A 56,277-nucleotide genomic window follows, 5' to 3' on the forward strand; every position below is an offset into this window, starting at 1 on the left:
GGCACTTCGAGCAGCAGCGCCTTGAGTTCGATCAGAACGGGAAGAAGGATGAGCGCGGCGAGCGGGGCGAACATCCAGGCGCTGCGGTGGAAAAGCAGCACCTCGACGAGTTCGAGCAGCGGCGCGAACAGCAGGAAGAGGATGAGGGCCGACAGCGCCGCGCCGACCCGCTCCGCTCCCGGCACCCACCGCACCGCGAGCAGGCCGATAGCGAGGGGCAGCGGCGGAATCAGGAACAGGATGGCGGCGCCCGGCGCGATCAGGGTAAGGACCGCGCCGAGCGCCAGGACGTAGAACCAGTAAGCGGTGCGAAGCTGCACCGCGGCGAGCCGCCCGCCGAGCCAGAGCAAGGCGGGAAGCGCCGCCGCGAGCGCGCTCAATTGCAATGCGATGCCCACCGCTACGGGATAGGCCCGAAAGAAGTCTCCGCCGCGGACCAGGCCGACCGCTCCCTGGCCGAGCCAGGTCAATGCCGCGGCCCCCGCCAGAGCCGCGAGGAGCGTGAGCCCCGCGCGGCCGAGGCCCGCCCGTCGCCAGCCGTACCAGGCGAAGAGGAGCAGCAGCAGCCCGAGCAGCACGAAGCCGACCATCGCGGGCAGCACGACCAGATGGCGACCGAGAATGTCGGTGTAGATCCGCTCGCCCGAGGCCGCGACGGGAGCGCCGGCGGCCAGGCTTTCGACCACCGCCGCGCCCTGGTCTCCCATATGCTGGAGGCTCGCCAGGCTGAAGGCGGCAAGATCGTCGCCCGGGCTGTGATAGCGGGTCTCGTTCCCGATCACGGCGAAGTTCAGGATCGTATAGGGCCGCTCCTCGAACACCGCGACGTCGGTCGAATTGGGGATCATCTTGTAGAAATCGGTGGTGAGCGAATTGGCGACGGGCCGGCGCGCGCTCCGCGCGAAATGCGCGATCGCCTCGGCATTGGGCTTGCTCGTTTCGAACATGATCGCCGGACCTTCGGTCCCGCGCGCCTCGAAATTGACGATCGCCCCGACCTCGGCCGCGAGTGGATTGCGCGCCATGAAGGCGCGGGCGCCGATCAGTCCCGCTTCCTCGCCGTCGGTGAACAGAAAGGTGACCGGCCGCGTAAGGGGCTGGCCGCGCAGCCGCTCGGCCGTTTCGAGCAGGGTCGCCACGCCGATGCCGGCATCGGTCGCGCCCGCCCCGGCGATGGCGCTGTCATAATGAGCGACGGCCATGACGTGCCGCCCCTCCGCCGGGCCGATCGTCGCCCAGACGTTCACCACCCGCGCGCAGCTGACCGCGGGCATGAACGGGCTGCTGTTGCAGGCGAGGTCGTCGCTCGTGTGGGGCTGCAGCCCGACGGCGCGCATCTCGGCGAAGAGCCGCTCGCGCACGGCGTCGTTGGCGGCGCTGTCCACCGGGTGCGGCGCCTCGTCGCCCAGGATCCGGGCGAGCCGGTCGAAGGCACGGAGCGCGTCGAACGCGTCCTGCGCGGTTTCGGCTCTCAGCGCCGGCGCGCCGACCATCAGTGGCCGCGCCGCCAGCGCGCCCATCAGCAGGGCCAGCACGGCCGCGACGATCCAGGCTTTGCTTTTCATCTTGTCCCCCGTCCCGCACACGCCATATCGCGGTTCCGCGGCGCGCGCGAGAGGCGCGGCGCCGCTTTGCCAATTGGAGAATGGACATGGGCTATCGGGTGGTCGTGGTCGGCGCGACCGGCAATGTCGGGCGCGAGATGCTGAACATCCTGGCCGAACGCGAATTTCCGGCGGACGAGGTGGCGGTGGTGGCCTCCGCCCGGTCCACCGGCGACGAGATCGACTTCGGCGACACGGGCCGGGCGCTACGGGTCAAGAATATCGAGCATTTCGATTTCGAGGGCTGGGACATGGCGCTGTTCGCGGCAGGGTCCGAAGCGTCGCGCCTATACGCCCCCAGGGCGGCCGCCGCGGGCTGCACCGTCATCGACAACAGCTCGCTCTACCGCATGGACCCCGACGTGCCGCTGATCGTGCCGGAGGTGAACGCCCATGCCATCGACGGCTACCGGGCGAAGAACATCATCGCCAACCCCAATTGCTCGACCGCGCAGATGGTGGTGGCGCTGAAGCCGCTCCACGACGTCGCCCGCATCAAGCGGGTCGTGGTCGCGACCTACCAGTCCGTCTCCGGCGCCGGCAAAACCGGCATGGACGAGCTGTTCGAGCAGAGCCGCAACATCTTCGTCGGCGACGCCAACGAGCCGGCCTTCTTCACCAAGCAGATCGCCTTCAACGTCATTCCGCACATCGACAGCTTCCTCGACGACGGTTCGACCAAGGAGGAATGGAAGATGGTGGTCGAAACCAAGAAGATCCTGGACCCGAAGATCAAGGTAACGGCGACCTGCGTCCGCGTGCCGGTCTTCGTCGGCCATTCGGAAGCGATCAACATCGAGTTCGAGGAAGAGCTGTCGGCCGAACGGGCGCAGGAGATCTTGCGCGAGGCGCCCGGCGTGATGCTCGTCGACAAGCGCGAGGACGGCGGTTACGTGACGCCGGTCGAATGCGTCGGCGAATATGCGACCTATGTGAGCCGAGTTCGCGAGGACCCGACGGTCGAGAACGGCCTCAACCTGTGGTGCGTCTCTGACAATCTGAGGAAGGGCGCGGCGCTGAACGCGGTGCAGATCGCCGAACTGCTCGGACGAAGGCACCTCCGGAAGGCCGCTTGAGCCGGCGATAGCATTTTGCTATCATCCGGCCGTGGCCCAGGCACTGATCCGCAATATCGATGAGGAACTGCTCGCCGACTACAAGGCGGCGGCAGAGGCGAACAAGCGCTCGCTCGAGGCCGAGCTGCGTGAGGCGCTGAGGCGGGCCCGGCCGCTCAGCCCCGAACGGCGCGACGAGGTGCTGGCCCGCTTCGCGGCGATCCGCGCGATGACGCCGGATGTGCCGCAGACTCCGGCGGAGCAACTGGTCCGGGAAGACCGCGACCACGGGCACTGATGCTGGTCCTCGATACGAGCGTCGCGCTCAAATGGGTGGTCGGTGAGGAAGGGGCCGATGCCGCGGCCGAACTGATTGAGCGCGCACTGGTGGCGCCCGATCTTTTTCAGGCGGAAGTCGGCAACGCGCTCGCGAAGAAGGTGAGGACCCGCGAGATCACCCTCGATCAGGCGCGCGGCGCTTATCAGGAGATAGAGGCACGGGTTTCGCTGCTTCCATCGCCGATCTACGGTTCGCAGGCGTTCGCGATGGGGCTCGCGCTCCGCCACTCCGTCTACGACTGCTACTTCCTTGCCGCTGCCTATATGCAGGGCTGGCCGATGGTCACTGCGGACCGCGTTTTCGCCGGCAAGGTGCGCGGCAGCCAATACGCTCCGATGCTGTTCCTGCTCGGCGAGGAGATACCCGATGGCTGAAACGATGACCGGCGGCTGCGCGCGCGGGCGGATCCGCTACACGGCGCGCCCCGACAGCGACGAGGCCTATCTGTGCCACTGCCGGATGTGCCAGCGCGCGACCGGCAGCGTCTCGATTCCCTTCAAGACGTTGCGGAAGGCGGACGTCGCCTGGGCGCGGGAGCCGGACTGGTATCAAAGCTCGCCGTTCGCGCGGCGGCCGTTCTGCCGGGAATGCGGCGCATCGCTCGGCTTTCAATATCCGGAAAGCGACAAGACGGACCTCACCGTCGCCTCGTTCGACGACCCGTCCCGCTTCCGCCCGACCGCGCATTTCGCGGCGGAGAGCATGCATTGCGCCTGGATCGACACGTCGGGCCTTCCCGAGACGCGAAGCGAGGACTACCAGCCGCTGGTGGACAGATGGATGAACAGCGTTGGCAAGCTCCCCGACCAGACATAGCTTCACCGCCCTCGACGGCACCGAGATCGCGTGGCACGAACTGGGGGAGGGGCGCGCGGTCCTGCTCCTCCACGGCCTGTTCTCGGACGCCGACACCAACTGGCTGAAGTTCGGCCATGCCGCCGAAATCGCCGCCCGGGGCATGCGGGTGATCATGCCCGATCTGCGCGCCCATGGGCACAGCGCCCGGCCACACGATCCGGCCGCCTATCCGCCCGACATCCTCGCCCAAGACGGTCTCGCGCTGATCCGGCATCTCGGCCTTAGCACCTACGATCTCGGCGGCTATTCGCTCGGCGGGCGCACCTCGGTGCGGATGGTGGCGATGGGCGCGCGCCCCGAGCGGCTGATCGTCGCCGGAATGGGGCTGCAGGGCCTGCTCGAAACGGGGCGGCGCGCGGCCCATTTCAAGAAGATCCTGCGCGGCCTCGGCACGCACGAGCGCGGCTCGCCCGAATGGATGGCCGAGGCTTTCCTGAAGACCACCGGCGGCGACCCCGACGCGCTGCTACCGCTGCTCGACAGCTTCGTCGACACGAGCGAGGAGGAATTGCGCGCCATCGCCATGCCGACCTTGGTCGTCTCCGGCGCGGACGACAGGGACAACGGCTCGTCCGAAGCATTGGCCGATCTCCTCCCGCAGGGCCGCTATGTCGAAGTGCCCGGCAACCATATGAGCGCCGTCATCAAGCCCGAGCTCGGCCGCGCCATCGCCGACTTCCTCGCATCTTGACCGGCGGGCAAGCCGGGGTCCAAAGACCCCGCACCGGAACGAAACCAAGAGGATGCGCCCGATGAAAGCCAAGGTTTCCCTCCTCGCCGTCGCCGCCGCTCTGCTCTCGGCCGGCTGCACCACGGCCACCGCCCAGACCGCCGCCGCGCCCGCCGCCCGCACCGCCCAGGCCCCTGCGACTGCCGCCGAAGCCGACGCCTTCGTCGAGCAGGCCGAACGCGAATTGTCCGAATTCTCGGTGCTGAGCGCCCGCGCCGCCTGGGTGAACCAGACCTACATCACCGAAGACACCGACGCCCTCACTACCCATTTCGGAACGATCGGCACCGAAATGCAGGTGCGCCTCGCCAACGAGGCCGCGCGCTTCCAGAACGTTCCGGGCCTCAGCTACGACACTCGCCGCAAGCTCGACATCCTGAGGAGCGGCATCGTCCTGCCCGCGCCCACGCGTCCCGGTGCCGCCGGCGAGCTCAACGAAATCTCGACGCGGCTCCAGTCGCTCTACGGCCGCGGCCGCGCCACCATGGCGGGCGAGGAGCTGACCGGCAACGAGACCGAAGCGCGGATGGGCACGGTCCGCAACCCCGAGCATCTGCGCGAGATGTGGACGACCTGGCACGACAATGTCGGCGCGCCGATGCGGCAGGATTATGTGCGCATGACCGGCCTCTCCAACGAGGGCGCGCGCGAGCTGGGCTTCGCCGACACCGGCGCGATGTGGCGCTCGCTCTACGACATGCCGCCCGACGAGTTCGCCGCGCTGACGGACCAGCTGTGGGGCCAGGTGAAGCCGCTCTACGACGAGCTTCACTGCTTCACCCGCGCCGGCCTCAACCGCCATTATGGGGACCAGGTGCAGCCCGCGACCGGGCCGATCCAGGCGCATCTGCTCGGCAATCTGTGGGCGCAGGCCTGGGGCAACGTGTTCGATCTCGTCGCGCCTCAGCAGTCCGGCGGCCAGGCCTATGATCTGACCGAACTGCTCGTCCGGAACGAATATACGCCGGAGCGTATCGTCCGCCAGGGCGAGGCCTTCTTCAGCTCGCTCGGCTTCGCGCCGCTGCCCGAGACTTTCTGGCAGCGCTCGATGATCACCCAGCCGCGCGACCGCGAGGTCGTCTGCCACGCATCGGCCTGGAACGTCGACAATGTCGAGGATCTGCGCATCAAGATGTGCACGCGGGTCAACGCCACCGACTTCGTGACCGTGCACCACGAGCTTGGCCACAATTATTACCAGCGCGCCTACAACCAGCAGCCCTTCCTCTACCTCAACAGCGCCAATGACGGCTTCCACGAAGCGGTGGGCGATCTCATCGCCTTGTCGGTGACGCCGGAATATTTGGTCCAGGTCGGCCTGCTGAACCAGAACCAGCTGCCCACCCCCGAGCAGGACCGGATGCTGCTTCTGCGTCAGGCGCTGGATTCGATCGCCTTCCTTCCCTTCGGTCTGCTCGTCGACCGGTGGCGCTGGGGAGTCTTCTCCGGCGAAATCCCGGAAAACGAGATGAACGCCGCCTGGAACCGGCTGCGGCTCCAATATCAGGGCATCGTACCGCCGGTGGAGCGCACCGAGGCGCATTTCGACGCGGCCGCCAAATATCACATCCCGGCCAGCGTCCCCTACACGCGCTACTTCCTGGCCCGCATTCTCCAGTTCCAATTCTACGAGGCGGCGTGCCGGCAGGCGGGCTGGACCGGGCCGCTTCACCGCTGCTCCTTCTACGGCAACCGCGAGGTCGGGCAGCGGCTGAACGCGATGCTCGAAATGGGCGCCTCGCGGCCGTGGCCGGACGCGCTCGAAGCCTTTACCGGCCAGCGCGAGATGTCGGGCGAGGCGATGATCGCTTATTTCCAGCCGCTCCTCACCTGGCTGCGCGAGCAGAATCGCGGGCGTCAGTGCGGCTGGTGACGCGGCCGGGCAGCGCTCGCCCCGGCTGGCGCACGGCCCGTCGAACATGGGCGGCGCGCGCCTGAAGCCCTGTTAGAGGCGGGGGCGGGCAGGGGATGCCCGTTCCCGTCAGCTTCCGGAGGCACGCCATGCGAGCGGCAGTGATCGCGCTTTTCTTCCTGACCCCCGCCGCGGCGGCCGCGCAAGTGGCGCCCCCGCAGTGGAATCCGCGCGCGCCGGAAAACAACCAACTCCTCCCCAGCTTCAACTTCGCGACGGTCGAGCCTGTGCTGACCGCGATCGGGGCCAGGCACCAGCGCGCCGGCACGCCGGACCGACCCGCGCTCAACGTCATCTTCCCGAACAACCGGCGGGCGGTGATCGCCTTCGGCAATTGCGAGCGCGGCGGCAGCGTATGCAAGGCGCTCAGCATCCAGTCGATCTGGAACCTGCCGGCCGGGGTCCCTCCGGAACGCGCCGCGCAAGGCATCCAGAATTTCAACCACCGCTATGCCTTTTCGAAGGCCTTCCAGACGAACGACGGCCGCCCGGCGCTGCAGCGTTACCTCACCGCCGATTACGGCTTCGTGCGCGGCAATCTGGCGGTAAATCTGCTGGTGTTCGCCAACCAGGCGGAGCGCTTCGCCGCGGAAGTGATGCGGCCGCTGGAACAGCCGGCAAGGCGCTGATCCGGGCCGGGCCGGCTCAGCCGGGCACGCTCGGCTCGGTCGGCGCGGAGGGGACCGCCGGCTCCTTCGGGGGCGTCTCCGCCTTCGCGTCCAATTTCGCGCGTCCGCCGCAGCCCAGTTCGGTCGCCGTGAGCGCGTTCTTCATCACCGCATTGAGCGGCGCGCCGTCGCCGTCCGTCTGCCCGTCTCCGCCGCGGGCGTAGCGGCGGGCGCCCCACACGGCCCCCGCCGCCGCGGCGGCCGCGCCGCCGATCAGCGCGGCGGTCAACGCGTGATTGGGCCGGGCCGGCGTGTGGCTCGCGCCGCCACGCCCGTCCTGATGCTGAGACATGATCGATTCTCCCCTTCCAAGGTTTCGCAACTCCAGCGCTTCAATGCGCGAGCGGCGGGGAAGGGGGCGGCAGGCGCGCCGAACGGAGGCGCGGCGGAGGCGGGACGCCGTCGCCCGGCGCCCGCCTCCGCATCTGGCTCAAAGCTGGCTGATCATATGATCGGCGCTCGACACGGAAAACGCTCCCGGCTCCTCGACGTTCAACTCCTTCACGACGCCGTCCTCGACGATCGCCGACCAGCGTTGGCCGCGAAGTCCCATGCCGAAGCGCGAACCGTCCATGGTGAGGCCGATCGCGCGGGCGAAATCGCCGTTGCCGTCCGCGAGCATCGTCACCTTGCCTTCGGCACCGGCCTGCTGCGCCCAGGCCTGGAGAACGAAGGCGTCATTGACGGCGGTGCATGCGACCTCGTCCACGCCCTTCGCCTTCATCTCCTCGGCCTTATCGACGAAGCCCGGCAGGTGGCGGGCCGAGCAGGTCGGCGTGAAGGCGCCCGGCACGGAAAACAGCGCGACCTTGCGGCCGCCGAAAAACTCCTCGGTTGAAACGGGCTCCGGCCCGTCGGCCGTTGCCTTGACGAGGTTCGCCTGGGGAATGCGGTCGCCGACGCCGATGGTCATGTCCTGGTCCTTTCAGGTTGGAAGATCTGTGCCGCGCTCTAGCAAGCCGCGGCGGCGCTTGAACAGCCTCGCCGTCGCCGTCCTCGCGGTTGCCGCCACCGGGACGGGGGGCCTATAGCGGACGCATGGATGCCCCGCCTTTCTTGTCCGGCCAGTTCCTGCTCGCGATGCCGGGCATCGGCGACCCGCGGTTCGAGAAGGCGGTGATCGCGATGTGCGTCCATGACGAAAACGGCGCGCTGGGTATCGGGCTCGGACGCGTCGTGCCGCGGATCGGCTTTCACGACCTGCTGCGGCAGCTCGGCATCGAGGTGGGCGTCGCGCCCGACGCGCCGATCCATCTCGGCGGACCCGTCGAGCCGCAGCGCGGCTTTCTCATCCACTCCTGCGACTGGGGCGGGCAGGAAAGCGTCGACGTGGCGGGGCGGTGGAAGCTTAGCGCCACGCTCGACATCCTGAAGGCGATCGCGGAAGGACGCGGCCCGACCCGCTGGGTGGCGGCGCTCGGCTATGCCGGCTGGGGCGCCGGCCAGCTGGAGGAGGAGATGACCCGCCACGGCTGGTTCGCGACGCCCGGCGACGAGGACCTGCTCTATCGCTGCGACGTGGCGGAGCGCTGGAGCGCCGGCTTCCGAAGCGCCGGCATCGACCCCCGCCTCCTCGCGACGGAGAGCGGCACGGCCTGAGCCCTTTCTGACCACATATAAAGATATCTTTATATTTGCATCTTGGGCCTCCTTCGGTTAGGGCGGCGCCATCTTTCCAGACAGATTTGAGGAGTTTTCCGTGGCGACCCAGGCCCAGACCCCGTTCAACGACTATGTGATCCACGACATCGATCTTGCCGGCTTCGGCCGCAAGGAGATTGAGATCGCCGAGACCGAAATGCCGGGCCTGATGGCGTTGCGCGAGGAGTTCGGCGCATCGCAGCCGCTGAAGGGCGCGCGCATCGTCGGTTCGCTCCACATGACGATCCAGACCGCGGTGCTGATCGAGACGCTGACCGCGCTCGGCGCCGAAGTGCGCTGGGCCTCGTGCAACATCTTTTCCACCCAGGACCATGCCGCCGCCGCGATCGCCGCGACCGGCGTTCCCGTCTTCGCCGTCAAGGGCGAGACGCTGGAGGAATATTGGGACTATGTCGTGCGCATCTTCGACTGGGGCCGCGACCAGACCTGCAACATGATCCTCGACGACGGCGGCGACGCCACCATGTTCGCCCTGTGGGGCGCACGGGTCGAGGCCGGCGAGGAACTGTTCGCGCCGACCAACGAGGAAGAGGAAATCTTCGTCGCCACGCTGAAGCGCTTCCTGGCCGAGCGGCCGGGCTATCTCACCAAGACGGTCGAGACGATCAAGGGCGTGTCGGAGGAGACCACCACGGGCGTTCACCGCCTCTATGAACTTGCCAAGAAGGGCAAGCTTCCCTTCCCGGCGATCAACGTCAACGACAGCGTCACCAAGTCGAAGTTCGACAATCTCTACGGCTGCAAGGAATCGCTGGTCGACGCCATCCGCCGCGCCACCGACGTGATGCTGGCCGGCAAGGTCGCCGTGGTCGCCGGCTTCGGCGACGTCGGCAAGGGCTCGGCCGCTTCGCTTCGCAACGGCGGCGCCCGCGTGCTCGTCACCGAAATCGACCCGATCTGCGCGCTGCAGGCGGCGATGGAAGGCTATGAGGTCGTGACGATGGAGGAGGCCGCCACCCGCGCCGACATCTTCGTCACCGCCACCGGCAATGCCGACGTCATCACGCTCGACCATATGCGGGCGATGAAGAACATGGCGATCGTCTGCAACATCGGCCATTTCGACAGCGAGATCCAGATCGGCGCGCTGTCGAACATGAAGTGGACCGAGATCAAGCCGCAGGTCGACGAAGTCGAATTCCCGGACGGCAAGAAGATCATCGTGCTCGCCAAGGGCCGGCTTGTGAACCTCGGCTGCGCCACCGGCCATCCGAGCTTCGTGATGAGCTCCAGCTTCACCAACCAGGTGCTGGCGCAGATCGAGCTGTGGACCAAGTCCGACCAGTACAAGAACGACGTCTACGTCCTGCCCAAGCATCTCGACGAGAAGGTCGCCGCGCTCCACCTCGAGAAGCTGGGCGTCAAGCTCAGCAAGCTCAGCCAGAAGCAGGCCGATTATATCGGCGTGCCGGTGGAAGGTCCGTTCAAGCCGGAACATTACCGCTACTGATCGCGACGCCTGCCGGCGCCCCCCGAGAAGGGAGCGCCGGCGGTTGTTGCGCCGGCCGCATCGGCGACCGTATATGCTTCCGGCGCTTTTGGCCGCTTCCGTTGGCGCGCCGGGGGGCCTAAGAACCGCTCATGTTCGCTGGCGCGGTGCGTGAAGTCTCGGGAAAGTGGGGAGGGCGGTGATCGCGCTCTCACCGCATGCGCTCGCGGCGCTCGGCCTTGTGGCGGGCCTGTGGCTGGCCTTCGCGCTTTGGGCGACGCTCGGCGCGCGGCGGCGCGTCGCCGAGGCGGAAGCGGCCGCGGAAGATGCGCGGCGGGCGGCGGCGCTGATCGACGCGAGCCCCGCAATGCCGCTGCTGATCGAGCCTGGAGGCGCGCTGCAGGGCTCCGGCCGCCTGGCGGGCGCGCTCGGCATCGCCGAGCTTCCGGGCGAATGGGACGCCCTGCTTCGATCCGACTGCCTTTCGCCCGCCGACGCCGAGGCGCTGCGCGAGGACGTGGCGCGGGCCGCCGCGTCCGGCGGCCGGTTCGAACGTGCGCTGCGCCCCGCGGGTTCGACCCGCGTGCTGCGGATCGACGCCATGCCCGCGCCCGCGCCCGCAGCGCCGGGTGCGATGCTCCTGTGGTTCTTCGACGAGACCGAGAGCGAGGAGCAGGCGGCCGCGCTCCGGGCCCGGCTGGAACGGCATGGCGCCGCGCTCGACGCGCTTTCCGCCCTGATCGAAGCGGCGCCGTTCCCGATGTGGCACCGCGGCCCCGATTTGCGGCTCGCCATGGTGAACAGCGCCTATGTCGCCGCCGTCGAGGCGGAAGATGCCGGCGAGGTCGTTCGCGAGGGCATCGAACTGGTCGACGAGGCCGAGGGTCCCGAGCGCGAAGCCGCCGCGGTGCGGGCACAGGGCGAACTCGCGCAACGCACCGTCCCCGCCACCATCGCGGGCGAGCGCCGGACGATGCAGATCGTGGAAGTGCCGCTCGGACCCGGCGGCGTCGCCGGCTATGCGATTGATGTCGAGGACCAGGAACAGGCGCGGGCGGAGCTCGCCCGTTTCGTGCGCGCCCAGCGCGACATGCTCGACCGCCTGTCCGCCGGCGTCGCCCAGTTCGGCCGCGACCGCAGTCTCATCTTCTTCAACCAGCCCTTCGCCCGTTTGTTCTCGCTGTCCGCCGATCTGCTCGGCGACCGCCCGGAATTCGACCGGGTGATCGAGGCGATGCGCGAGCAAGGCAACCTGCCCGAAGTGCGCGACTTCCCCGACTGGAAGGAGGAGCGTCGCCGCTGGTTCACCTCCGGCCTCGCGGCGGACGAGGAGGATTGGCTGCTGCCGTCCGGCAAGCATCTGCGGGTGGTCGCGCAGCCGCTCCCGGACGGCGGCCTGCTCGTCATTTTCGAGGATCGCACCGAGCAGATCCGGCTCGCCTCCGCGCGCGACACCCTGCTGCGGGTGCGCACCGCCACGTTCGACAATCTGTTCGAGGCGATCGGCGTGTTCGCGTCGGACGGGCGGCTCCACCTCTGGAACAACCGTTTTCGCGAGCTTTGGGAATTCGAGGAGGAGCAGCTTGCCAAGCATCCGCGCGTCGACAGCCTGACCGGGCATCTGGCGCGCAAGCTCAGGAACCCCAACCATGCCGGGCTGGTGCGGGAACTGGTCCGCAGCGCGACCATCGAGCGCAAGCAGCGCAGCGGCCGGGTGTCGCTGACCGACGGGCGCGAATTCGAGTTCGCGGCCGTGCCGCTCCCCGACGGCAATGCGCTTTTCACCATGCTCGACATCACGGCGAGCAAGACCGTCGAGGCCGCGCTTCGGGAACGCAACGAGGCGCTGGAGGATGCCGACCGGCTGAAGACCGCCTTCGTCTCCAACATGAGCTACGAGCTGCGCACGCCGCTCACCTCGATCGGCGGTTTCGCCGAGATGCTGGAGGGCGGCTATGCGGGCGACCTCCCGCCGACCGCCGCCGAATATGTCGCGGCGATCCTCGACAGCGTCGCCCGCCTGTCGGCGCTGATCGACAACGTTCTCGATCTCACCCAGAGCGATGTCGGGAGCCTGCTCCTCGCCGAGGAGGAGATCGATCTCGCGGAGCTGTGCCGGGAGACGGGCGAGTCGTTCCGGGCGCAGGCGGAGGAGAAGGAGATCGACTTCGCGATTGAACTGACCGAGCAGGCGGGTCGGGTGACGGGCGACCGCAGCCGTCTGCGCCAGTCGCTCGGCAACGTCCTTCGCAATGCGCTCGCCTTCACCGATCCTGGCGGCCGCGTCCTGCTTCATGCGGACGGATCGGCGGGGGAGGCCGCGGTGACGGTTTCGGACAACGGACGCGGCATCGCCCCGGAGGATCAGGCGCGGGTCTTCGATCGCTTCCACCGCACGGCGGATGCCGGCGCGGGCGACGCGCAGCTCGGTCTCGGTCTGCCGCTCGCCCGGCAGTTCGTCGAGGCGCATGGCGGCACGATCGATCTCCAGTCCGAGCCGGGGCAGGGCACCACCGTCACCATTCGCCTGCCGAGGCGCGAGGCGGCGCGGCAGACCTCCGCCGCGGCATGATCCGTCTCGCCGACCCGGAGGCGACCGAGAGGTTCGGCGCGGCCCTCGCGGCGCGGCTTCGGGCCGGCGACGTGATCGCGCTGCACGGCGATCTCGGTGCCGGTAAGACCACGCTGAGCCGCGGCATCCTGCGCGGCCTGGGCTTCGATGGGGACGTTGCGAGCCCCACCTTTCCGATCGTCCAGGCCTATGAGCCGCCGGACCTGCGTCTCCCGCTCTGGCATGTCGACCTCTACCGGATCGAGGATCCGGAGGAGATCGAGGAACTGGCGCTCGGCGATGCGCGCGCCGACGCCGCTTTGGTAATCGAGTGGCCGGAACGGCTGCCGCGGCTCTGGCCGGAAACGCTCCGGATCCGGCTGGAGGCGGAGCCGGGCGGTGCCCGCGCCTTGACAGCCGAGGTGCCGGCGGCTTGGGAGGAACGATGGCCGCCCCAATGATTCCGCCTTCCCACGCGCCCCGGTTCCTCGCCCTAAACGGTTGGGAAGGCGCGCGGATTCTTCCGCTCGCGGGGGACGCATCCTTCCGCCGCTACTTCCGCGTGGTGAAGGACGGCGCGCGCGCGGTGCTGATGGACGCGCCGCCCGAGCATGAGGATGTCGGGCCGTTCATGCGCATTGCCGGCCATCTGATCGAGCGCGGCTTCGCGCCCCCGTGCATCCTGGCCGCGGATGTGGCCGGCGGCCTGCTGCTGCTGGAGGATTTCGGCGATGATCGCGTCGGGCCGCTGCTTCAGCGGGAGCCGGGGCGGGAGCGGGACATCTACGAGGCGGCGATCGACATCCTCGCCGACCTGCATCGGGAGCCCGCGCCTCGCGACCTCGATCCCTATGGCGAAGAAGCGATGACGCGCGAGGTCGGCCTGCTGACCGAATGGTATGCGCCCGCGGTCGGGGTCGCTCCGGACGAGGGCGCCTGGCTCGAGGCCTGGCGGAGCGTGTGGGGTGGGATCCTCGAAACCGTGAACCGTCGGCCTGTGCTGGTGCTGCGCGACTATCATGCCGACAATCTGATGGTGCTGGACGATCCGCGGCGGCTGGGGCTGCTCGATTTCCAGGACGCGCTCGCCGGCCACCCGGCGTACGACCTCGTCTCGCTGCTTCAGGACGCGCGGCGGGACGTTTCTGAGGAGCTCGAGGAGGCGATGATCGCCCGCTATCTGGACAAGGCGAAGGTGGAGGATGCCGCGCGCTTCCGCGCGGACTATGAAATTCTCGGCGCGCAGCGGAATTCGAAAATCCTCGGCATCTTCACGCGCCTGTGGAGGCGCGACGGCAAGGCGCACTACACCGCGTTCCAGCCGAGGGTCTGGTCCTATCTCGAGCGCAATCTCGCCCATCCGGCGCTCGCGCCGGTGAGAGGCTGGTTCGACGCGCATATCGGACCGGACAAGAGGGCGGCGGCCTGGCAGACGGACGCCGCCGCATGAGCCGCTACAAGGCACCGCTGGCGCTTCGGCCAGATCCGGATGTGCGGCTTCCGGAGGTGGCGATGGTGCTCGCCGCCGGCCTCGGCAAGCGGATGCGTCCGCTTACCGCCACCCGCCCGAAGCCGCTGGTCGAGGTCGCGGGACAGACCTTGCTCGACCATTGCCTGGACCGGCTGCGCGCGGCGGGCGTGTGCAAGGCGGTGGTCAACGTCCATTATCTGGCGGACGCGCTCGAGGCGCATCTCAGAAACCGTGTTCAAGGCATTGAAATCGCGATATCAGACGAGCGCGATCTTCTATTGGAGACCGGCGGAGGCCTGGCCAGGGCGCTGCCCCTGATCGACGCCGATCCGTTCCTGGTCGTCAATTCCGACAATATCTGGATCGACGGCCCGGTCGATACGCTCCGCCTGCTCGCCGCGCATTGGGACGACGCGCGGATGGACGCGCTGCTGCTGCTGGTGCCGCTGGCCCGCGCCCATTGCCATGCGGGCCAGGGCGATTTCCACATGGACCCGATGGGGCGCCTGCGCCGCCGCAAAGCGGGAACGGTGGCGCCGTTCGTCTATACGGGCGTCATGATGGTCGCCAAGCGGCTGTTCGACGGGGACATTCCAGAAGGTCCCTTCTCGCTCAACCTGTTGTGGGACCGGGCGATCGCCGCCGGGCGCTGCTTCGGCGCGGTGCATCAGGGGCTGTGGTTCGACGTCGGCGCGCCGGCCAACATCCACAAGACCGAGGCAATCCTGAGCGGCGCCTGATCGCTCGACTTGGCGAGGGCCGCACGGCTAGGGTGCAGGCGTGACTCCCGCCGTCTTCACCATCCCTCCCCACCGCGCCTTCGCCGACGCGCTCGCCGCCGGGCTGATCGCTCTCCATGGCCGCGAGGAGACCGGCCTTGCCCGCGGCATCGTGCTCGTGCCCTCGAACCGCGCCGGGCGCGCGATCCAGGACGCGTTCGTGCGCCGCACCGAACGCAAGGGACTGCTGCTGCCCCGGCTCGTGCCGATCGGCGACGAGGAGCTGGAGGCCCGGATCGGCGGGCTGATCGAGCCGATCGGGGACGGAGAGGGCGTTCCTCCGGCGGTCGAGCCGGTCGAACGGCTGATGCTGCTCGCGCGGCTCGTCCAGCGCCACTCCGGCGTCGACGCGGCGGAGGCGATCCGCCTGGCGGAGGATCTTGGGCGCACGCTCGACCAGTTGCTGATCGAGGAGGTGGATCCCGCCCGGCTGCGCGACATCGCCGCCGGTCTTCCGGACCTCTCGGTCCATTGGCAGAAGTCGCTCGATCGCTTGATGCTGATCCTGAGGGACTGGCCACAAACTCTTGTCGAACAAGGCAGGATCGACCTCGCCGATCGCCGCAATCGCCTGTTGGACCGGGTCGCCCGCCGCTGGCACGCGGCGCCGCCGGCCGGGTTCGTCTGCGCGGCGGGCATCACCACCACCGCGCCCGCCGTCGCCCGGCTGTTGAAGGTCGTGGCGCGGATGCCAGGCGGCATGGTCGTGTTCCCGGCGCTCGATCTCGGCATGCCGGAGGAGGAATGGGGCGCGCTGGGGCCGCATGATCCTGACCCCGTCACCGGACGCCGCCTCCACGCGATCGAGACCCATCCCCAGTTCCAGCTGAAACGCCTGCTGGACCTGATGTCGGTGGGCCGCGGCGAAGTCGCACGCTGGCGCTGGGGCGGGGGACGGGACGCACCGGCCGCCCGCAGCCGGGCCATCGCCCATGCCATGGCGCCGGCGGAGTTCACCGCGCGCTGGCAGGCGCTGAAGCCCGCCGAGCGGCGCCTGACGGGCATTCGCGCGCTGGAGCTGGCCGATCCGGCCGAAGAGGCGCAGGCGGTGGCGATCGCGCTGCGCGAGGCGCTCGAGACTCCGGAGCGCACCGCGGCTCTGGTGACCCCGGATCGCGACCTCGCCCGCCGCGTCTCCGCCCACTTGCGGCGATGGGGGATCGAGGCGGACGACAGCGCCGGCCGGCCGCTGTCCCGCACGCCCCCGGGGACGTTGATCCTCGCCCTCGCCGCCGCCGCGACCGAGCGGTTCGCGCCGGTGCCGCTGCTCACCGTGCTGAAGCATCCGCTGGTGATGAAGGGGGAGGGGCGCCGCGCCTGGCTGGAGGGAACCCGGGATCTCGATCTGGCGCTGCGCGGCCCACGCCCGCCGGCCGGCCTGTCCGGCATCGACGCGCATCTGGCGGACCGTTCGCGCCGCGACCGCGACGTGCGCAAGCGCGCCGCCGCATGGTGGCCGCTGGCGTCAAGACGTCTCGAGGCTCTTGAACGCGCCTTCGCCAACGCCGAGGCCGATCTTCCGGCCCTCCTGGCCGCTCTGCGCGAAGCCGCCTCGGCGCTGAGTGACGACGAAGTGTGGGCCGGCCCCGCCGGGCGCGCCGCGTCCGACCTGTTCGCAGCGCTCGAGCCGGCGGCGGCACATGGACCCGAGCGGCTCGATCCCGCCAGCCTGGCGCCGATCCTCGAGCGGCTGATGGCGGGCGTGGCGGTCCGTCCGCCTTTCGGCCAGCATCCCCGCATCTTCATCTGGGGCCTGATCGAAGCGCGGCTTCAACATGCCGATCTGATGATCCTGGCGGGACTGAACGAGGGTGCATGGCCGGCGCTGCCGACGCCCGATCCCTGGCTCGCGCCCCGCATCCGCACGGAGCTCGGGCTGCCGGGCCTCGAGCGGCGGATCGGGCTCGCCGCCCATGATCTTTCGACGGCGCTCGGCGCGCCGCGCGTCCTCGTCACCCGCGCCCGGCGCGGTGCGCGGTCGCCTGCGGTCGCGTCCCGCTTCTGGCTCCGGCTGGAAGCGATGACCGGCGGCCTCACCCGTTCGCCGACGCACCGCCGCTGGGCGCAGGGGCTCGACCGTCCGGCCGCTTTCGCGCCGGCACGACAGCCGGCGCCAAGCCCGGAACCGGCCAGCCGTCCGCGCCGCATCTCCGTCACCGAAGTGGACCGCCTGAAGGCCGATCCCTTCGCTTTCTATGCCCGGCGCATGCTCGCCCTGTCGGCCCTCGACCCGATCGATGCCGATCCCGGCCCCGCCTGGCGCGGCAGCGCGGTGCACGAAGCGCTGGAAAGGTGGATGAAGGAGGACGATTGCGATCCGGCTCGGCTGCGCGCCCGCGCCCAGGAATTGCTCGAAAGCCATGCCGCTCACCCCGTGGTGCGCGCCCTCTGGCAACCGCGGCTGCTGGAGGCGATCGACTGGATCGCGGAAGAGGTGGCGCGCAACCGGGACGCCGGGCGGCTGCCGCTGCGCGCGGAGGCCTATGGCACCTGCAGCCTTGCCGGGGTCGAGCTGTACGGCATCGCCGATCGGATCGATCGGATGGCGGACGGAAGCCTCGCCATCGTCGACTACAAGACCGGCAAGGCGCCGAGCGCGAAGGCGGTGGCGGAAGGCTATTCGATGCAGCTCGGCCTCATCGGCCTGATCGCGGAGCGCGGCGGGTTCGAAGGCGTCGAGGGCGTGCCGGCCTGTTTCGAATATTGGAGCCTCGCCCGGGCGCGCGGACGGCTCGGCCATGTCTCGGCGCCCGTCGGGGGCAGGAGCGGGATCGACCCGGCCGATTTCACAGATATCGCCGAGCGCAACTTCACCGCCGCGGCCGGGAAATGGCTGACGGGCGATGCGCCCTTCACCGCGAAGCTTCACCCCGAACACGCGCCTTGGGGCGATTACGATCAGCTGGCTCGCGTGGACGAATGGTACGGCCGGGAATGAGACGCGCCGGCTGACCGGCGCGCCGTCTCATTCGCCGAACAGGCGCCGCAGGAACACCGTCTCCACCTCGCGGCGAAGGTCGTTGTTGTGCTTCTTCAGGAAGCCGTGCCCTTCGTCGGCGAAGAGGACGTACCAGGCCTCCACCCCATTCTCCCGCAGCCGGGCGACGATCTGGTCGCTTTCCGATTGCGGCACCCGCGGATCGTTGGCGCCCTGCATCACCAGCATCGGCCGGGTGATGCGGTGGACGTTGTTCATCGGCGCGATGCGTTCGAACACGGCACGCATGGCCGGATCCCGCTCGTCGCCATATTCGGCGCGGCGATTGTCGCGCCGATAGGCTTCCGTATTCTGAAGAAACGTCGCGAAGTCACTGATTCCATAACGATTGACGCCGCCCACCAAGCGATCGGAGAAGTGCGTCATCGAGGCCAGCGACATATAGCCGCCATAGGATTGGCCGTAGACCGCGACCCGCGCCGGATCGAGATCCGGCTGCTGCGCGATCCAGTCGAGCAGCGCGCCGATGTCGCGCACCGAATCCTCGCGCTTTTCGGCATTGTCGAGATTGAGATAGCGGGTGCCGTAGCCGTCGCTGCCGCGAACATTGGGCAGGATCACCGTCGCGCCGAGCACGTCGGCGAAATATTGGGCGCCCGGATTCCAGCCGGGGCGGGACTGGGCTTCGGGGCCGCCATGGATATCGACGATGACGGGCGTGCGGCGATCGGCGGGGATGCCGGTTGGGCGGTAGACGAAGGCGGGAACCGACAGCCCGTCGAAGCTGGTGAAGCGGACGAGCCGCGGTTCGGCGAGGCGGGCGGGATCGAGATCGCCGGGCTCGGAGGCGGTCCAGCGGGTCAGGCTTCCGTCGGCGAGGTCCAGGCTCCAGACGTCGCCCGCCGTGGTGGCGGTCGTGAAGCCGAGGGCGAGCCGGGCGCCGTCCGGGGAGAATTTAAGCGCGTTGAGGACGCCGCGCGGCAGATCGGGGAGCGCCAGCTCGCGGCCGGTGGTCCGGTCCAACAGATGGACCCGGGAAAAGCCTTCCTCGTTCACCGCATAAGCGAGCAGGCGGCCGTCGCGGCTGATGTCATAATCCTCGATGTCCCAGCGCAGCTCCGGCGAGAGATGACGGACGGCGCCGCTCGCGATATCGATCTCGGCAAGCCGGCGCACGTCGCTGCCGCGGTTGGTGATCGCGATCACGGCGCGGCCGTCGGGCGAGAAGCGCGCATTTTCGTAGCGCGCCGGCTCCGCGGCCGACCAGGCGAGCGGCCGGGCCGTTCCGCTGGCGAGATCGAGCAGCGACAGCCGGGTCTCGCGGTTGGAAATTCCGCGGGCGACGAGGATGCGGCTGTTGTCCGAAGAGATCGCCGCCGGTCCGACCGCGCCGGTTCCCTGCCAGGCGACGCGACGGCTCGCCGGGTCCGCAGGATCGGCGACGAGGATGGCATAGTCGGCCGACCCGCGCACCGCCCGGCTCCAGGCGAGCAGGCGGCCGTCGCGCGAGAAGACGGGTTGCTGGTTGCGGGTGACCGGCTCGGTCAGCTGCGCCGCCTGCCCGGTGAGGCCGCGCAGATAGAGCTGGAACCATTCGTCGCCGCCGGTGTCGCGGCTGAGGATGAAGCGGTCGGTGCCCGGCACCGTCACGGCGCTCGCCACCGGTTCTCCGAAGAAGGTGAGCTGGGTGCGCGCGGCTCCCGGCGCCGCGACGTGGTGGACCTGGTTGGTGGTGCCGAAGCGGGTGGTGATCAGCATCGATCCGTCGGGCAGCCAATCCTGGAAACGCGCCTCGCGGTAATTCTGGTAGCGCTGCACCGCTGCACGCACCTCGTCCGGGATCTCCGGGACGTTCTCCAGCCGCGCGGTTCCGACCTGCCGGACCTGGACGGCGTTCGCGCCGCTGGTGGCGGGTGAGGGCTGGGCGAAGGCGGGGAGGGGAGAGAGGAGAAGGAGGGCGGCGGCCAAAGCAGGACGAATCACGCGGGACATACCTCATCGGGAAGGGGAGGCCGCACCGTCCCCAGCCGGGCCGCGCAAGTCAAGCACCACGCCTGCAGCCGTCATGACGCCAAGGAAAAGGCTCCGGCGGTCGCCCGCCGGAGCCTTCCCTCGTCATGGCCGATGATCAGTCGCGGCCGGTGACGCCACGCTCATAGAGCTGGATGCAGCGATCGTCGCCCGGACCCGGCTGGCAGGGCGGATAGCCGTCCCGCGCTTCGAGCGGGCCGCCGACGCCCTGATAGGCGACACCGGTCTGACCGGTGGAATAGCCCTGGGCCTGGCCGTCGAGGCCGCCCTGCATCGTCGCCTGACCTTGGCCGGTCACCGCGCCGTGAGCCTGGCCATGGGCTTCCTCATAGGGGCCGCCCATGCCGACTTCCGCGCCGCCGGCGAGGCCTCCGGTCGCCTGGTTCCACTGCGACAGCTGGGTGCGGACGCCGCTCTCATAGAGCTGGATGCAGCGGTCCTCGCCCGGACCCGGGCGGCTGCACGGCGGATAGTTGGTCTGGGCGGGGCGCGGCGTCAGATCGACGGTGCCGTCGCCATAGACCTCTTCATAGGGTCCGCCCATGCCGGCCCACTGGCTGGGGTTCCAGCCAGCCGTCTGCTGCTGCTGCTGCTGGCCATATTGCATCTGTCCCGTCTGCTGGTGGCCCATCTGCTGAGCGCCCATCTGCTGCTGATGCATCATCCAGGGCTGCTGCATATGCCCCATCTGCTGCTGATAGGCGGTGCGCTGCTGCTCGGTCCAGGTGGTCGGGAAGCTACGCATATGCTCGTCGTAGAGCGCACGCTGATCGGCGGTCCACTGGCCCGGAGACATGGTCTGCATCTGCTGCCAACTGGTCCGCTGCTGCTGGTTCCAGGTGCCCGGCATATAGGCCCAATGCTCCTCGGCCATGCGGCGCTGGTCGGCCGACCAGTTCTGCATCATCTGCTGGCGCGCATCGAGCCAGGCACGTTCCTGGGTCGCCGTGCCGAGCGGCGCCGTCGACTGGTAGACCTGCTGCTGCGACCTCTGCGGCACCACGCCGTGCTGGTGATCGGCATGATGCTGCTGAACCGCCTGGTGCTGGTCGGTATTCTGCAGGTGCTGCTGCTGCTGATCGCGCCAGGCGCGTTCCTGGGTCGCCGTGCCGAGCGGCGCGGTCGACTGCATATGGCCCTGCATCGTGCCCTGGCCCTGCGACTGCGGGGTCGTGCCCGTATGGCCGCTGTGGGTCTGATAGGCGAAAGCGGCCCCGCTCATGCTGAGCGCGGTTGCCGCGACGAGAAGAGTTTTCATCAATGGCCTCCTGTGCGAGGCGGCCGAACCCGGCCGCCTCAAATGGATGCCCCCACGCTCGCACATCGTCGTGTGCATTGACCGTTAAACGACAAGAGGTCGGTTTATATCCCATTTCCATCGCATGAGTCCGGCGGTTTGGCGGTTGAAACCGGTCGTTTCGCCGACGCGCCAAACAGTTTCGGGGGGTGGACCCAAAGCCGCCGCCGCTCGTAATTGAACCATGCTTCACGCGATCTCCGCCGCCGTCGAACAGCATCAGGCGGTGATTGGACTTCTTCTTCTGCTCGGCTTGCTCGTCGGCTTTGTGTCGGAGCGTTTTCCACCGGTGGTGGTGGCGGTGGCGGGGGTAGGGGCGGTGCTCGCCCTCGGCCTTGCCGACGCGTCCGCAGTGCTCGGCGTATTCGCCAATCCGGCGCCGATCGCGGTCGCGGCGCTGTTCGTCCTGTCGGGCGCGCTCGTGCGCACGGGCGCGATCGACGCGATCGTCGCGGTCATCCTGCGCCGGGCCGCCCGGCGGCCGAAGATCGTCACGACCGAAGTCTATGCCGGCACGCTCGCAAGCGCGGCGCTGGTCAACAACACGCCGGTGGTCATCATCCTCATCCCGGTCATTCGCCGGCTGGCGCGGACCCTGGGTGTGGCGGCGACGCGGCTTCTCATTCCTTTGTCCTTCCTGGCCATCCTCGGCGGCACACTGACGCTGATCGGCACGTCCACCAACCTGCTGGTCGACGGCGTGGCGCAGGATCTGGGCCAGCCCGCTTTCGGCATTTTCGAGATCAGCGGGGTCGGCATCATCGTCGCCGCCACCGGCGCGCTGACGCTGGCGTTGCTCGGTCCGCGCCTGCTTCCCGAACGGAAGGAACTGGTCGCGGAGGAGGATGAGGAACGGGAATGCCTGTCCGAACTGCTCGTCCTTCCCGGCGGAAGCGCGGTCGGCAAGCCGGTGGCGGCGGTCCCGTCGCTGCGGGCGCCGCGGGTGCGTGTGCTGGCGCTGAAGCGGGAAGGGGAGGTGCGCCGCGACGGCATCGCCGAAACCCGGCTGCAAGCCGGCGACCGTCTGGTCGTCGCCGCCTCGCCGCACGAGCTTGCCGGCCTGTCGGCGGCGACCGACTATCTGGTCGGGACCGGCGGGCTCAGCGGCGGCGCGGACCTGTCGCGCTCGCGGCGGCCGGACGATGTCGAACTGTTCGAAGCCATCATCGCCCCGACCCATCCCAGCATTGGCCGGCGGCTGGCCGAGATCCCGATGCTCTCGCGCCTTCCGATTCGCATCCTCGGCATCAGCCGCGCGCGCCATCTTCCCGGACCAGACCTGCGCAGCGCGCGACTCCGAGCCGCCGACACCCTGCTGATCGCCGCGCGCCGCCGGGAGCACCGGGCGCTGCTCGAAAACGTGCATCTGCTCGGCGTCTCGCCGGCCGGAACCCGGCCCTATCGCCGCGCCAAGGCGCCGATCGCGGTCGCGGCGCTCGCCGGCACCGTCCTGCTGTCGGCGCTTGGCGTCATGTCGATCGCCGCCGCGGCGATCCTCGCCGTCGCCGTCATCCTCGTCACGCGCTGCATCGATCCGGAGGAGGCGTGGGAGTCGATCGACGGCAACGTCCTCATCCTCATCTTCGCGATGCTCGCGATCGGGACGGGGCTGCAGCAGGCGGGCAGCGTCTCGCTGCTGGTCTCCTGGGTGACGCCATGGATCCAGGACGCGCCCGTCTTCCTCCTCCTGCTCGCCGTCTATTTCCTGACCTCGGTGCTGACCGAGGCGGTGACCAACAACGCGATCGCGGTCATCATGACGCCTTTGGTCATCACCATGGCCGAGCAGCTCGGCATCGATCCGCGGCCGCTGCTCGTCGCAGTAATGTTCGCCGCCTCCGCGAGCTTCGCGACGCCGATCGGCTATCAGACGAACACCCTCGTCTATGCGGCGGCGGACTACCGGTTCGCGGATTTCCTCAAGATCGGCGTGCCGATGGGCGTGATCGTCGGCATCGCGGCCTGCGCGGCCATCTACCTGATTTACTGAGCGGCGCTGCGCCGAAGCGACCGAAAACAGCGCCGAAGCCGCGCCGCGCTAGCCTCGCGGTAAGGGAAGGGGGCTATGGCTGATACCATGAACGCCCGCCTCGCCGTCGTCGCCGCAGCCTTCCTCGCCGGTGCCTGCCAGACCGCCGGCACGGCGCCGCGCGCCACCGGAACGGTCGAAGTCGCCGCGCGGGAGCCGTGGCGCGACATCGCCACCGAGGCCGATCTCGACCGGCTCGAGCGCGTCGGGTCGGCATGGGAGGAAGCGCTCGCCGCCGCGCGCCGCGCCGGCTTCACGCGCCAGATCGCCGCCGAGGGGCCGCTGCTCGACCCCGCCGCCGCTCTGCCGCGAGCGGCGCCGCCTCCCGGCTCCTATCGCTGCCGCGTCATTCGGATTGGCGCCGCGCCGCGCGCGCGGGCTTATCGCGCCTTCAACCCCTTCTTCTGCCATGTCGGCGCCGAGGGAGAGTTGCTGTCGATCACCAAGCAGACCGGATCGGAACGGCCGGGCGGCTATCTTTGGGAAGTCGCAAGCGACCGCCTGGTCTTCCTCGGCTCGATGGCGCTCGGCACCGAGGAGATCCCGCAGCCCTATGGCGAGGATCCGACCCGCGACATGGCGGGCATTTTCGAACGCGTCGCGCCCTTCCGCTACCGGCTCGTCATCCCCTGGCCGCGCGGAGAGTCGAAGCTCGATCTCATCGAACTGGTGCCCGCCATTCCCTGACAGGCGGGATGACGCGGCCGCGCGGAGCCACTACATGGCGGGCATGTTCGTCGACAGCCATTGCCACCTCAACTATAAGGGTCTGGTCGAAGACCGCGCCTCGGTCCTCGCCCGCGCCCGCGCCGCCGGCGTCGACATGATGCTCAACATCTCCACCCGCGCGTCGGAATGGGACGAGGTGATCGGCGCGGCCGAGGCGGAAGACGATGTCGTGGCGTCGGTCGGTATCCATCCGCACGAGGCGGACGTCCACCCCGTCGTCGAGACCTCCACGCTGGTCGCACGCGCCGCGCACCCCATGGTGGTGGGGATCGGCGAGAGCGGCCTTGATTATTATTACGACCGGTCGGACCGGGAGCGGCAGCGGCAGAGTTTCCGCGCGCATATCGCCGCGGCGCGGGAGACGGGCCTGCCGCTCATCGTCCATACCCGCGACGCCGAGGAGGACACCCACGCCATCCTGGCCGAGGAGATGGGGAAGGGGCCGTATACGGGCGTCATCCACTGTTTCACGGCCAGCGGCGATTTCGCGCGCAAGGCGCTCGATCTCGGCTTCTTCATCTCGATGTCCGGCATCGTCACCTTCAAGAATGCGAAGAATCTGCAGGAAACGGCGCGGGCCGTGCCCGCCGACCGGCTGCTGATCGAGACCGACGCGCCCTTCCTCGCGCCGGTGCCGAACCGAGGCAAGACCTGCGAGCCGGCCTTCGTGGCCGACACGGCGCGCTTCCTGGCCGATCTGCGCGGCGAGAGCGTCGAGGAACTGGCCTCCACGACCAGCGACAACTTCTTCAGACTGTTCGGGAAAGCGCGTCGGTGAAGCTGCGCATCCTCGGCTGCGGCACCTCGTCGGGCGTGCCGCGCATCGGCAACGATTGGGGCGCCTGCGATCCGGAGGAGCCGCGCAACCGGCGGCGGCGCGTGTCGATCATGGTGTCGGCCGGAGACACCCGCATCCTGGTCGACACCGGCCCGGACCTTCGCGAACAGCTGCTCGACGCCGATGTCGGGTCGGTGGACGCCGTGATTTGGACCCACGACCATGCCGATCATTGCCACGGCATCGACGACCTTCGGCAGCTCTTCCATGCCAGGGGCGCCGCGGTGCCCGGCTTTGCGCGCGCCGACACGCTGGAGACGCTCCGCGCCCGCTTCGGCTATTGCTTCGAAGGGAGAGGGGGCTATCCGCCCGTCGCCGAGGCCCGGTGGCTGCCGGACGAACTTTCGATCGGCCCGATCCGGATCCGGGTGACCGATCAACCGCACGGCGACATCACCAGCGCCGGCCTGCGCTTCGACCTCGACGGAAAGTCGATCGGATATTCCACCGATATCAATGCCCTGACGGACGACATGCGCAGCTTGTTCGAAGGCGTCGACGTCTGGGTCGTCGATGCGCTCCGGCGCCGGCCGCATCCCTCGCACCCGCATTTGGAACAGGCCCTCGGCTGGATTGCCGTCGTTCAGCCGGGCCGCGCTATCCTCACCCATATGGACAACAGCATGGACTATCGATCCCTGGCGGCGGAACTGCCGGCCGGAGTCGAGCCGGGCTATGACGGACTGGAGGTCGAGCTGTGAACGAAGGCGACCAAGCCGTTCATTTCATTTACCTTGTCGGGGTTCTGGTGCTGGTCGTCAGCGCCTTTGCGGTGCGGCGGATCCCGATCGGCCAGAGCCTCAAGATGTTCGCCGGCTGGGTGCTGATCTTCGCCGCCGCCTTCATCGTCTTCACCCTGAAGGACGACTTCCTGGCGTTCGGCCAGCGCGTGCTGGTCGAAACGCGCGGGGAGCCGGTGATGGAGCAAGGCGCGGACGCCGGCGAGGAATTGCGCGTCAGAATGTCGCCCGACGGCCATTTCTGGGTGACGGCCGATCTGCAGGGCACGTCCGTGCGCTTCCTCATCGACAGCGGCGCGACCACCACGTCGATCTCGCGCGCGACCGCCGACCGCGCCGGTATTGAGACTCTGCCGGGGCTGCCGGCGATGGTTCGGACGGCGAACGGCGTCGTCACGGTCGAGCGCGCGCGCGCCGAGACGCTGCGCGTCGGCGGTATCGAACGACGCGATGTCGGCCTCCATGTCTCGGAAGCGTTCGGCGACATGAACGTGATCGGTATGAACTTCCTGTCGTCCTTGAGCGGCTGGAGCGTCGAGGGACGCACGCTGATCCTCCGCCCCTGAGCAATAGTCTGCTTTACATAATGTATATTATCGGACTTCCGGAGACGACACCCCCCGAGGGTTGCGGGTTTGTCGGCCGCCCTCGCTCTCCTAGGTGAATGCCTCAGGAAGATCGCAGTGAACTGAGACATTTGCTTGGCAGCGCACGTCTTCCGGATGGAGGGCGACGCTATGACGGACAAGCCGGTCTTTACGCTTCCTCAGGTGATCGCCCAGCTGACCAGGACCGGCCTGAGCTACTCCGAGAACGCGCTCTACTTCACCTTTCCGACATCAATGCCCGCGGCCTGGAGCAATCATCCGCAGCGCAGCACCTTCTACCCCTTCAGCGAAGCGCAGAAGCAGGCCGCCCGGATCGCGTTCGAAGAGATCGGTTCGATCACCAACCTCAAATTCGTCGAGCTTCCCTATGACGGAAATGTCGGCGGCCGCATCTCGCTCGGCAACTGGACGCAAGCCGGCAGCTCCGGCCTCATCGACGGCGTCTCGAACGGGAAGATCACCGGAGGCGCCGTCTTCATCCAGCAGACCCTTCGCGACTACGACCCGGAGACCAGCCTCTTTCCAGGGAACACCTGGTACCATCTCCTGATCCACGAGATCGCGCACGTTCTGGGCATACCCCATCCCTCCAACTATCACCTCGCCGATCCATCGAAACCGTTCAACTACGCCAACGTCGCCGCCTATCAGCAGGATTCGCTCCAGTTCACGGTGATGTCCTATTTCTCGCCGCTGGCGACCGGCGCGGTGCTCGGCACCCCGCCCTCGTGGAACATCTCGACCTTCCTTCTGCACGACATCGCGGCGCTCCAGTCGCTTTACGGAGCGAATTTCGGGACTCGTTCCGGCGACACCGTCTACGGCTTCAACTCCAACGCGGGACCCGCTTATTCGCTGACCGCCGGGTCGCAGCCGGTGTTCACCATCTGGGACGGCGGCGGGAACGATATGCTGGACCTTTCCGGCTTCTCGGCGCCCGCGCGCATCGACCTGAGGCCGGGTGCCTTCAGCGACGCCGCCGGGATGAAGCACAACATCTCGATCGCCTATGGCGTGACCATCGAGAATGCGATCGGCGGTTCGGGCGACGATCTCTTCATCGCCAATGCGGCGGAGAATTTCCTCTCTGGAGGCGACGGCAACGACGCCTTCTATATGGGCGCCCATCTGTCCGCCGGGGACCGCCTCGTGGGAGGCGCTGGCTTCGACCAGGTCGGCCTGCAGGGCAATTACGGAAGCGCGGCGAACCCGCATCTCCTCAGCGACGCCAATCTTACCGACATCGCGATGCTGGTGCTGCTCTCCGGCAGCGACCGCCGGTTCGGCGACACGGCCGGAAACGCGTACAGCTATTATTTGAAGACGGCCGACGCCAATGTCGCGCCCGGCCAGCGCTTGATCGTCAGCTTCAACACGCTCGGTCCGGGCGAGCATGTGACCTTCGACGGATCGGCCGAGACCGACGGCGCCTTGCTTACTTATGGCGGGCTCGGCAACGATGTGCTGACCGGCGGCGAGCAGGACGACGGCTTCTATTTCGGGCATGGCCGCTGGGGCGCGGGCGACCGGGTGGACGGTCGGGGCGGCGCCATGGATCAGCTGGGATTGCAGGGGAATTATTCGGGCGCGAACGCCGTCACCCTCTCCCCTGGGCAGATCGCCGGCATCGAGATGCTGGTGTTGCTGAGCGGCGGCGATGTTCGCTTCGGCAGCGGCGGCCTCCCCTACAGCTACGACATCGCGGTCCAGAACGGCACCGTCGGGTCCGGCGGGACGCTGATCGTCAGCGCCAACACGCTACGCCCGGACGAAATGCTGACGTTCAACGGCTGGGTCGAGACCAGCGGCCGCTTCGTCATCTACAGCGGCGCCGGCGACGACGCGATCGCCGGCGGCTGGGGCGACGACGAGATTCACGGCGGCGCGGGCGACGACAGGATCAACGGCGGACGCGGAGCGGACGTTCTGTGGGGCGGCCCGGGCAACGACAGCTTCATCTATCTGAGCGTCCTGGATTCGACTCCGCAGAGCATGGACCGGATATTGGATTTCGGGGCGGGCGACCGGTTCGACCTCCGCTTCATCGACGCCGATGCGAACCAGCCCGGGCAGCAGAGGTTCAGCTTCATCGGCGTCAGCGCCTTCAGCGGCACGGCCGGCCAGTTGCGCGCTTATCAGGACGGCGGCGGCTGGATGGTGGAAGCGGACGTGACCGGCAACGGCATCGCGGACCTCGCCATCTCGGTCACCACGCTGAACCAGCATCATCTCGGCGCCGCCGACTTCCTGATCTGAGTTTCCTGCCGCAGCGTCCGCATGACGTGCATGGCCACGACCAGCCCATCCCCCTATATGCCCCGCATCTTCCATCCCTTTAGACATGCGGTTGAGCGGCCATGGCGAGCAACGATCCTTCCACACTCGGCCGGCTGGTCGCGATCATGGCGCGGCTGCGCGATCCGGACCGCGGCTGCGAATGGGACAAGGTGCAAAGCTTCGAGACGATTGCGCCTTATACAATCGAGGAAGCCTATGAGGTGGCGGACGCGATCGCGCGCGGCGATCTCGCGGCGCTGAAGGACGAGCTCGGCGATCTCCAGCTCCAGGTGGTCTACCATGCGCGCATCGCCGAGGAACAAGGCGCCTTCGCGATCGGCGACGTGATCGAGGCCATTTCCGACAAGATGGTGCGCCGCCATCCCCACATCTTCGGCGATGCCGAGCGCAGCCCGGGCTGGGAAGCGCTGAAGGCGGCGGAGCGCGGCGGACAGGAAGACCGCAGCGCAATCGCCGGCGTGGCGCTCGCCCTCCCCGCCCTGAAGCGGGCCGAGAAGGTCCAGCGGCGCGCGGCCCGCGTCGGCTTCGACTGGCCGGACGCGGATGGGCCGCGCGCCAAGATCGACGAGGAGCTGGCGGAGGTCGCGGGGGCGACGACCGCCGAGGACAGGACCGCCGAGATCGGCGACCTGCTGTTCGCCGTCGTCAATTACGCGCGCCACCTCGACATCGATCCGGAAGCCGCGCTTCGCGAGGCCACTGCCCGCTTCGAACGCCGCTTCCGCAAGGTCGAGCAGCTTGCCGAGCGCCCGCTCCAGGATATGGATATCGAGGAACTCGAAGAGCTCTGGCAGAGCGCGAAGAAGCAGGTCTAAGCGTCTGCCTTAAAGGCCCTTTTTAGTAGCTCATTCAGGCTTCGGCGCGGCGGGCCTGGAAACGCGCCCACTCCTGATCGGTGAGGCGCACCTCGAGCTCCGTCTCCATGCCTTCGTGGCGCTGGGCCAGCACCTCGCCATGGGCATGGAGCCAGGCGATCGCTTCGCCGGCCGCCGCGGGAAGGGTGACGCGGCGGACGGCCGCGCCCTTGCGCAGATGCTCGGTCGCGCAGGCGAGCAGGCCGTCGACGCCCTCCCCCGTCAGCGCCGAGATCAGCACCACGTCCTCGCGCCGCTCGCCCTCGGCCCGGGCGCGGTCGCTCTCTTCCGGGGAGAGCGCATCGATCTTGTTCCACGCTTCGATCATCGGCGCGCCCTCCTCTCCCGCGGCGCCGATTTCGGCCAGGACCTGCTCCACGTCCGCGCGCTGGGCATCGCTGTCGGGGTGGGAGATGTCGCGGACATGGATGATGAGGTCGGCCGAGATCACTTCCTCGAGCGTCGCCCGGAAGGCGGCGACCAGCTGGGTCGGAAGATCGGAGATGAAGCCGACCGTATCGGACAGGATCGCCTTTTCGATGCCCGGCAGACCGATCTCGCGCATCGTCGGATCCAGCGTCGCGAACAGCAGGTCTTCCGCCATGACGTCAGCCTTGGTCAGGCGGTTGAAAAGCGTGGACTTTCCCGCGTTCGTATAGCCGACGAGAGCGATCACCGGCCAGGGCGCGCGCTGCCGCCTGGCGCGGTGAAGCGTCCGGGTCCGGGTGACCTGTTCCAGCTCCTTGCGCAGCTTCGCCATCCGGTCGCGGATCAGCCGCCGGTCGGCCTCGATCTGCGTTTCGCCCGGGCCGCCCAGGAAGCCGAAGCCGCCGCGCTGCCGTTCGAGGTGGGTCCAGCTCCGCACCAGCCGGCCCGCCTGATAGTCGAGATGGGCGAGCTCGACCTGGAGGCGCCCCTCCGCCGTCGCCGCCCGCTCCCCGAAGATTTCGAGGATAAGGCCGGTGCGGTCGATCACCTTCGCCTTGGTCGCGGTCTCCAGATTCTTCTGCTGGATCGGGGTGATCGCCGCGTCGACGATCAGCAGCTCCGCCTCGGCCGCGGCGACGGCATCGCCGATCTGTTCGACCTGGCCCTTGCCGAACAGAGTGGCCGGCCGCGCCGCGCGGATGCGGAAATGCAGCTTGTCCTGCACGTCGATGCCGATCGCTTCCGCAAGCCCGGCGGCTTCGTCCAGGCGCGCGGAGACGTCGCGCCGGGCCTCTCGGCCCATGTCCGGCAGCGCGATCACGGCGCGGGCGCCGCGGCTCACCTCATTGTCGGCGTCGCGGTCGAAAACGCTCACTCTTCGTCCTGAGCTTCGGCGAGGTTGATGGGATTTTCCGGCTGCACCGTCGAAATGGCATGCTTGTAGACGAGCTGCGACATGCCGTCGCGCTGCAGCAGCATGCAGAACAGGTCGAACGCCGCGACCTCGCCCTGCAGCATCACGCCGTTGACGAGGAACATCGTCACCGGCTCGCCGGACCGGCGCACCGCGGTCAGGAACACCTCCTGCAGCAGTTGCGGCCGGCGCTTCTCCATCTGCTCGGCGAAGGCGCGCTCGATCTCGTCGAGATCGACCGGCTGGCCCGGCATGATGGTGGAGATGGCATGCTTGTAGATGAGCTGCGCCTGACCGTCGCGGCGCAGCAGCACCGAAAAATTGTCGAACCAGGTGATGATGCCCTGCAGCTTCACGCCCTTGACGAGGAACATGGTAACCGGCGTCTTGGAGCGCCTGAGGCTGTTCAGGAACATGTCCTGGAGGTTGTTGACCTTGTCGGCCATGCGGGGTGTCTCCTTATATTCTTGGCGGGCCGGCGACGGCGCCGCATCCGGCCCGCGCCGCGGCGGGCCATCGCTGGTCATGGGCTCCGCGGCAGCCCTAATCGTTGTCCTCGCCCCTGGTGTCGGCAATGCCCAGCGCCTTCAGTTTCCGGTGCAGGGCCGAACGCTCCATGCCGATGAAAGTGGCGGTGCGGGAGATGTTTCCCGAGAAGCGGCGGATCTGGACGCGCAGATATTCGCGTTCGAACGTTTCCCTGGCCTCGCGCAGCGGCGTGCCCATGATCGCCTTCACCGCTTCGCCCGGCGTCAGCTGCGCCTGCTCGTTGAGGATTTCGGGCGGCAGCATGTCGATGTCGATGCAGGCGATCCGCTCGCCCGGCGCCAGGATGATCGTGCGCTCGATCACGTTGCGCAGCTGGCGCACATTGCCCGGCCAGTCATAGGCCTGGAGCGCCGCCATGGCGTCATCGGACACTTTGGGCGTGCCCACCCTCTGGTCGGCGGCGTAGCGGGCCGCGAAATGGGCGACTAGCGAGGGAATGTCCTCGCGTCGTTCGGACAAAGCCGGCAGATGCACTGGAACGACGTTCAGCCGGTAATAGAGGTCCTCGCGAAAGCGGCCGCCCGCGATCTCGTCGGGGAGGCGCCGCGCGGTCGAGGAGACGACGCGCATGTCCACCTTCACCATGCGCTGCCCGCCGACGCGGGTGAAGCTCTGGTCGGTCAGGACGCGCAGGATCTTGGCCTGGGCGGAGATCGGCATGTCGGCGATCTCGTCGAGGAACAGGGTGCCGCCATGCGCCTGTTCGAGCAGGCCGGGCCGGGCGAGCTCGCCCCCCTCCTCCACCCCGAACAATTCCTCCTCCACCCGCTCGGGAGTCATGCGGGCGGCGCTGACCACGATGAAGGGCGCGCGCGCCCGCGGGCTCCAATTGTGGAGCAGGCGTGCGGCCACTTCCTTGCCGACGCCGGCGGGGCCGGTGATGAGCACGCGGCTGCCGGTCGCCGCCACCCGCTTCAACGTCGCCCGGACGTTGTTGATCGCGACGCTGGTTCCGGTGAGCTCCGTCTCCTGCCCGATCTGCTGGCGCAGGCTTTCATTCTCGCGCCGCAGCCGGTCCGTCTCGGTGGCGCGGGCGACGAGATGGAGGAGATGCCCGGCCTCGAACGGCTTTTCGATGAAGTCCGCCGCCCCCTGGCGGATCGCCGCCACCGCCGTGTCGAGATTGCCGTGGCCGGAGATCATCAGCACCGGCAGCGACGGATCGCGCCGCTTGATCTCCTCGAGGAGTTGGAGACCGTCGAGCTTGGAGCCCTGCAGCCACACGTCGAGCAGCACCAGCGACGGGCGGCGGTCCGCCAGCGCCTGCAAGGCTTCGCTGCTGTCGGCGGCGGTGCGGGGCGCATAGCCCTCATCCTCCAGAACCCCGGACACGAGATCGCGGATGTCCTGTTCGTCGTCGACTATGAGGATGTCCAAAGCCATATATTTTTCAACCACCTGATGCAGAGTCTTCAGAAATGACGACGGGTCCGCCGGAAAGGCGTCCGAGAGTCTCGGCGTCGAACACGAAGCGGACGAGCGTGCCGCCCCCGGCCGCATCGTCGAACTCGATCCGGCCGAAATGCTCCTCGACGATCTTCTTGACGATGGCGAGGCCGAGACCCGTGCCCTTGGCGCGCGTCGTCATATAGGGTTCGGTGAGCCGATGGCGGTCCGCGGGAAGGCCGATGCCGGTGTCGGTAATCTCGATGCACAGCAGGCCGTCGCGCTCGCCGATCGCCATCGCGACGCGATGGGCGCCGGCCTGCCCCTCCTCCTCCTGTTTCTGCCGGATCGCCTCGACCCCGTTCTTGACGACGTTGGTCAGCGCCTGACCGAGCAGCCGCCGGTCGCACACCAGCAGCGGCGAGGGATCGGGCGCGTCGAGGCTGAAGGCGATGTCGGGATGGGCGACCTCGTGCAGGAACAGCGCCTGGCGCGCGACCTCGACGATCGCCTCCTCGCGGAACACCGGCTTCGGCATGCGCGCGAAGGAGGAGAATTCGTCCACCATCCGCCTGAGGTCGCCGACCTGGCGCACGATGATGCCGGTCAGGCGCTCGAAGGTTGAGGCGTCGGAGCTGATCTCCTTGCCGTAGCGGCGCTGCAGCCGCTCGGCGGCGAGCTGGATCGGCGTCAGCGGGTTCTTGATCTCATGGGCAATGCGGCGCGCCACGTCCGACCAGGCCGCGCGGCGCTGGTCGAGCAACTGCTCGGTAATGTCGTCGAAGGTCAGCACATGGCCGCCCGCGACCCGCACCGTCTTCAGCGCCAGCGTGCGCGGCTCGCCGGCGAACGCGGCCTGGATGATGGACTCCCGCTCCTCCGCCTCGATCTGCCGGTCGAGTTCGGGCGCGAGATCGGCCAGCTTCTGCCCGACCGGGCTCTTGCCGCCGGTCTTGAGCAGCGCCTCGGCCGAGCTGTTGATCAGCCGCACCACATGGTCGTCGTCGACCGAAATGACGCCGGCGGTCACGCCCGACAGCACCGCCTCGGTGAACGCGCGGCGGCTGTCGAGCTGGGTGTTGGCGGCCAGCAGTTCGCCGGTCTGCTCCTCCAGTCGCTTGGTCATGCGGTTGAAGGCGTTGCCGAGTGTCGCCACCTCGTCGTCCACCCGCGAGGTCGGGACGCGCGCCGAAAGATCGCCCGCCGTCACCCGCCGGGCCGCATCGACCAGGTGACCTACGGGCCGCACCAGCCGGTCGGCGAGCGTGAGCGCGATCCATATGGACACGGCGACGATCAGCAGCGAGACGAGCAGCAGGATCGCGTTGAACCGCAGCTGCAGGTCGCGCGATCGCGACAGCGTCTTCTGATAGTCGCTCGCGGCCGAGCGCGCCTCCTCGATTTGTTGGAGCGCGGCGGGATTCACCTTGCGGGACGTGTAGAGATAGACTTCGGCATCCGGATCGAGCCGCACGACCGCTTCGACCCGGTCCCCGGCGTCGGTCACCACCCGCGGTTCGCCTTCGCGCAGCGACGCGAGGGTCGCGGGCGGCAGCCGCCGCTCCAACGGCCGGTCGTCGAGATTGACGAGCGCGATCACCTGCAACTCGCTGCCCTGCCCCACCGACACGATCGCCGCCTCGGTGAGATCGCGCGCCACCACCTGGAAGAACAATTTGTCGGCGAATTCCGGATCGTCGATGCCGATATCGTTGATGTCGCGGACGACGTCGTTGGCCATGGCGACGATGTCGCGGCTGATCCGCTCGACATTCTCCTCGGCATAGACCTGGGCGACATTGTCGGCATTTTCGAGGACGATGCGGGCCCTGTCCGAGAACCAGAATTGCAGCCCGCTCTGGAACAGGATCGACGCGAAGATCACGACCAGGAGCGTCGGCACGCTCGCGATCACCGAGAAGAGCGCGACCAGCCGGACGTGGAGCCGCCCCCTGCCCCCGATCGGCGAGCGCGCGGCGCGGCCCATGGCGACCCGGCGCGCGATCAGCACCATCAGCGCCATGGCGGGCACCAGATTGGCGACCAGCAGCATCGCGACCATCGGCGGGGTCAGCAACGCCCCCGGGTCGCCGCGTCCCGAGACGATTACATAGCTGAACGCCGCCATGGCGAGCAGCGCCAGCACGGTGCCGATCTCCACCAGCGGCATGATCCGGCGCCCGCCCAGGGCCGCGCTCCAGCGCTCCGTCCAGCGCGGCGTCTCGTCGGCGGTGATGGCGGCTTCGACGTTCACAGGGCGGCTCTAGCACAAGCATGTGGCATAAAGAACACAGTAGATGCGTTCTTTCCTGACCAGAAGCTGACCGGAACTGCCCTCAGGCGGCGATCCGCGACAGCCAGGGCGCGTAGAAATCGCGCAGCATCGCCCGCGCCCGCGCAGGGTCCGCTTCCTTGTTGAAAGCGTTGCGGAACTCGGCCGATCCGTGCAGCCCCTTGGTGTACCAGCCGATATGCTTGCGCGCGCAATTGACGCCGATCACCGGGCCATAATGGTCCAGCATGGCGTCATATTGCTCCATGATGACGGCGAATTGTTCGTCCAGGCTCGGGTCCGGCAGGCGCTCGCCCGTCTTCAGCCAGTGCATCACCTGGCCGAGCAGCCAGGGACGCCCATACGCGCCGCGGCCGATCATCACCCCGTCGGCGCCGGATTGGGCGAGCGCCGTTTCGGCATCGTCGATCGAATTGATGTCGCCATTGACGATCACCGGCACCGACACGGCCGCCTTCACCTTCGCGACGAAGCGCCAGTCCGCCTCGCCTTTGTACATCTGGTTGCGGGTGCGGCCATGGACCGTCACCATCCGCACGCCCAGATCCTCGGCGATGCGGGCGAGCTCGGGGGCGTTGAGGCTGGCATGATCCCAGCCCATCCGCATCTTGAGCGTGACCGGAACCTTGACAGCTTTGACAGTTGAATCAATGATCTGCGCGGCGAGCTTCAGGTCCCGCATGAGAGCGGAGCCGGCATCGCCGTTGACCACCTTCTTGACCGGGCAGCCCATGTTGATGTCGATGATGGCGGCGCCGCGGTCCTCGTTGAGCTTGGCGGCCTCGGCCATCTCGACGGGAGAACAGCCGGCGAGCTGCATCGACACCGGATCCTCGATCGGGTCCCAGGCCGCCTTCTGCAGCGACTGCCGGGTCTCGCGGATCGCGGCCTGGCTGGCGATCATCTCGGTCACCGTCAGCCCCGCGCCGTAGCGCTTGACGATCCGCCGGAACGGACGGTCGGTGACGCCGGTCATCGGCGCCAGGATCACCGGCGCGTCAATTTGGACCGGTCCGATCGAGATGGCTTGCAGCTGGGTCATGGAGCGTCCCCAGATAGGGGCGAAGGCGCTGGCGGGCAAGGTTCGGGTCGGCTAGACGCCCCGCCATGACGAAGACGATCGCGCTGGTGGTCGCCGCGGGGTGCGGCAGCCGCACCGGCGGAGACATTCCGAAGCAGTACCGGCGGCTTGGCGGCAAGGCGCTGCTGGCCCATTGCCTCGACCATCTGCGCCATCCCCGGATCGACGGCGTGCGGGTGGTGATCGGCCCCGGGCAGGAGGCGCTGTACGCGGGCGTCGCGGCCGACCTTCCTCCCCCCGTCATGGGCGGTGCCGAGCGGCGCGACTCCGTGCGGCTCGGGCTCGAAGCGCTCGCCACGGAAGCGCCGGACATCGTGCTCATCCACGACGCCGCCCGCCCCTTTCTTCCGCCGGTCGTCGTCGACCGTCTGCTCGATGCGCTCGCCGACCATGACGGCGCGGTGCCGGTGCTCGGCGTCGTGGACACGCTGGCGCGATCGGGGACCATGCTCGGCGAGACGGTGGCGCGCGACGGCCTGGCCCGCGTCCAGACGCCACAGGCCTTCCGCTTCGCCGCCATATGGGAGGCTCACCAAAGCTTCACCGGGGAAGCCACCGACGACGCGCAGGTCGCCCGCGCCGCCGGCATCGCCGTCGCGGCCGTCGCGGGAGACCCGATGCTGGAGAAGCTCACCTATGAGGAGGATTTCGCCCGTGCCGAGGAGCGTCTCGCCATGCTGCAGGTGAGCCGCACCGGGCTCGGCTTCGACGTCCATGCCCTGGCCGAGGGCGAGGAATTGTGGCTGGCCGGCATACGCGTTCCGCACGAAAAGGGCCTGAAGGGCCACAGCGACGCGGATGTCGCGCTGCACGCGCTGACCGATGCCGTCCTGGGCGCGATCGGCGCCGGGGACATCGGGGATCACTTCCCGCCGTCGGATCCGCAATGGCGCGGCGCCTCGTCCGACCGCTTCCTCGAACATGCCCGCGACCTGGTCGAGGCGCGCGGCGGCCGTATCGACCATGTCGATCTCACCATCATCTGCGAAGCGCCCCGCATCGGTCCGCACAAGGCGGCGATGCGGGAGCGGATCGCGGGCCTGCTGGGCCTGCCGCTGGACCGGGTGAGCCTCAAGGCCACCACTACGGAGCGGTTGGGCTTCGCCGGCCGCGGCGAGGGCATCGCCGCCCAGGCCGCGGCGACCGTCCGGGTGCCGGAGGACCGATGAACGACCGACGCGACGTCACGCTGCCGGCCGAACTGGTCGAGCTCGCGAAGCGGGTGGTGGATGCGAACCGGGCCGCGGGGCGGCGCGTGGCGGTGGCCGAAAGCTGCACCGGCGGCCTCGTCGCCGCGGCGCTGACCGAGATACCGGGCAGCTCGGATGTGTTCGAAACCGGCTTCGTCACCTATTCGAACGAAGCGAAGATGGAATTGCTCGACGTCAGCCGGGACGTGCTCGAAACCTTCGGCGCCGTCTCCGTGGCGGTGGCGTGGAGCATGGCGCAAGGGGCATTGGAGCGCACCCGCGCCGACATCGCGGTGGCCGTCACCGGGGTCGCGGGGCCGGGCGGAGGGACGGACAAGAAGCCGGTGGGCATGGTGGTGTTCGCCCGTGCCCGGCGCGGCGCCGATCCCGACGAGGTGGTCGCGGACGAACGCCAGTTCGGCGACCTCGGCCGCGGCGGCGTGCGTCTTCAGGCGGCGCTGTGCGCTCTCGAACTGCTGCTGCCGGGCGCGCTCGTCCCGTAAAGCTCGTGCGCGCGCGTCTCGAAGGCGCCGATCATCCGCCGCAGCGCACGATCGAACATCTGCCCCGCCAGCGCCTCGAAGATGCGGTTGCGGAAGGCAAAATCCACGCAGAAGGCGATGTCGGTCCCGCCGTTGCCGTCGGGCCGGAACGTCCATTCGTTGTGGAGATGCTTCAACGGCCCTTCGACATAGTCGATCGTGATGGCGTGCGGCCGCTGCTTGTTCACCCTGGAGGTGAAGGTCTCCTTGATCGACCGGAAGCCGACGACCAGGTCCGCGACCATCTCCGTCTCGCTGTCCGACCGGATCCGCGTGGCCGCGACCCAGGGCAGGAATTTCTGGTAGCTGCCGACGTCCGCCACCAGGTCGAACATCTGTTCGGGGCTGTAGGGCAGGTTCCGTGTTTCGCTGTGCCGGGGCATGCCTGACTAACGCGCCGCCGCCAGCTTCGCCTCACGGGCCGCCTTCATCTTCGCGAAGTCGTCGCCGGCATGGTAGCTCGACCGGGTGAGCGGGCTCGCCGCCACCAGCAGGAAGCCCTTGGCCCGCGCGATCGCGGCATAGGCGCCGAACGCCTGCGGCGTCACGAACTCTTCCACCTTGGCATGGCGCGGGGTGGGCTGCAGATACTGGCCCATCGTCAGGAAGTCGATGTCTGCGGACCGCATGTCGTCCATCACCTGATGGACCTCCAGCCGCTGTTCGCCGAGGCCGACCATGATGCCGGACTTGGTGAAGATCGACGGATCGTGCCGCTTGATGCTCTCCAGCAGGCGCAGCGAGGCGTAATAGCGCGCGCCCGGACGGATGGTGGGGTAGAGCCGCGGCACGGTCTCGAGATTGTGGTTGTAGACGTCCGGCCGCGCCGCGATGATCCGTTCCACCGCGCTTTCCGACTTGTTGCGGAAATCGGGGGTCAGGATCTCGATCGTCGTGGCCGGCGTATTACGGCGCAGCGCCTCGATCACCTTCACGAACTGGCCCGCGCCGCCGTCCGGCAGATCGTCGCGGTCGACCGACGTGATGACGATATGCTCCAGCCCGAGCTCGGCCGCGGCCACCGCGACATGCTCCGGCTCCAGCGGGTCGACCGGCCGCGGCATCCCGGTCTTGACGTTGCAGAAGGCGCAGGCCCGCGTGCAGGTGTCGCCCAGGATCATCACCGTCGCGTGCTTCTTGGTCCAGCATTCGCCGATGTTCGGGCATGCGGCCTCCTCGCACACGGTGGCGAGGTTCAGGCGGCGCATCAGCTTGCGCGTTTCGGCAAAGCCGGTGCTGGTCGGCGCCTTGACGCGGATCCAGTCGGGCTTGCGCTGCTTGGGACGGACGATCGGCTCTGCGGACATGCGCGCCAGATAGCGATTGAGGGGGAGAATGCCAACCGGGGGAGTTGTCGCGGCAAGTGGGTCGAAAGGAGAAGCGAGATTCCAGCTTTCGCTGGAATGACGGAGGGCTCGCGTCATCCTGACGCAAGTCAGGATCTCCCTCCGCTGCTTCCCGCCGATGCCTCGACGCGGCCTTGCACAAGCAGAGACCGTGGATTAGCGGAAGCTTCCGATGGACACAGCGATCGCAACCCTCAGTTCCCCGGTCGTCCTGTTCTTCATCCTGGGGCTCGCCGCCGCCTTCGCGCGTTCGGACCTCGCCATTCCCGAAGCGATCGCCAAGGGCCTCTCCATCTATCTGATGATCGCGATCGGCCTCAAAGGCGGGGTCGAGGTGTCGAAGACCGGCTTCACGCCCGATCTCGTCGTCGCGGCGCTCGCCGGCGTGGCGCTGAGCTTCACCCTCCCCTTCGTCGCCTTTCAGCTCCTCACCCGGATCGCCCGGCTCGACCGGGTGAACGCCGCCGCCGTCTCCGCCCATTACGGCTCGGTCAGCGTCGTCACCTTCGTGACCGCGGTCGAGATATTGGGCCGGCAGGGGCTTGGGCCGGCGGGCTATATGGTCGCGGTACTGGCGCTGATGGAGACGCCGGCGATCATCTCCGGCCTGCTGCTCGCCCGTCGCGGCGGCGGCCGCGCCGCGCCGGGCGCGAGCGGCCTCTGGCACGAAGTGCTGCTCAACGCTTCGGTGGTGCTGCTGATCGGCAGCTTCCTCATCGGCCTGGTGGCCGGACCCGCCGGCTTCGTGCCGATCGCGCCTCTGTTCGACGGCCTGTTCCGCGGCCTCCTGTGCATCTTCCTCCTCGACATGGGCCTGGTTGCCGGCCGGCGGTTAATGGAGACGCGTTCGCTCACCGCCCGCGCGGCCGGGCTCGGCATCTTCCTGCCGGTGATGAACGGCGCGCTCGGGACGGTGATCGGCACCGCGATCGGGCTCGACGTCGCGTCGGCCGCGGCGCTCGGCATCCTTGCCGCCAGCGCCTCCTACATCGCCGTTCCAGCGGCGATGCGTCTGGCTTTGCCGGAAGCGGACCCGGGCCTCTATCTGTCCATGTCCCTGGGCGTTACCTTCCCCTTCAACATCATCGTCGGCATCCCGCTGTTCGCGGCGCTGGCCCAGGCACTTGGATAAAGCATGGTCCACACCTTCACCCGCAAGCGGATCGAAATCCTGCTCGACGGTCCCCACGCGACGATCGTCATCCAGGCGGTGCATGATGCCGGGATCGACGGCTACACCCTGATCCCGGTCCAGTCCGGCGCCGGCCGCGGCGGCGCCTGGCGCGAGGACCGGGTCTCGGGCGCGCAGACCAAGGTCATCCTCATCACCATCGCCAGCGCCGACAAGGCCGACCGCCTGATCGACCTGCTGGTCCCGATCCTCGACAGCCACGGCATGCTGCTCACCATGGCCGACGTCCAGGTCGTACGCGGGGAGCGTTTCTGACATGCCCGAATTCCACCAGCTCATCGACGGCTATCAACGCTTCCGCGCCGGCGCCTGGATGGCGCAGCGCCGCCGCTGGCAGGCGCTCGCCGACCGGCAGGCGCCGCCGGTGATGGTGATCAGCTGCTGCGACAGCCGGGTCGATCCGGCGACCATCTTCGATACCGTGCCCGGCCAGATGTTCGCGCTGCGCAACGTCGCCAACCTCGTTCCGCCCTTCGAGACCGGCGGCGGCCTCCACGGCGCTTCGGCGGCGATCGAATTCGCCGTCGTCCACCTCAAGGTCCGCCACATCGTCGTGCTCGGCCACGGCGCCTGCGGCGGCATCTCGGCGGCGCTGAAGGGCGGTAATCTCGGCGTAGAGGGGCCGAGCTTCATCGACCATTGGGTCGGCATCATCGGCGAGGCGCGCGACCGGGTGCTGGCCGAGGCGCATGAGGATCCGCAGCGCGCGCTGGAGCTCGAATCGATCCGGGTCAGCCTTTGCAACCTGCGCAGCTTCCCCTTCGTGCGGGAGCGCGAGGAGCGCGGCGAGCTGAAGCTCCACGGCGCCTTCTTCGCGATATCCGACGGGGAGCTGCACGTCCTCGACGAAGCCACCGGCCGGTTCGACCCGGCATCCTGAGGAGCGCGGCCATGGCCACGGGAACCCTGATCACGCTCGGCCTCTATTTTCTGGGCATGCTGGCGATCGGCCTGTGGGCCTGGCGTCGCTCGACGGACGATATCGGCGGCTACCTGCTCGGCGGACGCAGCCTGTCCCCGAAGGTCGCGGCGCTGTCGGCCGGCGCGTCGGACATGAGCGGGTGGCTGCTGCTCGGCCTCCCCGGCGCCGCCTTCGTCTCCGGGCTCAGCGCCGGCTGGATCGCCATCGGCCTCTTCATCGGCGCCTTGCTCAACTATCTGATCGTCGCGCCGCGCCTGCGCGTCCACACCGAACGGACCGGCGACGCGATCACCATCCCGGAATATTTCGAAAACCGGTTCGAAGATAACAGCCACGCGCTGCGGGTCATCGCCTCGATCGTCATCATCCTGTTCTTCACCCTCTACACCTCCTCGGGAATGGTGGCAGGCGGCAAGCTGTTCCAGACGGCGTTCGGCGCCGACTACAGCCTCGGCATCTGGCTGACGGCGGGCGTGGTGGTCGCCTACACGTTGTTCGGCGGCTTCCTCGCCGTCAGCGTCACCGATTTCGTGCAGGGCTGTATCATGTTCGTGGCGCTGGTGCTGGTGCCTGTCGTCGCCTGGATGCAACTCGACGGCGCGATCGCGGCGGACATCGCCGCCGTCAATCCGGACGCGCTCGACCTCTTCGCCGGCACGACCGCGATCGGCATCGTGTCGCTGCTCGCTTGGGGCCTCGGCTATTTCGGGCAGCCGCACATCATCGTGCGCTTCATGGCCGTCCGATCGGTCCGCGACATTCCGGCGATGCGCAACATCGGCATGGCCTGGATGGGGATCAGCTTGCTGGGCGCGGTCGCGACGGGGTTCGTGGGGCTCGCTTACGTCACCCGCGCCGGCATTCCGCTGGAGGATCCGGAAACGATCTTCATCTTCTTCTCGCAGATCCTGTTCCATCCGCTGATCACCGGCTTCCTGCTCGCCGCCCTGCTCGCCGCGATCATGAGCACCATCTCCTCCCAGCTGCTCGTCTCCTCCTCCTCGCTTACCGAGGATTTCTACCGCATCTTCATCCGCCGCGCGGCATCGCAGCGGGAGCTGGTGACGGTGGGCCGCATCTGCGTCGTCGCGGTCGCGCTCGCCGCCATCGCGCTCGCCTACGATCCCGACAGCAACATCCTCGGCCTCGTCGCCAATGCATGGGCGGGCTTCGGCGCCGCCTTCGGGCCGATCGTCATCCTGTCGCTCACCTGGAAACGGCTTACCCGCAACGGGGCGCTCGCCGGCATGATCGTGGGCGCGGCGACCGTGCTGTTCTGGATCTACGCGCCGGTCCTTGCCGACGGCCAGGCGCTGAGCTCCGTTCTCTACGAAATCGTTCCCGGCTTCCTGCTGTGCGGCCTTGCCGCCGTCCTGGTGAGCCTTGCCGGCCCCGCCCCCTCCCCCGCCATGCTGCGCACGTTTGAGGCGGCCGAGGCGGAGCGGGCCGCCCAAAGCTGACCAGGCGCGCGGAACGACCGGACGGCCGCGAGGGTTCAGCGGCCATGCCCGATACCAACAATCCCGCCCGGGAACCCAATGTCGCTCTGCTGATCGATGCGGACAACGCGTCCCCGGCCGCGCTCGACGCGGTGCTCTCCGTCCTTGCCGAGCTCGGCACCGTCAACATCCGGCGCGCCTACGGCAATTGGGTGAAGCCGGAGCTGAAGGGCTGGACCGAACGCGCGCTGCGCTACGCCCTGGAGCCGCAGCAGCAGTTCGATCTCACCAAGGGCAAGAACGCCACCGACATGAAGATGACGATCGACGCGATGGACCTTCTCTACGGCGGACGCGTCCAGGGCTTCGGCATCATGTCGAGCGACTGCGACTTCATGCCGCTGGTCCTGCGCATCCGGCATGAAGGGATAAAGGTCTACGGCTTCGGCACGTCCCGCGCGGCCGAAGGCTTCCGCCCGGCCTGCACCCGCTTCTTCGACGTCGACGCCCTGATGGGGACCGCGGGCGGCCGCGGCGGCGAGGGCAACGGCAAATCCGCTCCGGACCTCGACGAGGAGGCGCTCACCATCCTCATCGACGCCTACAACGCCGCCCAGCGCGACGAGAACGGCTTCGCGAACCTGTCCGCGCTCGGCCAGTTGGTGAGCAACCGCTCCTCGTTCGACGTGCGCAACTACGGCTTCTCGCGCCTGTCCGAACTGTTCGAGGCGCTTCCCAATTTCTCCGTCGAGAAGCGCAACGACTCGCTGTGGGTCAAACGGATGCGCTGACCGGGCGCCGGTTCAGCGCGCGCCCTCGCTCGGGCCCCCGCCGAGACGGGCGAGCAGCACCCGGTCGCGGTCGTAGACGTCGGAGCGGAAGGCGAGCGCGCCATTCTCCGCCGGCGCCACCGTCAAATAGGTGATGTAGACGGGGACCGGCTCCGGCAGCGGCACGTTCTGCTCCGGCTCGCCGGAGGCGCGGACATTGCGGCCGAACAGCCAGCGGGCGAGCTTGCGGGCATCCTCCACCCGGACGCAGCCGGAGCTCTGCAGCCGGTCGTCCTGGCCGAACAGGTTCCGGTCCGGCGTGTCGTGCAAATAGATGCCGTGCTGGTTGGGCAGCATGAACTTCATGTCGCCCATCGCATTGCCGCGGCCGGGAAGCTGGCGGACCGGCAATTCCTTGCGTCCGCTCGCGACCGCCGCCCAGTCGACGGTGGTCGGATCGACCCGCACCGCATCATCCTCCCAGCTGGAGAAGACCTCGTAGCGCGCGTTGCGCAGATAGGAGAGGCCCTGCGACAGGACGTTGGGGGCGATCCGCCGCTCGACCAGATCGGGCGGAACGTTCCAATAGGGGCTGAAGGTAACGTGGCGGATGAAGGCCGCCATCATCGGGGTCTGGTCGCTCTTCTTGCCGACCACGACCCGCATGGAATCGACCGGCCGGCCGTCCTCGTACAGCCAGAGCCGCGCGGCGGCGGCATCGACCAGCACGTAGCGGCGGCCGAGATCGGAGGGCAACGCGCGCGCCCGCTCGAGATTGGCGCGGATCAGCCGCTCGTGATGCACCTGGCCGCGGTTCAGCGCCGCGATCGTCGCGGCGTCCGCCACCGGCTCGCGCGGCAGGCCGTGCGCCACTTTCCACGCGCGCAGCTTCTGGGCGACGTCGCCGTCGAAGCGATTTCCCGGCGCGAGGCCGAGCCGCTGGCGCAGCAGCCGCACGCGCTCGCCGGTCGCGCCCGACGAAAGGGTCGGGCCGGTGGGCACGCGCACGTCGGGAAGATCGCCCCAGCGCGCGCGCCAGTCGGCATAGGCCGCGCGCAACTCCGCATAATGGCGATTGACGGTGAGCTTGTGGTCGAGAAGCGCGGACAGCGAGGTGGCCGCGCCGAGCGCGTCCAGCAGCTCCTTGCGGGTCGGCTGGCGCGGCTTCAGTTCGCGGTCGACATAGATGACGCCGACATCGGACGGCTTGTGGAGATCGCGGACATAGCTCGCGAAGGCGCGCGACAGCGCCGCCTCGGCGCGGGCCAGCGCCGCCGCATTGCCGTCCCGGGCGTCCTCCACCGCGGCGAGCAGAGCCGCGGCGCGGTAGTCGGCGGGGTCGAGCCCGTCGAGAGCGGCATCCGCGATGTGATGCGCGAGCCGCTCGGCCTCGGGAACGAGAGCGCCGCCGCGCACCCAGACGGGGCGGTGACTGCGCGCGCGGTAGAAGGCGTTGAGATCCCGGTCCGAGCCGGCGGCGGAGCGCAAGGCGGCCGGAACGCCCCCGCCGCCCGATTGGGCGAAGGCGACGCCCTCCATCGGCAATGCCGCGGAGGAAAGGATGGCCGCACCCCAGCCGAGGAAGGCCAAAGCCCGCCGCCGGCCGGTACCGGGATCGTTACGCAACTTCAGTCCTCAGTCGTCAGCCGCGCTCACCGGCGCGGCGGGTCGTGGTGGCAGGGGTGGTGCCCCAGGTGCCCTGGGTCGTGCCCGTGGCGCCGGTGGTGCCCGTCGTGCCCCAGCCCTGCTGCTGTTGCTGCTGCTCGGTCACGGTGCCGCCCTGGCCGCCGACATTGGCGGCAACCGCGCCGGCCGCCGCGCCGACACCCGCGCCGATCGCGGCACCCGTCACGACGTCGCCGCCGCCCAGAGCGCCGGCAGCCGCGCCGACACCCGCGCCGATCGCCGCGCCGGTGCCTGCACTGCGGAGCGTCCGGTCATTGGTGGTGCAGCCGCCAACCGCGACGGCGCCGCTGAGGAGGAGGCCGATCATTACCCTTTTCATCACGTAATCTCCCTATCGATGGTGCGCACCCGGCCTGCCGCAGCCGAAGGGGGAAGGCCGCGCATATCAACAGCTTGGGTCGCGAGGGGCAAACGACAACGGGGGCGGAATGTTCCGGACGAACAACCCTTGGATTTGAGGGGTTCCGCATTAATGCGCGCGAACCCCTTGCCTTCCCACGAGAACGGGAGGAAACTGCGTGTTTTCCAACGACGCGGCAGCCGCGTCTCCCCACGCGGATCCGCCGCAGCGGACCATAGGAGACGCGCATGCCCGGCAGATCGGTTGGCACCAGAACGATCGCGCTCACGGGGCCTGGCGGGGCCGGCAAGACCAGCCTCGCCGAGGCCCTTCTCTTTGCGGCCGGCGCCGTCACGCGGCAGGGCTCGGTGGCGGATGGCACCAGCGTCGGCGACGCCAGCCCCGAAGCCCGCGCGCGCGGCGGCTCGACCGAGCTCAACCTGCTCCATTTCAGCTTCATGGACGATCGCTTCGCGCTGATCGACTGCCCCGGATCGGTGGGCTTCGCCGCCGACGGCGCGCTCGGCATCGCAGCCGCCGATCTCGCGATCGTGGTCGTCGATCCCGACCCCGACCGGGCGCTGCTCGCCGAACCGACGCTTCGCATGCTCGACCGGCTCGGCGTGCCGCACATGATCTTCGTCAACAAGATCGATCAGGCGCGCGGCTCGATCCGCGACCTGCTCGAGGCGCTGCAGCCGATGAGCGGCGCGCCCCTGCTCGCGCGCCAGATCCCGATCCGCGAGGGCGAGAAGATCACCGGCTTTATCGATCTCGCGCTGGAGCGGGCCTATCACTACCGCCCCGGCAAGCCTTCCGAGCAGACCGACATCCCCGGCGACATGAAGGAGCGGGAAGCGGCGGAGCGCTTCCACCTCCTCGAACAGCTCGCGGACCATGACGACGCGCTGCTCGAGCAATTGCTGATGGATCAGGCGCCCGATCCCAAGACCGTCTATGCCGATCTCAGCCGCGAGACGCGCGAGAATCTGGGCGTCCCCGTCCTGTTCGGTTCCGCGCTGAACGGCTTCGGCGTGCGCCGGCTTCTGAAGGCGCTGCGCCACGACTGCCCCCCGCCCGAGACCGCCGCGGCGCGGCTGGGCGCGCGGGACGGCTGCGCCTTCGTCTTCAAGATCAGCCATGGCGGAACGATGGGCCGCCTCGCTTATGCCCGGCTGTTCGGCGAGGGCCTGAAGGAAGGGGCGGAGCTGGCCAATGCCGATGGCGAGACGATCCGCATCGGCACCCTCTTCTCCGTGCAGGGCGACAAGACGGTGAAAGTCGGCGAGGGCCATGCCGGCGACGTCGTCGCCATCGCCAAGGCCGAGGGCGTGCGGGCCGGCGGCTGGCTGAGCGCGGCCGGAGCGGCGCCGGCCTGCCCGGACGTGCCGCAGGTCGCCGCAAACTACGCGCTCGCCATCACCACGCGCGACCGCAAGGACGACGTGCGGCTGTCGACCGCGCTCCACAAGCTGACCGAGGAGGACGGAGCTCTCAGCTGGGAGCAGGACGAGGTGATGCACGAGACGCGGCTGCGCGGCGTCAACGACGAGCATCTGAAGGTGACGCTGGAGCGGTTGAAGCGGCGCTACGGCGTGGCGGTCGATTCGCGCCAGCCGGCGATCGGTTACAAGGAATCGATCCGCCGCAGCGTCACCCAGCGCGGGCGCCACAAGAAGCAGTCGGGCGGCCATGGCCAGTTCGGCGACGTGGTGATCGAGCTGCGCCCCCTCCCCCGCGGCGTGGGCTTCGCCTTCGACGAGCGGATTTCGGGCGGCGTGGTGCCCAAGCAATGGTTCCCTGCGGTCGAGCAAGGCGTGATGGATGCGATGCAGAAGGGGCCGCTCGGTTTCCCGGTGGTGGACGTGGCGGTGACGCTGACCGACGGTTCCTATCACAGCGTCGACAGTTCGGAGATCGCCTTCCGCACCGCCGGCCGGATCGCGATGGCCGAAGCGCTCGCCGCCGCGTCGCCGCATCTGCTGGAGCCGGTGCTGAAGGTGGTGGTGACCTGCCCGGGCAACGCCTCCTCGCGCGCCACGTCGGCGATCGCCAGCCGGCGCGGCCAGATGCTCGGCATGGCGCCGCGCGAAGGCTGGTCGCGCTGGGACCGGATCGAGGCGCTGATACCCGAGGCGGAGATGCAGGGCTTCGACGCCGAACTGCGCTCGCTGTCGCAGGGCCTCGCCACCTATGAAGCGGAGTTCGACCACCTCGCCGAACTGAACGGCAAGCTCGCCGACGAAGTGGTGCAGCGGGAACTCGAACCCGCCTGACGGCGGCCCGGTCGCTCCGCCTCAGTGAGACGCCAGAAGCGAAAGTGGTCTCAGGCCGAGGGCGGGTCCGCGATCATGGCGGTGAAATTGGCTTCGGCCGCGACCTTGTCGCCGACGAACGCCTTGCCGGCGAACTTGCAGACGCTGGCGCGCTTCTGGACGAACGCGACCTCGAGCCGCAGCAGCACGCCGGGCTCGACCGGCGTGCGGAACTTCGCGCCCTCGATCGCCATGAAATAGACGAGCTTGCCGGAGTTCGCGAGGCCAAGCGATTCGACCGCGAGCACGCCCGCCGCCTGGGCCAGCGCCTCGACGATGAGGACGCCCGGCATGATCGGACGGCCGGGAAAGTGGCCGTTGAAGAAATCCTCGTTAATCGTCACCGCCTTGATCGCGGCGATGCGCTCGTCGGGGACCAGCTCCTCGACGCGGTCGACGAGGAGCATGGGATAACGGTGCGGCAGCGCCGCCATCACCCGACCGATGTCGAGCGGCCCCAGGGTCACCGGAGCGGCGGCGCTGCCGTCACCTTCGCTCATCAGCGGCCCTGCGGACGACGCTGCTGCTGGGCGGGCTGCTGCTGCGCCGGCTGCTGGGCGGCCGGCTGCTGCTGTGCGGGCGCGTTGACGTTGACGCTCGGCAGCTGCTGGTTCAGCGCCGCGAGCACCTGATCGGTCACGTCGACGGCCGGGTTGATCGCCAGCGTCGCGCCGCGGTCGACCGCCATATTGGCGCCGCGCTGCTGCATGATCTGGGTTACGATCGGCCAGAGGCGCTGGTTGATCTGCTCCAGGACGAACGCCTGGTTGGCGCGGAACTGCTGCTCGCGGCCGGCGAGCTCGCGCTGGGCGCTTTCCTGCTGGACCTGGAGCGCCTGGGCGCGCTGCTCGAGCTGCGCGTTCGGCTGGCCCTGGGCGGCGCGGGCGGCGTCCTGCAGCGACTGGAGCTCGGCCTGGATCGGCTGACCCAGCTGCTGCGCGCGCTGCTGGATCTGCTGCAGCTGGCCCTGAAGCTGCTGCTGCGCGCCGCGGCAGGCGGTGCACTCCTGATAGATCCGGTCGGTGTCGACGACGGCGATGACGGCGCCCGGAATTTGCTGCGCGGACGCGGCAGCAGGCAGGGCAATGGCAAGCGCGGCCGCGGCCGAGCCGAAAGCGAATTTCTTCATTAGAATGCGGTTCCTACGTTGAACGTGAAGAGCTTGGTGTCGTCACCCTCGGCACTGATAAGCGCTTTAGCTATATCGATCCTGAACGGGCCGAAGGGCGAGTTCCAGTTGATGCCGAAGCCGACCGAAACGCGCGGCTTCGGCGTGTCGCCGACGAAGCGTTCGCGGAAGGGCGGGATGTTGTTGGCGATCAGCGTCGTGCCGGTCGGGCAGGACGCCTCGGTCGCCGGAAGAGCCGTCACCGCCGAATTGGCGCCGAGGCACTGGCGCAGGCCGTCGGCGTTGAGGATCGGACGCACCAGCTCCGGGCTGCCCGGCGGCAGATCGAGCGTGGCCGGACGCCGCACGCCGAACAAGGCGCCCACGTCCAAGAAGACGGAGGGACGAACGCCCAAGTCGCGCGCGCCGGAGCCGAGCGGGATTTCGAGTTCCGCGCGGCCCAGATAATAAGCCCGGCCGCCGAGCGCATCGTCGATGATCTGGTTGCGATCCTCGCTGAGACGCACGTTGGTGAAGCTTCCATCCGGCGCGGTGTCGAACAGATAGGGCACGCGCTGGATGCGGGGGCCGACGCCGCGGATGTCGAAGCCGCGGATCTGCGGTTCGCCGAGGAAGAAGCGGTCGATGAGGCGCACCGGGTCCTGATCCGGCGCGGGCGCGGTCTCGAAGCTGTGGATGTAGCCGCCTTCCAGGCTCAGCGAGAAGACGAAGCCCCGGCCCACGCCCCAGAATTTGGAGCCGTTGGCGCGGGTGCGCAGATAGCGGACGTCGCCGCCGATGCCGGCGAAATCCTGGCTGAACACCGCGCGCTCGCCCGCCGTCGGGCGGAGGCGGTTGTTGAGCGTGTCGTACACGAGCGAGTAGCCCGCCGACGAATTCACCCGGTTGCCGATCGCCTGGCAGAGATAGCGGCCGGCGACCAGCGGATCGCAGACCAGCTGGCCGGTCGCCGGATCGCGGGTGAAGAACACGTCTTGGGCGAGCCGCACCTGATCGTAGTTGAGGCCGTAGCGGAGCGCGACGGTGAGATGTTCGGTCAGCGGAACGCCGGCGCGGATTTGACCGCCGGTCGTGATCTGCTGGAACGTCGTGCGGCGCCGCGTTTCCAGGAAGTTGAAGCTGTTGATGTCGCGCCGATAGACGTCGCCGCCGAGCGCGATGTTGCGGCCGAACAGATAGGGCTCGGTGAAGCCGAGCTCGACCGATTTGGCATAGCTCGAATAGTTGATGCCGGCGCGCAGCTCCTGGCCCTTGCCCATGAAGTTGCGCTGGCGGATCTGCGCGTTGACCAGGAAGCGCTCGAGGCTCGAAAAGCCGGCCGACAGCTGCAGCTCGCCGGTCGACCGCTCTTCAAGCTCGACGGCCAGCACGACGCGATCGGGCGCGGAGCCCGGCTGCTGCTGGATTTCCAGATTGTCCTGGAAGAAGCCGAGCGACTGGATGCGGTCGCGCGAGCGGCGCACGCGGACGGCGTTGAACGGATCACCTTCCGCGAGGCGGAACTCGCGACGGATCACATTGTCGCGGGTGTTGGTGTTGCCGGTGATGTCGATCCGCTCGACATAGACGCGCGGCGCCTCCGCGATGCGGAAGCTGACGTCCATGGTCAGCGTCTCGCGGTTGCGGTTGAACTGCGGGCGGACGTCGGCGAAGGCATATCCGAGCAGGCCGGCCGTCTCGCTGAGCGAGGTGACCGTGTCCTCGACCTGACGGGCATTGTACCACTGGCCGGACCGCATCGGCAGCGCCGCCTGCAGATCCTCGCCGCGGAAATCGCGCAGCGCGCTCTCCACGCCGACCTCGCCGAAGCGGTAGCGCTCGCCCTCCTCGATCACATAGGTGATGATGAAGTCGCGCCGGTCGGGCGTCAGTTCGGCGACCGCGGAGACGACGCGGAAATCGGCATAGCCCTGGGTCAGATAGAATTGCCGCAGCTTCTGCTGGTCGAAGGCCAGACGATCGGGATCGTAGCTGTCGGCAGAGCTGAAGAAGCGGTAGAAGCGCGCCTGGCGCGTCGCCATTTCGGAGCGCAGCTGCGCGTCGGAAAAGCGTTCGTTGCCGATGATGTTGATCTGCCGGACGCGCGAGCGCGGCCCTTCCTCGATCTCGAACACCACGTCGACGCGGTTCTGGTCGAGCTGGACGATCTTGGGTTCGACCTGCGCGGCGAAGCGGCCCTGGCGGCGGTAGAGCTCGACGATGCGCGCGACGTCGGCGCGGGCGCGGGAACGGGTGAAGATCTGACGCGGCGAAAGGCGGATTTCGGGCAGGATCTTGTCGTCCTTGATCCGCCGGTTGCCTTCCAGGACGATGCGGTTGATGACTGGATTCTCGCGCACCTGCACGACGATGTTGCCGGTGTCGGCGCCGGCGATCGCCACGTCGGCGAACAATTCGGTCGCGAACAGGTCGCGCAGCACCTGATCGAGCCGCTCCTGGTCGTAAGGCTCGCCGACGCGCAGACCCATATAGGACAGGACCGTCTCGGTCTCGATCCGCTGATTGCCGGCGATCGAAATGGACTGCACCGTACCGGTGCCGACGCCGGGCTGCGCCGGCGCGACGGGAGCGGTCGCAGGCGCCTGGGCGGGCTGCTGTGCATAGGCCGGAGCGGCAAGGCCGCTCAGCATGGTACCGACGAGAAGGGCCGAGCAAAGCCGCCGGTTTCTCAGAATTGCTGTGTTCGCTGTCACGCGTCCCCGCCTTTGACTCGACCGTCGACGACGGCCAGATTGCCCTGTTGTGTGCTGCCCTGCCCCAAGAGCTTCAGCCGATCAACCCGCCAAGCCTGCTGAACACGCCGAATGACAGAAGATCGTTGATGGTGACGAAGATCATCAGTGCCAGAAGCGCCGCCAGCCCGGTCCTGAACGCCCATTCCTGGGTTTCCGGCTTCAGAGGTTTGCGCCTCACTCCCTCGATTGCGTAGAACAGCAGGTGCCCCCCGTCGAGCAGCGGGATTGGCAACAGGTTGATGAATCCCAGATTAATTGAGATGAGGCTCATGAAGAGCACGAAGTCGAGCCAGCCGAGACTCGCCTGCTGGCCCGAAAATTGCGCGATCTTGAGCGGACCGCCCATTTCCTTGACCGAGCGCGAGCCGGTGATCACCTGGCCGAGCGTCACCACCATCATCCGCACCGTGTCGACGGTCTGACCGATCGCCGCGCCGAACACCTGATGCGGCGGCAGCCGTACCGTCTCGCGGCCGCTCGAAGCGAAGCCGATCCTCCCGACCCGCGCCTCGTTGCCGAATTCGTCGCGGTGGATTTCGGCGCGCGGCGCCGCCTGAAGTTCGATCGCCTGGCCCTCGCGCTCGATCTCGAAGCGCATCTCCTGCGCCGGGCGGATCGCCACATAGGAGACGATGTCCTCGAAGCGGGTGATGCGACGGCCGTCGATCTCGACGATGCGGTCGCCCGGCTTAAAGCCCGCGGCTTCGGCGACGCTGTCCGGCGCAATCCCGCCGATCACCGGCGCGCTGCGCGGCTGGCCGTAGCTGGCGAACAGCGCCATGTAGACGAGGATCGCGAACAGGAAGTTCACCGCCGGGCCGGCGAAGACGATGATGAAGCGCTGCCACACTTTCTTGGCCTGGAACGTCTCGTTCCGCTCGGCCGCCGGCATGGCGAGCCATTCGGGGCTCGGCTGCGAAGCCGGGTTCATGTCGCCCTTGAACTTCACATAGCCGCCGAGCGGCAGCCAGCCGACCTTCCAGCGGGTGCCGCGCCGATCGGTCCATCCGAACAGCTCCCGACCGAATCCGATCGAGAAGGTCTCGGCCTTCACGCCGAACCAGCGGCCGGCGAAATAATGGCCGAGCTCGTGGATGAAGATGAGCGGCCCGATCACCAGCAGGAAGGCGAGGACCGTGAAGAGGAAGCCGGGATTGCTCGTCAATTCGTGAACTTTCCTGTGATCCCGGCGGCGATTCCCCGCGCCTGCCGGTCGATCTCCAGCACCTCGTCGATGGAGGCGGGTGCCGGCGGATCATAGCGCGCCAGCGTCTCGCTGGCCACTGCGGCTATATCGAGGAAACCGATCCGGCTTTCAAGAAAGGATGCGACCGCTATCTCATTGGCGGCATTGAGGATCGCGGGCTTCGCGCCGCCCTCGCGCAGCGCCGCCTTGGCGAGGCCCAGCGCGGGGAAGCGCTCCAGGTCCGGCTCCTCGAACGAAAGCAGGCCGGTCTTGACGAGATCGAGCCGCTCGCACGGCGTTTCCATCCGCTCCGGCCAGGCCAGCGTATAGGCGATCGGAATGCGCATGTCGGGCGCGCCGAGCTGGGCAAGGACGGACCCGTCGACATATTCGACCAGGCTGTGGATCACCGATTGGGGATGGACCACCACCTCGAACGCCTCGGCGGGAAGCGGGAACAGGTGGAAAGCCTCGATCAGTTCCAGCCCCTTGTTCATGAGCGTCGCCGAATCGACCGAGATTTTGGCGCCCATCGACCAGTTGGGATGCGCCACCGCCTCGGCCGGCGTGACGCTTCGCATCGCATCGAGCCCGCAGGTGCGGAACGGGCCGCCGCTGGCGGTCAGGATGATGCGGCGAACGCTTTCCGGACGGGCATGGTCGAAGCATTGGAAGATGGCGTTGTGCTCGCTGTCCACCGGCAGCAGGGTCGCGCCCTCAGCCCTGGCCGCCGCCGTCATGACGTCGCCGGCCGACACCAGGGCTTCCTTGTTCGCGAGCGCCACTGTGCCGCCGCCTTCCAGGGCGCGCATCACCGGCTTCAGCCCCGCCGTCCCGACGATCGCCGCCATCGTCCAGTCGGCGCCGGCGCCCGCCGCCTCCACCACCGCCTGATCGCCCGCCGCCGCCTCGATGCCGGAGCCGGACAGCGCATTTTTGAGGTCGTCGTACAGCGCCGGATCGGCGATCACGGCGGTACGGGGGCGCAGCCGCCGGGCGAGTTCCGCGAGACCCGCGACATCACGGCCGGCGGTGAGCGCGGCGACCTCGAAGGCGTCGCGCTGCCGCCCGATCAGGTCCAGCGTCGATCGCCCGACCGAACCGGTCGCCCCGAGGATGGTGACGCTGCGCACGTGGTTCAGCCGACCCATAGCCCCGCCATCGGGATCGCCAGCGTCAGCAGCGCCACCGGCAGCAGGCCGTCGACGCGGTCCAGCACGCCGCCATGGCCGGGGAGGAGTCCGCCGCTGTCCTTGACCCCGGCGCGGCGCTTCACGGCGCTTTCATAAAGGTCGCCGAGCTGCGCCACGAGCCCCATTACCGCGCCGAGCCAAAGGAAAGGCGCGCCGAGATCGAAGAAGCCGGCGGCGACCCAGCCGAGCAGGCCTGCACCGATCATGCCGCCGATCAGGCCCGCCCAGGTCTTGTTCGGGCTGATCCTGGGCGCGAGCTTCGGCCCGCCGATCGCCCGCCCCGCGAAATAGGCGAAGATGTCGGTCGACCAGGTGACGATCATCGCCCAGAAAACGAGGCCGAACCACGCCCAGCTGAGCACCGCGAGCGCGAAGGCCGGCAAGCCGATATAGAGAATCGCCCAGGCCATGGTGAGCCGGCGGCTGACCAAGCCGAGGATCGCGGCGGCGACCGCCACCGCCAGGAATCCGATCCAGGCGGGATCGAAGCTCGATTGCTCCAGCGCGATCATGGTCGCGCCGTCGCCCACGACGATCTCGTCGACCTGGCCCGCGGGGAACAGATATTCGGTCGCGCCCAGCAACACCGCCGCCAGCAGCGCCGTGCCGACCCAGGCCCAGATGCGGGGCACGCGGTGCATGCCCGCCCATTCGAACAGCATCACCGCCGCGCCCGCGAGCAGCAGCAGGCGAAACGGCCAGCCGCCCATCCAGATGGCGAGGCTCGCGACCGCGATCATTGCCACTCCGGCGGCGAAGCGGGTCGGCAGATCCGAGGAGGCGGGCACCGCCGTCACAGGCCGCCGTAGCGCCGCTCGCGGGCGGCGAACTCGGCGAGAGCGGCGTGCAGCGCGTCGCCGTCGAAATCGGGCCAGAGCGTGTCGACGAACAGCAACTCGGCATAGGCCGCCTGCCACAGGAGGAAGTTGGACAGCCGGCATTCGCCCGAGGTGCGGATGAGAAGATCCAGCGGCGGAAGATCGGCGGTGTCGAGCGCGGCCTCGATCCGCGCCTCGTCGATCTCCTCGGCCGCCAGACGGCCTTCGGCGGCGGCGGCGGCGAAGCCCTGCACCGCCTTCACCAGTTCGTTGCGCGCGCCGTAGTTGAGAGCGACCGCCAGCGTCATGCGCGTGTTGCCGGCCGTCTTCGCCGTCGCCCGGTCGATCATCGCGACGACGTCCGGTTTGAACGCGGTATGGTCGCCGATGATCCGCAGCCTTATGCCTTCCTTGTGCAGCGCGTCCAGCTCATGCTGGATGTAGAAGCGCAGCAGGCCCATCAGATCGTTGATCTCGGTCTCCGGCCGCCGCCAATTCTCGGACGAGAAAGCGTAGAGGGTCAGGCATTCGACCCCGGCCTCGCCGGCGGCGCGCAGCACCTTGCGTGCCGCCTCGGCGCCCTGTTTGTGGCCGGCGGCGCGCGGCAGGCCGCGGGCCTTCGCCCAGCGGCCGTTGCCGTCCATGATGATGGCGACGTGGCGCGGCACGGACTGGTTCGCCGCGACGCCATCGGCGTGGCGCGGCGCGCCGGACGCGCCCGGCCCGGCGCCGGCCGCCACGGGCGCGGCACTGGCCGGGCTGGAGCTCACCGCTGGAGGATTTCCTTGTCCTTGGCGGCGATCAGCTGGTCGATCTCGGCGATGGTCTCGTCGGTCAGCTTCTGGACCTCGGTCTCCAGCCTCTTCTGTTCGTCCTGGCTGATCTCGCCCTTCTTCTCGTCCTGCTTCAGGCTGTCCATGCCGTCGCGGCGCACGTTGCGGACCGCGATCTTGGCCTTCTCGCCATATTGATGGGCGAGCTTCGACAGCTCCTTGCGCCGTTCCTCGGTGAGGTCGGGTATGGGAAGGCGGATGTTCTGCCCGTCGGTGATCGGATTGATGCCGAGACCGGCGGCGCGGATCGCCTTTTCGACCGCGCTGACGTTCGACCGGTCCCACACCTGGACCGACAGCAGTCGCGGCTCGGGCGCCGAGACCGTCGCCACCTGGTTGAGCGGCATGTTGGCGCCGTAGACCGACACCGTGATCGGATCGAGCAAGGCGGTCGAGGCGCGGCCGGTGCGCAGGCCGCCCAGATCGTGCTTCAGCGCCTCGGTCGCGCCCTGCATTCGGCGCTGGATATCCGACTTGTCATAGGCCGGCATCTTGTCCTCCCTCGTTCTGGACGATCGTGGCGGTGCCCTGCCCGCTCAGCACTCGGGCAAGATTGCCCTGCTCGCGGA

52 protein-coding genes (1 of these 52 cut by a window edge) are annotated in these 56,277 nt (G+C 68.5%); 29 read left to right on the forward strand and 23 right to left on the reverse strand.

Annotation, left to right across the window (positions count from 1 at the left end):
• Positions 1–1,565: M20/M25/M40 family metallo-hydrolase (locus ACK4K7_RS05835; protein ID WP_431864292.1), on the reverse strand; the 1,565-nt coding region annotated here is incomplete at its 3' end.
• A gap of 86 nt (positions 1,566–1,651) precedes the next feature.
• Here ACK4K7_RS05835 and ACK4K7_RS05840 point away from each other — a divergent pair.
• From ACK4K7_RS05840 to ACK4K7_RS05870, 7 genes are all read left to right on the forward strand, one after another.
• Positions 1,652–2,680, forward strand: a complete 1,029-nt coding sequence (locus tag ACK4K7_RS05840) for an aspartate-semialdehyde dehydrogenase (protein WP_431864583.1) — start codon at positions 1,652–1,654, stop codon at positions 2,678–2,680.
• Positions 2,681–2,711: 31 nt separating this feature from the next.
• Positions 2,712–2,957 (forward strand): FitA-like ribbon-helix-helix domain-containing protein, encoded by a 246-nt coding sequence (locus tag ACK4K7_RS05845; protein WP_431864294.1) that lies wholly within the window; start codon positions 2,712–2,714, stop codon positions 2,955–2,957.
• Complete coding sequence (locus tag ACK4K7_RS05850; protein ID WP_431864295.1) at positions 2,957–3,373, forward strand: type II toxin-antitoxin system VapC family toxin; 417 nt, start codon at positions 2,957–2,959, stop codon at positions 3,371–3,373. The genes ACK4K7_RS05845 and ACK4K7_RS05850 overlap by 1 nt, the downstream gene beginning before the upstream one ends.
• Positions 3,366–3,815, forward strand: a complete 450-nt coding sequence (locus ACK4K7_RS05855) for a GFA family protein (RefSeq protein ID WP_431864297.1) — start codon at positions 3,366–3,368, stop codon at positions 3,813–3,815. The genes ACK4K7_RS05850 and ACK4K7_RS05855 overlap by 8 nt, the downstream gene beginning before the upstream one ends.
• Positions 3,790–4,548, forward strand: coding sequence for an alpha/beta fold hydrolase (locus ACK4K7_RS05860; RefSeq protein ID WP_431864299.1), 759 nt, complete (start codon positions 3,790–3,792; stop codon positions 4,546–4,548). The genes ACK4K7_RS05855 and ACK4K7_RS05860 overlap by 26 nt, the downstream gene beginning before the upstream one ends.
• Before the next feature lie 61 nt (positions 4,549–4,609).
• Positions 4,610–6,460 (forward strand): M2 family metallopeptidase, encoded by a 1,851-nt coding sequence (locus ACK4K7_RS05865; protein ID WP_431864300.1) that lies wholly within the window; start codon positions 4,610–4,612, stop codon positions 6,458–6,460.
• Between the two features lie 128 nt (positions 6,461–6,588).
• Entirely contained in the window at positions 6,589–7,128 is a 540-nt protein-coding gene (locus ACK4K7_RS05870) for a YbjN domain-containing protein (RefSeq protein ID WP_431864301.1), read from the forward strand.
• 16 nt (positions 7,129–7,144) lie between these two features.
• Here the strand turns inward: ACK4K7_RS05870 and ACK4K7_RS05875 are convergent, their stop codons facing one another.
• Positions 7,145–7,459 carry a hypothetical protein gene (locus ACK4K7_RS05875; RefSeq protein ID WP_431864302.1) on the reverse strand — a complete coding sequence of 105 codons (315 nt, stop codon included), beginning with the start codon at positions 7,457–7,459 and terminating at the stop codon, positions 7,145–7,147.
• 138 nt (positions 7,460–7,597) lie between these two features.
• Complete coding sequence (locus tag ACK4K7_RS05880; RefSeq protein WP_431864304.1) at positions 7,598–8,080, reverse strand: peroxiredoxin; 483 nt, start codon at positions 8,078–8,080, stop codon at positions 7,598–7,600.
• Positions 8,081–8,205: 125 nt separating this feature from the next.
• On the opposite strand from ACK4K7_RS05880, the gene ACK4K7_RS05885 reads away from it, so the two are divergent.
• The 7 genes from ACK4K7_RS05885 (at position 8,206) to addB (ending at position 17,997) form a co-directional block, all read left to right on the forward strand.
• Positions 8,206–8,766, forward strand: a complete 561-nt coding sequence (locus ACK4K7_RS05885; RefSeq protein ID WP_431864306.1) for a YqgE/AlgH family protein — start codon at positions 8,206–8,208, stop codon at positions 8,764–8,766.
• 100 nt (positions 8,767–8,866) lie between these two features.
• Entirely contained in the window at positions 8,867–10,279 is a 1,413-nt protein-coding gene (gene ahcY / locus ACK4K7_RS05890; protein WP_431864308.1) for an adenosylhomocysteinase, read from the forward strand.
• 178 nt (positions 10,280–10,457) lie between these two features.
• Positions 10,458–12,830 (forward strand): ATP-binding protein, encoded by a 2,373-nt coding sequence (locus ACK4K7_RS05895; protein ID WP_431864310.1) that lies wholly within the window; start codon positions 10,458–10,460, stop codon positions 12,828–12,830.
• Positions 12,827–13,270, forward strand: a complete 444-nt coding sequence (gene tsaE, locus ACK4K7_RS05900; RefSeq protein ID WP_431864312.1) for a tRNA (adenosine(37)-N6)-threonylcarbamoyltransferase complex ATPase subunit type 1 TsaE — start codon at positions 12,827–12,829, stop codon at positions 13,268–13,270. Before ACK4K7_RS05895 ends, tsaE begins: the two co-directional genes overlap by 4 nt.
• Complete coding sequence (locus ACK4K7_RS05905; protein WP_431864585.1) at positions 13,267–14,259, forward strand: aminoglycoside phosphotransferase family protein; 993 nt, start codon at positions 13,267–13,269, stop codon at positions 14,257–14,259. Before tsaE ends, ACK4K7_RS05905 begins: the two co-directional genes overlap by 4 nt.
• Positions 14,256–15,020 carry a nucleotidyltransferase family protein gene (locus tag ACK4K7_RS05910; RefSeq protein WP_431864314.1) on the forward strand — a complete coding sequence of 255 codons (765 nt, stop codon included), beginning with the start codon at positions 14,256–14,258 and terminating at the stop codon, positions 15,018–15,020. Before ACK4K7_RS05905 ends, ACK4K7_RS05910 begins: the two co-directional genes overlap by 4 nt.
• 40 nt (positions 15,021–15,060) lie before the next feature.
• On the forward strand, positions 15,061–17,997 hold the full coding sequence (gene addB / locus ACK4K7_RS05915; protein WP_431864316.1) for a double-strand break repair protein AddB: 2,937 nt from the start codon (positions 15,061–15,063) through the stop codon (positions 17,995–17,997).
• A gap of 27 nt (positions 17,998–18,024) precedes the next feature.
• On the opposite strand, the gene ACK4K7_RS05920 is transcribed toward addB, so the two are convergent.
• Both ACK4K7_RS05920 and ACK4K7_RS05925 read right to left on the reverse strand, forming a co-directional pair.
• A complete protein-coding gene (locus tag ACK4K7_RS05920) occupies positions 18,025–19,989 on the reverse strand; it encodes a S9 family peptidase (protein ID WP_431864318.1) in 1,965 nt (654 codons plus the stop codon).
• Positions 19,990–20,125: 136 nt separating this feature from the next.
• A complete protein-coding gene (locus ACK4K7_RS05925) occupies positions 20,126–21,286 on the reverse strand; it encodes a hypothetical protein (RefSeq protein ID WP_431864320.1) in 1,161 nt (386 codons plus the stop codon).
• Positions 21,287–21,509: 223 nt separating this feature from the next.
• Here ACK4K7_RS05925 and ACK4K7_RS05930 point away from each other — a divergent pair, with 223 nt between their 5' ends.
• The 7 genes from ACK4K7_RS05930 (at position 21,510) to mazG (ending at position 29,382) form a co-directional block, all read left to right on the forward strand.
• Entirely contained in the window at positions 21,510–23,315 is a 1,806-nt protein-coding gene (locus ACK4K7_RS05930) for an SLC13 family permease (RefSeq protein WP_431864322.1), read from the forward strand.
• 75 nt (positions 23,316–23,390) lie between these two features.
• Complete coding sequence (locus ACK4K7_RS05935; RefSeq protein WP_431864324.1) at positions 23,391–24,041, forward strand: DUF4893 domain-containing protein; 651 nt, start codon at positions 23,391–23,393, stop codon at positions 24,039–24,041.
• A gap of 43 nt (positions 24,042–24,084) precedes the next feature.
• Entirely contained in the window at positions 24,085–24,861 is a 777-nt protein-coding gene (locus ACK4K7_RS05940; RefSeq protein WP_431864587.1) for a TatD family hydrolase, read from the forward strand.
• The gene (locus ACK4K7_RS05945) at positions 24,858–25,622 is read left to right on the forward strand and encodes an MBL fold metallo-hydrolase (protein WP_431864326.1); all 765 of its coding nucleotides are present in this window, start codon (positions 24,858–24,860) and stop codon (positions 25,620–25,622) included. The genes ACK4K7_RS05940 and ACK4K7_RS05945 overlap by 4 nt, the downstream gene beginning before the upstream one ends.
• Positions 25,619–26,227, forward strand: a complete 609-nt coding sequence (locus ACK4K7_RS05950) for a retropepsin-like aspartic protease family protein (protein WP_431864328.1) — start codon at positions 25,619–25,621, stop codon at positions 26,225–26,227. Before ACK4K7_RS05945 ends, ACK4K7_RS05950 begins: the two co-directional genes overlap by 4 nt.
• A gap of 171 nt (positions 26,228–26,398) precedes the next feature.
• The gene (locus tag ACK4K7_RS05955) at positions 26,399–28,525 is read left to right on the forward strand and encodes a M10 family metallopeptidase C-terminal domain-containing protein (RefSeq protein ID WP_431864329.1); all 2,127 of its coding nucleotides are present in this window, start codon (positions 26,399–26,401) and stop codon (positions 28,523–28,525) included.
• A gap of 101 nt (positions 28,526–28,626) precedes the next feature.
• Positions 28,627–29,382 (forward strand): nucleoside triphosphate pyrophosphohydrolase, encoded by a 756-nt coding sequence (gene mazG / locus ACK4K7_RS05960; protein ID WP_431864331.1) that lies wholly within the window; start codon positions 28,627–28,629, stop codon positions 29,380–29,382.
• A 34-nt stretch (positions 29,383–29,416) separates the two neighbouring features.
• Here the strand turns inward: mazG and hflX are convergent, their stop codons facing one another.
• The 5 genes from hflX to dusB form a co-directional block, all read right to left on the reverse strand.
• Positions 29,417–30,724, reverse strand: a complete 1,308-nt coding sequence (gene hflX / locus ACK4K7_RS05965) for a GTPase HflX (RefSeq protein WP_431864333.1) — start codon at positions 30,722–30,724, stop codon at positions 29,417–29,419.
• Positions 30,721–31,209, reverse strand: coding sequence for an RNA chaperone Hfq (gene hfq, locus ACK4K7_RS05970; RefSeq protein WP_431864335.1), 489 nt, complete (start codon positions 31,207–31,209; stop codon positions 30,721–30,723). The genes hflX and hfq overlap by 4 nt, the downstream gene beginning before the upstream one ends.
• 97 nt (positions 31,210–31,306) lie before the next feature.
• The gene (locus ACK4K7_RS05975; protein ID WP_431864337.1) at positions 31,307–32,695 is read right to left on the reverse strand and encodes a sigma-54-dependent transcriptional regulator; all 1,389 of its coding nucleotides are present in this window, start codon (positions 32,693–32,695) and stop codon (positions 31,307–31,309) included.
• A 7-nt stretch (positions 32,696–32,702) separates the two neighbouring features.
• Positions 32,703–34,868: a sensor histidine kinase gene (locus ACK4K7_RS05980; RefSeq protein ID WP_431864589.1), complete on the reverse strand. Its 2,166-nt coding sequence runs from the start codon at positions 34,866–34,868 to the stop codon at positions 32,703–32,705.
• A 166-nt stretch (positions 34,869–35,034) separates the two neighbouring features.
• Complete coding sequence (gene dusB / locus ACK4K7_RS05985; RefSeq protein ID WP_431864339.1) at positions 35,035–36,033, reverse strand: tRNA dihydrouridine synthase DusB; 999 nt, start codon at positions 36,031–36,033, stop codon at positions 35,035–35,037.
• Between the two features lie 65 nt (positions 36,034–36,098).
• Here dusB and ACK4K7_RS05990 point away from each other — a divergent pair, with 65 nt between their 5' ends.
• Positions 36,099–37,241, forward strand: a complete 1,143-nt coding sequence (locus tag ACK4K7_RS05990) for a bifunctional 2-C-methyl-D-erythritol 4-phosphate cytidylyltransferase/2-C-methyl-D-erythritol 2,4-cyclodiphosphate synthase (RefSeq protein ID WP_431864341.1) — start codon at positions 36,099–36,101, stop codon at positions 37,239–37,241.
• The gene (locus ACK4K7_RS05995) at positions 37,238–37,765 is read left to right on the forward strand and encodes a CinA family protein (protein ID WP_431864344.1); all 528 of its coding nucleotides are present in this window, start codon (positions 37,238–37,240) and stop codon (positions 37,763–37,765) included. The genes ACK4K7_RS05990 and ACK4K7_RS05995 overlap by 4 nt, the downstream gene beginning before the upstream one ends.
• On the opposite strand, the gene ACK4K7_RS06000 is transcribed toward ACK4K7_RS05995, so the two are convergent.
• Both ACK4K7_RS06000 and lipA read right to left on the reverse strand, forming a co-directional pair.
• Positions 37,711–38,187: a type II toxin-antitoxin system RatA family toxin gene (locus ACK4K7_RS06000; RefSeq protein WP_431864346.1), complete on the reverse strand. Its 477-nt coding sequence runs from the start codon at positions 38,185–38,187 to the stop codon at positions 37,711–37,713. The genes ACK4K7_RS05995 and ACK4K7_RS06000 overlap by 55 nt on opposite strands.
• A 6-nt stretch (positions 38,188–38,193) precedes the next feature.
• Positions 38,194–39,111, reverse strand: coding sequence for a lipoyl synthase (gene lipA / locus ACK4K7_RS06005; RefSeq protein WP_431864348.1), 918 nt, complete (start codon positions 39,109–39,111; stop codon positions 38,194–38,196).
• Between the two features lie 211 nt (positions 39,112–39,322).
• Here lipA and ACK4K7_RS06010 point away from each other — a divergent pair, with 211 nt between their 5' ends.
• From ACK4K7_RS06010 to ACK4K7_RS06030, 5 genes are read left to right on the forward strand one after another with little or no spacing between them, the layout of a single operon-like run.
• Positions 39,323–40,282, forward strand: coding sequence for a sodium-dependent bicarbonate transport family permease (locus tag ACK4K7_RS06010; RefSeq protein WP_431864350.1), 960 nt, complete (start codon positions 39,323–39,325; stop codon positions 40,280–40,282).
• Positions 40,283–40,285: 3 nt separating this feature from the next.
• Positions 40,286–40,597, forward strand: a complete 312-nt coding sequence (locus ACK4K7_RS06015; RefSeq protein ID WP_431864352.1) for a P-II family nitrogen regulator — start codon at positions 40,286–40,288, stop codon at positions 40,595–40,597.
• A gap of 1 nt (position 40,598) precedes the next feature.
• Positions 40,599–41,222: a carbonic anhydrase gene (locus ACK4K7_RS06020; RefSeq protein ID WP_431864354.1), complete on the forward strand. Its 624-nt coding sequence runs from the start codon at positions 40,599–40,601 to the stop codon at positions 41,220–41,222.
• An 11-nt stretch (positions 41,223–41,233) separates the two neighbouring features.
• Positions 41,234–42,724: a sodium/proline symporter PutP gene (putP, locus tag ACK4K7_RS06025; RefSeq protein ID WP_431864356.1), complete on the forward strand. Its 1,491-nt coding sequence runs from the start codon at positions 41,234–41,236 to the stop codon at positions 42,722–42,724.
• Between the two features lie 44 nt (positions 42,725–42,768).
• The gene (locus ACK4K7_RS06030) at positions 42,769–43,494 is read left to right on the forward strand and encodes an NYN domain-containing protein (protein WP_431864358.1); all 726 of its coding nucleotides are present in this window, start codon (positions 42,769–42,771) and stop codon (positions 43,492–43,494) included.
• 12 nt (positions 43,495–43,506) lie between these two features.
• Here the strand turns inward: ACK4K7_RS06030 and ACK4K7_RS06035 are convergent, their stop codons facing one another.
• Complete coding sequence (locus ACK4K7_RS06035; RefSeq protein WP_431864360.1) at positions 43,507–45,099, reverse strand: L,D-transpeptidase family protein; 1,593 nt, start codon at positions 45,097–45,099, stop codon at positions 43,507–43,509.
• 16 nt (positions 45,100–45,115) lie between these two features.
• Entirely contained in the window at positions 45,116–45,478 is a 363-nt protein-coding gene (locus tag ACK4K7_RS06040; RefSeq protein WP_431864361.1) for a hypothetical protein, read from the reverse strand.
• A 269-nt stretch (positions 45,479–45,747) separates the two neighbouring features.
• Here ACK4K7_RS06040 and ACK4K7_RS06045 point away from each other — a divergent pair, with 269 nt between their 5' ends.
• Positions 45,748–47,775 (forward strand): elongation factor G, encoded by a 2,028-nt coding sequence (locus ACK4K7_RS06045; RefSeq protein WP_431864363.1) that lies wholly within the window; start codon positions 45,748–45,750, stop codon positions 47,773–47,775.
• 50 nt (positions 47,776–47,825) lie between these two features.
• Here ACK4K7_RS06045 and fabZ read toward each other — a convergent pair whose 3' ends face one another.
• The 9 genes from fabZ to pyrH all read right to left on the reverse strand — a co-directional run.
• Positions 47,826–48,314, reverse strand: a complete 489-nt coding sequence (fabZ, locus tag ACK4K7_RS06050) for a 3-hydroxyacyl-ACP dehydratase FabZ (protein WP_431864364.1) — start codon at positions 48,312–48,314, stop codon at positions 47,826–47,828.
• A complete protein-coding gene (locus ACK4K7_RS06055) occupies positions 48,314–48,943 on the reverse strand; it encodes an OmpH family outer membrane protein (RefSeq protein WP_431864366.1) in 630 nt (209 codons plus the stop codon). Before ACK4K7_RS06055 ends, fabZ begins: the two co-directional genes overlap by 1 nt.
• Positions 48,943–51,573, reverse strand: a complete 2,631-nt coding sequence (gene bamA / locus ACK4K7_RS06060; RefSeq protein WP_431864368.1) for an outer membrane protein assembly factor BamA — start codon at positions 51,571–51,573, stop codon at positions 48,943–48,945. The genes ACK4K7_RS06055 and bamA overlap by 1 nt, the downstream gene beginning before the upstream one ends.
• A 136-nt stretch (positions 51,574–51,709) precedes the next feature.
• Positions 51,710–52,843, reverse strand: a complete 1,134-nt coding sequence (rseP, locus tag ACK4K7_RS06065; RefSeq protein WP_431864369.1) for an RIP metalloprotease RseP — start codon at positions 52,841–52,843, stop codon at positions 51,710–51,712.
• Complete coding sequence (locus ACK4K7_RS06070; protein ID WP_431864591.1) at positions 52,840–54,006, reverse strand: 1-deoxy-D-xylulose-5-phosphate reductoisomerase; 1,167 nt, start codon at positions 54,004–54,006, stop codon at positions 52,840–52,842. Before ACK4K7_RS06070 ends, rseP begins: the two co-directional genes overlap by 4 nt.
• On the reverse strand, positions 54,003–54,854 hold the full coding sequence (locus tag ACK4K7_RS06075; RefSeq protein WP_431864371.1) for a phosphatidate cytidylyltransferase: 852 nt from the start codon (positions 54,852–54,854) through the stop codon (positions 54,003–54,005). Before ACK4K7_RS06075 ends, ACK4K7_RS06070 begins: the two co-directional genes overlap by 4 nt.
• Positions 54,851–55,615 carry an isoprenyl transferase gene (locus tag ACK4K7_RS06080; protein ID WP_431864592.1) on the reverse strand — a complete coding sequence of 255 codons (765 nt, stop codon included), beginning with the start codon at positions 55,613–55,615 and terminating at the stop codon, positions 54,851–54,853. The genes ACK4K7_RS06075 and ACK4K7_RS06080 overlap by 4 nt, the downstream gene beginning before the upstream one ends.
• Before the next feature lie 26 nt (positions 55,616–55,641).
• On the reverse strand, positions 55,642–56,199 hold the full coding sequence (frr, locus tag ACK4K7_RS06085) for a ribosome recycling factor (RefSeq protein WP_431864373.1): 558 nt from the start codon (positions 56,197–56,199) through the stop codon (positions 55,642–55,644).
• Positions 56,186–56,277, reverse strand: partial view of a UMP kinase gene (gene pyrH / locus ACK4K7_RS06090; RefSeq protein WP_431864594.1) — the 3' end only. It continues 649 nt past the right edge of the window; 92 of the gene's 741 nt are visible here — the last part of the coding sequence; the start codon falls outside the window, past its right edge; its stop codon occupies positions 56,186–56,188. The genes frr and pyrH overlap by 14 nt, the downstream gene beginning before the upstream one ends.

The sequence above is a fragment of the Allosphingosinicella sp. genome, from assembly GCF_046295735.1.
Taxonomy (GTDB): Bacteria; Pseudomonadota; Alphaproteobacteria; order Sphingomonadales; family Sphingomonadaceae; genus Allosphingosinicella.

What these genes read in the sequence shown, in the direction of transcription:
- putP (WP_431864356.1), top strand. Translation starts at nt 41,234, where the DNA reads ATGGCCACGGGAACCCTGATCACGCTCGGCCTCTATTTTCTGGGCATG.
- ACK4K7_RS05980 (WP_431864589.1), bottom strand. Translation starts at nt 34,868, where the DNA reads ATGCCGCTGGTGGAGATCGGCACCGTGCTGGCGCTGCTCGCCATGGCG.
- fabZ (WP_431864364.1), bottom strand. Translation starts at nt 48,314, where the DNA reads ATGAGCGAAGGTGACGGCAGCGCCGCCGCTCCGGTGACCCTGGGGCCG.
- ACK4K7_RS06020 (WP_431864354.1), top strand. Translation starts at nt 40,599, where the DNA reads ATGCCCGAATTCCACCAGCTCATCGACGGCTATCAACGCTTCCGCGCC.
- ACK4K7_RS06000 (WP_431864346.1), bottom strand. Translation starts at nt 38,187, where the DNA reads ATGCCCCGGCACAGCGAAACACGGAACCTGCCCTACAGCCCCGAACAG.
- ACK4K7_RS05885 (WP_431864306.1), top strand. Translation starts at nt 8,206, where the DNA reads ATGGATGCCCCGCCTTTCTTGTCCGGCCAGTTCCTGCTCGCGATGCCG.
- ACK4K7_RS06040 (WP_431864361.1), bottom strand. Translation starts at nt 45,478, where the DNA reads ATGAAAAGGGTAATGATCGGCCTCCTCCTCAGCGGCGCCGTCGCGGTT.
- ACK4K7_RS06055 (WP_431864366.1), bottom strand. Translation starts at nt 48,943, where the DNA reads ATGAAGAAATTCGCTTTCGGCTCGGCCGCGGCCGCGCTTGCCATTGCC.
- ACK4K7_RS05910 (WP_431864314.1), top strand. Translation starts at nt 14,256, where the DNA reads ATGAGCCGCTACAAGGCACCGCTGGCGCTTCGGCCAGATCCGGATGTG.
- ACK4K7_RS05920 (WP_431864318.1), bottom strand. Translation starts at nt 19,989, where the DNA reads ATGTCCCGCGTGATTCGTCCTGCTTTGGCCGCCGCCCTCCTTCTCCTC.
- ACK4K7_RS05990 (WP_431864341.1), top strand. Translation starts at nt 36,099, where the DNA reads ATGACGAAGACGATCGCGCTGGTGGTCGCCGCGGGGTGCGGCAGCCGC.
- hfq (WP_431864335.1), bottom strand. Translation starts at nt 31,209, where the DNA reads ATGGCCGACAAGGTCAACAACCTCCAGGACATGTTCCTGAACAGCCTC.
- ACK4K7_RS05880 (WP_431864304.1), bottom strand. Translation starts at nt 8,080, where the DNA reads ATGACCATCGGCGTCGGCGACCGCATTCCCCAGGCGAACCTCGTCAAG.
- bamA (WP_431864368.1), bottom strand. Translation starts at nt 51,573, where the DNA reads ATGCTGAGCGGCCTTGCCGCTCCGGCCTATGCACAGCAGCCCGCCCAG.
- ACK4K7_RS05935 (WP_431864324.1), top strand. Translation starts at nt 23,391, where the DNA reads ATGGCTGATACCATGAACGCCCGCCTCGCCGTCGTCGCCGCAGCCTTC.
- ACK4K7_RS05925 (WP_431864320.1), bottom strand. Translation starts at nt 21,286, where the DNA reads ATGAAAACTCTTCTCGTCGCGGCAACCGCGCTCAGCATGAGCGGGGCC.
- ACK4K7_RS05975 (WP_431864337.1), bottom strand. Translation starts at nt 32,695, where the DNA reads ATGGCTTTGGACATCCTCATAGTCGACGACGAACAGGACATCCGCGAT.
- tsaE (WP_431864312.1), top strand. Translation starts at nt 12,827, where the DNA reads ATGATCCGTCTCGCCGACCCGGAGGCGACCGAGAGGTTCGGCGCGGCC.
- ACK4K7_RS05930 (WP_431864322.1), top strand. Translation starts at nt 21,510, where the DNA reads ATGCTTCACGCGATCTCCGCCGCCGTCGAACAGCATCAGGCGGTGATT.
- ACK4K7_RS05840 (WP_431864583.1), top strand. Translation starts at nt 1,652, where the DNA reads ATGGGCTATCGGGTGGTCGTGGTCGGCGCGACCGGCAATGTCGGGCGC.
- ACK4K7_RS05905 (WP_431864585.1), top strand. Translation starts at nt 13,267, where the DNA reads ATGATTCCGCCTTCCCACGCGCCCCGGTTCCTCGCCCTAAACGGTTGG.
- frr (WP_431864373.1), bottom strand. Translation starts at nt 56,199, where the DNA reads ATGCCGGCCTATGACAAGTCGGATATCCAGCGCCGAATGCAGGGCGCG.
- ACK4K7_RS05940 (WP_431864587.1), top strand. Translation starts at nt 24,085, where the DNA reads ATGTTCGTCGACAGCCATTGCCACCTCAACTATAAGGGTCTGGTCGAA.
- ACK4K7_RS05870 (WP_431864301.1), top strand. Translation starts at nt 6,589, where the DNA reads ATGCGAGCGGCAGTGATCGCGCTTTTCTTCCTGACCCCCGCCGCGGCG.
- ACK4K7_RS06030 (WP_431864358.1), top strand. Translation starts at nt 42,769, where the DNA reads ATGCCCGATACCAACAATCCCGCCCGGGAACCCAATGTCGCTCTGCTG.
- lipA (WP_431864348.1), bottom strand. Translation starts at nt 39,111, where the DNA reads ATGTCCGCAGAGCCGATCGTCCGTCCCAAGCAGCGCAAGCCCGACTGG.
- ACK4K7_RS05850 (WP_431864295.1), top strand. Translation starts at nt 2,957, where the DNA reads ATGCTGGTCCTCGATACGAGCGTCGCGCTCAAATGGGTGGTCGGTGAG.
- ACK4K7_RS05995 (WP_431864344.1), top strand. Translation starts at nt 37,238, where the DNA reads ATGAACGACCGACGCGACGTCACGCTGCCGGCCGAACTGGTCGAGCTC.
- ACK4K7_RS06015 (WP_431864352.1), top strand. Translation starts at nt 40,286, where the DNA reads ATGGTCCACACCTTCACCCGCAAGCGGATCGAAATCCTGCTCGACGGT.
- ACK4K7_RS05875 (WP_431864302.1), bottom strand. Translation starts at nt 7,459, where the DNA reads ATGTCTCAGCATCAGGACGGGCGTGGCGGCGCGAGCCACACGCCGGCC.
- ACK4K7_RS05955 (WP_431864329.1), top strand. Translation starts at nt 26,399, where the DNA reads ATGACGGACAAGCCGGTCTTTACGCTTCCTCAGGTGATCGCCCAGCTG.
- mazG (WP_431864331.1), top strand. Translation starts at nt 28,627, where the DNA reads ATGGCGAGCAACGATCCTTCCACACTCGGCCGGCTGGTCGCGATCATG.
- ACK4K7_RS05855 (WP_431864297.1), top strand. Translation starts at nt 3,366, where the DNA reads ATGGCTGAAACGATGACCGGCGGCTGCGCGCGCGGGCGGATCCGCTAC.
- ACK4K7_RS05865 (WP_431864300.1), top strand. Translation starts at nt 4,610, where the DNA reads ATGAAAGCCAAGGTTTCCCTCCTCGCCGTCGCCGCCGCTCTGCTCTCG.
- dusB (WP_431864339.1), bottom strand. Translation starts at nt 36,033, where the DNA reads ATGACCCAGCTGCAAGCCATCTCGATCGGACCGGTCCAAATTGACGCG.
- ACK4K7_RS06010 (WP_431864350.1), top strand. Translation starts at nt 39,323, where the DNA reads ATGGACACAGCGATCGCAACCCTCAGTTCCCCGGTCGTCCTGTTCTTC.
- ACK4K7_RS06045 (WP_431864363.1), top strand. Translation starts at nt 45,748, where the DNA reads ATGCCCGGCAGATCGGTTGGCACCAGAACGATCGCGCTCACGGGGCCT.